The organism is Vibrio sp. MM46, from assembly GCF_027587135.1.
Lineage (GTDB): Bacteria > Pseudomonadota > Gammaproteobacteria > Enterobacterales > Vibrionaceae > Vibrio > Vibrio harveyi.
In genome coordinates, this window is the sequence record NZ_JAPPTO010000010.1 from 1 (window position 1) to 57,179 (window position 57,179).

At 45.4% G+C, this 57,179-nt stretch carries 56 protein-coding genes (1 of these 56 running past the window's edge); 22 read left to right on the top strand and 34 right to left on the bottom strand.

The features are described 5' to 3' along the window. Positions 1-375: 375 nt before the first annotated feature. The 4 genes from OH459_RS12650 to OH459_RS12665 all read right to left on the bottom strand — a co-directional run bounded on the left by OH459_RS12650 (position 376) and on the right by OH459_RS12665 (position 5,051). Positions 376-1,680 carry a dicarboxylate/amino acid:cation symporter gene (locus OH459_RS12650; protein WP_005447448.1) on the bottom strand — a complete coding sequence of 435 codons (1,305 nt, stop codon included), beginning with the start codon at positions 1,678-1,680 and terminating at the stop codon, positions 376-378. A gap of 320 nt (positions 1,681-2,000) precedes the next feature. Further along, the gene (locus OH459_RS12655) at positions 2,001-3,065 is read right to left on the bottom strand and encodes a DUF4056 domain-containing protein (RefSeq protein WP_269986990.1); all 1,065 of its coding nucleotides are present in this window, start codon (positions 3,063-3,065) and stop codon (positions 2,001-2,003) included. Between the two features lie 9 nt (positions 3,066-3,074). Beyond that, a complete protein-coding gene (locus tag OH459_RS12660) occupies positions 3,075-4,199 on the bottom strand; it encodes a BamA/TamA family outer membrane protein (protein ID WP_269986991.1) in 1,125 nt (374 codons plus the stop codon). A 12-nt stretch (positions 4,200-4,211) separates the two neighbouring features. Next, positions 4,212-5,051 carry a hypothetical protein gene (locus OH459_RS12665; protein WP_005447451.1) on the bottom strand — a complete coding sequence of 280 codons (840 nt, stop codon included), beginning with the start codon at positions 5,049-5,051 and terminating at the stop codon, positions 4,212-4,214. 284 nt (positions 5,052-5,335) lie between these two features. On the opposite strand from OH459_RS12665, the gene OH459_RS12670 reads away from it, so the two are divergent. Next, positions 5,336-5,932 carry a TetR/AcrR family transcriptional regulator gene (locus OH459_RS12670; RefSeq protein ID WP_029788340.1) on the top strand — a complete coding sequence of 199 codons (597 nt, stop codon included), beginning with the start codon at positions 5,336-5,338 and terminating at the stop codon, positions 5,930-5,932. A 42-nt stretch (positions 5,933-5,974) separates the two neighbouring features. On the opposite strand, the gene OH459_RS12675 is transcribed toward OH459_RS12670, so the two are convergent. Both OH459_RS12675 and OH459_RS12680 read right to left on the bottom strand, forming a co-directional pair. After that, the gene (locus OH459_RS12675) at positions 5,975-7,246 is read right to left on the bottom strand and encodes a DUF1835 domain-containing protein (protein WP_269986992.1); all 1,272 of its coding nucleotides are present in this window, start codon (positions 7,244-7,246) and stop codon (positions 5,975-5,977) included. A gap of 326 nt (positions 7,247-7,572) precedes the next feature. Then, on the bottom strand, positions 7,573-8,466 hold the full coding sequence (locus tag OH459_RS12680; RefSeq protein WP_009698016.1) for a LysR family transcriptional regulator: 894 nt from the start codon (positions 8,464-8,466) through the stop codon (positions 7,573-7,575). Positions 8,467-8,575: 109 nt separating this feature from the next. Here OH459_RS12680 and OH459_RS12685 point away from each other — a divergent pair, with 109 nt between their 5' ends. Then, positions 8,576-8,884: a monooxygenase gene (locus OH459_RS12685; protein WP_050932693.1), complete on the top strand. Its 309-nt coding sequence runs from the start codon at positions 8,576-8,578 to the stop codon at positions 8,882-8,884. Positions 8,885-8,888: 4 nt separating this feature from the next. Beyond that, positions 8,889-9,260 carry a hypothetical protein gene (locus tag OH459_RS12690; protein ID WP_005447457.1) on the top strand — a complete coding sequence of 124 codons (372 nt, stop codon included), beginning with the start codon at positions 8,889-8,891 and terminating at the stop codon, positions 9,258-9,260. 113 nt (positions 9,261-9,373) lie between these two features. Here OH459_RS12690 and OH459_RS12695 read toward each other — a convergent pair whose 3' ends face one another. The 4 genes from OH459_RS12695 to nfsA all read right to left on the bottom strand — a co-directional run bounded on the left by OH459_RS12695 (position 9,374) and on the right by nfsA (position 14,445). Then, positions 9,374-11,524 carry a polysaccharide biosynthesis tyrosine autokinase gene (locus tag OH459_RS12695; protein WP_009698013.1) on the bottom strand — a complete coding sequence of 717 codons (2,151 nt, stop codon included), beginning with the start codon at positions 11,522-11,524 and terminating at the stop codon, positions 9,374-9,376. A gap of 30 nt (positions 11,525-11,554) precedes the next feature. Beyond that, positions 11,555-11,995: an arsenate reductase/protein-tyrosine-phosphatase family protein gene (locus OH459_RS12700; RefSeq protein WP_005447459.1), complete on the bottom strand. Its 441-nt coding sequence runs from the start codon at positions 11,993-11,995 to the stop codon at positions 11,555-11,557. A 71-nt stretch (positions 11,996-12,066) separates the two neighbouring features. After that, complete coding sequence (locus tag OH459_RS12705; protein ID WP_009698012.1) at positions 12,067-13,188, bottom strand: polysaccharide export protein; 1,122 nt, start codon at positions 13,186-13,188, stop codon at positions 12,067-12,069. Between the two features lie 534 nt (positions 13,189-13,722). Next, entirely contained in the window at positions 13,723-14,445 is a 723-nt protein-coding gene (gene nfsA, locus OH459_RS12710; RefSeq protein WP_017189686.1) for an oxygen-insensitive NADPH nitroreductase, read from the bottom strand. Positions 14,446-14,658: 213 nt separating this feature from the next. Between nfsA and OH459_RS12715 the strand changes: the two genes are divergently transcribed. Next, positions 14,659-15,300, top strand: coding sequence for a MarC family protein (locus OH459_RS12715; RefSeq protein WP_005447464.1), 642 nt, complete (start codon positions 14,659-14,661; stop codon positions 15,298-15,300). Positions 15,301-15,491: 191 nt separating this feature from the next. Continuing rightward, positions 15,492-16,364 carry a patatin-like phospholipase family protein gene (locus tag OH459_RS12720; RefSeq protein WP_005447466.1) on the top strand — a complete coding sequence of 291 codons (873 nt, stop codon included), beginning with the start codon at positions 15,492-15,494 and terminating at the stop codon, positions 16,362-16,364. A 19-nt stretch (positions 16,365-16,383) separates the two neighbouring features. Here the strand turns inward: OH459_RS12720 and OH459_RS12725 are convergent, their stop codons facing one another. From OH459_RS12725 to OH459_RS12735, 3 genes are all read right to left on the bottom strand, one after another. Continuing rightward, positions 16,384-17,073, bottom strand: a complete 690-nt coding sequence (locus OH459_RS12725; protein ID WP_005447467.1) for a flavin reductase family protein — start codon at positions 17,071-17,073, stop codon at positions 16,384-16,386. Positions 17,074-17,117: 44 nt separating this feature from the next. Further along, entirely contained in the window at positions 17,118-17,618 is a 501-nt protein-coding gene (locus OH459_RS12730; RefSeq protein ID WP_269986993.1) for a fasciclin domain-containing protein, read from the bottom strand. A gap of 79 nt (positions 17,619-17,697) precedes the next feature. Then, positions 17,698-19,179 (bottom strand): FAD-binding domain-containing protein, encoded by a 1,482-nt coding sequence (locus OH459_RS12735; RefSeq protein WP_269986994.1) that lies wholly within the window; start codon positions 19,177-19,179, stop codon positions 17,698-17,700. A 109-nt stretch (positions 19,180-19,288) separates the two neighbouring features. Between OH459_RS12735 and OH459_RS12740 the strand changes: the two genes are divergently transcribed. After that, positions 19,289-19,594 carry a DUF6482 family protein gene (locus OH459_RS12740; protein ID WP_045486195.1) on the top strand — a complete coding sequence of 102 codons (306 nt, stop codon included), beginning with the start codon at positions 19,289-19,291 and terminating at the stop codon, positions 19,592-19,594. A 57-nt stretch (positions 19,595-19,651) separates the two neighbouring features. On the opposite strand, the gene trhO is transcribed toward OH459_RS12740, so the two are convergent. Next, entirely contained in the window at positions 19,652-20,632 is a 981-nt protein-coding gene (trhO, locus tag OH459_RS12745; protein ID WP_005447471.1) for an oxygen-dependent tRNA uridine(34) hydroxylase TrhO, read from the bottom strand. A 465-nt stretch (positions 20,633-21,097) separates the two neighbouring features. Here trhO and OH459_RS12750 point away from each other — a divergent pair, with 465 nt between their 5' ends. From OH459_RS12750 to OH459_RS12765, 4 genes are all read left to right on the top strand, one after another. Continuing rightward, the gene (locus OH459_RS12750) at positions 21,098-23,356 is read left to right on the top strand and encodes a ribonucleoside-diphosphate reductase subunit alpha (RefSeq protein WP_009697999.1); all 2,259 of its coding nucleotides are present in this window, start codon (positions 21,098-21,100) and stop codon (positions 23,354-23,356) included. A gap of 52 nt (positions 23,357-23,408) precedes the next feature. After that, positions 23,409-24,341, top strand: a complete 933-nt coding sequence (locus OH459_RS12755) for a ribonucleotide-diphosphate reductase subunit beta (RefSeq protein ID WP_005447479.1) — start codon at positions 23,409-23,411, stop codon at positions 24,339-24,341. Between the two features lie 25 nt (positions 24,342-24,366). Beyond that, positions 24,367-24,609 carry a glutaredoxin family protein gene (locus OH459_RS12760; protein WP_029788328.1) on the top strand — a complete coding sequence of 81 codons (243 nt, stop codon included), beginning with the start codon at positions 24,367-24,369 and terminating at the stop codon, positions 24,607-24,609. A 523-nt stretch (positions 24,610-25,132) separates the two neighbouring features. Beyond that, complete coding sequence (locus tag OH459_RS12765) at positions 25,133-25,621, top strand: GNAT family N-acetyltransferase (protein WP_009697997.1); 489 nt, start codon at positions 25,133-25,135, stop codon at positions 25,619-25,621. Between the two features lie 82 nt (positions 25,622-25,703). Here the strand turns inward: OH459_RS12765 and OH459_RS12770 are convergent, their stop codons facing one another. The 4 genes from OH459_RS12770 to OH459_RS12785 form a co-directional block, all read right to left on the bottom strand. Next, positions 25,704-26,093: a hypothetical protein gene (locus tag OH459_RS12770; protein WP_005447482.1), complete on the bottom strand. Its 390-nt coding sequence runs from the start codon at positions 26,091-26,093 to the stop codon at positions 25,704-25,706. Further along, on the bottom strand, positions 26,093-26,317 hold the full coding sequence (gene yidD / locus OH459_RS12775; protein ID WP_005447483.1) for a membrane protein insertion efficiency factor YidD: 225 nt from the start codon (positions 26,315-26,317) through the stop codon (positions 26,093-26,095). The genes OH459_RS12770 and yidD overlap by 1 nt, the downstream gene beginning before the upstream one ends. Positions 26,318-26,319: 2 nt before the next feature. Next, entirely contained in the window at positions 26,320-26,535 is a 216-nt protein-coding gene (locus OH459_RS12780; protein WP_005447484.1) for a DUF4177 domain-containing protein, read from the bottom strand. 188 nt (positions 26,536-26,723) lie between these two features. Further along, the gene (locus OH459_RS12785) at positions 26,724-28,019 is read right to left on the bottom strand and encodes an alpha/beta fold hydrolase (RefSeq protein WP_269986997.1); all 1,296 of its coding nucleotides are present in this window, start codon (positions 28,017-28,019) and stop codon (positions 26,724-26,726) included. Between the two features lie 253 nt (positions 28,020-28,272). Between OH459_RS12785 and OH459_RS12790 the strand changes: the two genes are divergently transcribed. Beyond that, on the top strand, positions 28,273-29,439 hold the full coding sequence (locus tag OH459_RS12790; RefSeq protein ID WP_045416179.1) for a D-alanyl-D-alanine carboxypeptidase family protein: 1,167 nt from the start codon (positions 28,273-28,275) through the stop codon (positions 29,437-29,439). Positions 29,440-29,578: 139 nt separating this feature from the next. On the opposite strand, the gene OH459_RS12795 is transcribed toward OH459_RS12790, so the two are convergent. Together OH459_RS12795 and OH459_RS12800 are read right to left on the bottom strand one after the other, a co-directional pair. Next, positions 29,579-32,236 (bottom strand): alpha-amylase family glycosyl hydrolase, encoded by a 2,658-nt coding sequence (locus OH459_RS12795; protein ID WP_269986999.1) that lies wholly within the window; start codon positions 32,234-32,236, stop codon positions 29,579-29,581. A gap of 129 nt (positions 32,237-32,365) precedes the next feature. After that, positions 32,366-33,802: a helix-turn-helix transcriptional regulator gene (locus OH459_RS12800; protein WP_269987001.1), complete on the bottom strand. Its 1,437-nt coding sequence runs from the start codon at positions 33,800-33,802 to the stop codon at positions 32,366-32,368. Between the two features lie 195 nt (positions 33,803-33,997). On the opposite strand from OH459_RS12800, the gene OH459_RS12805 reads away from it, so the two are divergent. Beyond that, entirely contained in the window at positions 33,998-34,651 is a 654-nt protein-coding gene (locus OH459_RS12805; protein ID WP_009706468.1) for an oxygen-insensitive NAD(P)H-dependent nitroreductase NfsB, read from the top strand. 5 nt (positions 34,652-34,656) lie between these two features. Then, on the top strand, positions 34,657-34,947 hold the full coding sequence (locus OH459_RS12810; protein WP_005436210.1) for a putative quinol monooxygenase: 291 nt from the start codon (positions 34,657-34,659) through the stop codon (positions 34,945-34,947). On the opposite strand, the gene OH459_RS12815 is transcribed toward OH459_RS12810, so the two are convergent. After that, a complete protein-coding gene (locus tag OH459_RS12815; protein ID WP_029788322.1) occupies positions 34,944-35,873 on the bottom strand; it encodes a LysR family transcriptional regulator in 930 nt (309 codons plus the stop codon). The genes OH459_RS12810 and OH459_RS12815 overlap by 4 nt on opposite strands. Positions 35,874-36,005: 132 nt before the next feature. Here OH459_RS12815 and OH459_RS12820 point away from each other — a divergent pair, with 132 nt between their 5' ends. Then, entirely contained in the window at positions 36,006-36,224 is a 219-nt protein-coding gene (locus tag OH459_RS12820; protein ID WP_005436214.1) for a VF530 family DNA-binding protein, read from the top strand. A gap of 1,644 nt (positions 36,225-37,868) precedes the next feature. Here OH459_RS12820 and OH459_RS12825 read toward each other — a convergent pair. Continuing rightward, positions 37,869-38,321, bottom strand: coding sequence for an acyl-CoA thioesterase (locus tag OH459_RS12825; RefSeq protein ID WP_017818419.1), 453 nt, complete (start codon positions 38,319-38,321; stop codon positions 37,869-37,871). 209 nt (positions 38,322-38,530) lie between these two features. Between OH459_RS12825 and OH459_RS12830 the strand changes: the two genes are divergently transcribed. The 3 genes from OH459_RS12830 to OH459_RS12840 all read left to right on the top strand — a co-directional run bounded on the left by OH459_RS12830 (position 38,531) and on the right by OH459_RS12840 (position 40,820). Next, entirely contained in the window at positions 38,531-39,295 is a 765-nt protein-coding gene (locus OH459_RS12830) for a ferredoxin--NADP reductase (protein WP_009697988.1), read from the top strand. A gap of 118 nt (positions 39,296-39,413) precedes the next feature. Continuing rightward, complete coding sequence (locus tag OH459_RS12835) at positions 39,414-39,857, top strand: RDD family protein (RefSeq protein ID WP_009697987.1); 444 nt, start codon at positions 39,414-39,416, stop codon at positions 39,855-39,857. Between the two features lie 126 nt (positions 39,858-39,983). Then, the gene (locus OH459_RS12840; protein ID WP_005453224.1) at positions 39,984-40,820 is read left to right on the top strand and encodes an outer membrane beta-barrel protein; all 837 of its coding nucleotides are present in this window, start codon (positions 39,984-39,986) and stop codon (positions 40,818-40,820) included. A gap of 63 nt (positions 40,821-40,883) precedes the next feature. Here the strand turns inward: OH459_RS12840 and OH459_RS12845 are convergent, their stop codons facing one another. The 8 genes from OH459_RS12845 to OH459_RS12880 all read right to left on the bottom strand — a co-directional run bounded on the left by OH459_RS12845 (position 40,884) and on the right by OH459_RS12880 (position 49,828). Then, positions 40,884-41,555, bottom strand: coding sequence for a DUF2057 domain-containing protein (locus tag OH459_RS12845; protein WP_005453222.1), 672 nt, complete (start codon positions 41,553-41,555; stop codon positions 40,884-40,886). Positions 41,556-41,748: 193 nt separating this feature from the next. Next, positions 41,749-42,894, bottom strand: a complete 1,146-nt coding sequence (locus tag OH459_RS12850; protein ID WP_005453220.1) for an AI-2E family transporter — start codon at positions 42,892-42,894, stop codon at positions 41,749-41,751. Beyond that, positions 42,887-43,573, bottom strand: a complete 687-nt coding sequence (locus OH459_RS12855; protein WP_005453218.1) for a potassium channel family protein — start codon at positions 43,571-43,573, stop codon at positions 42,887-42,889. The genes OH459_RS12850 and OH459_RS12855 overlap by 8 nt, the downstream gene beginning before the upstream one ends. Before the next feature lie 19 nt (positions 43,574-43,592). Beyond that, the gene (locus OH459_RS12860) at positions 43,593-44,480 is read right to left on the bottom strand and encodes an HlyD family secretion protein (RefSeq protein WP_005453216.1); all 888 of its coding nucleotides are present in this window, start codon (positions 44,478-44,480) and stop codon (positions 43,593-43,595) included. Between the two features lie 12 nt (positions 44,481-44,492). Then, positions 44,493-44,696, bottom strand: a complete 204-nt coding sequence (locus tag OH459_RS12865; RefSeq protein WP_005453214.1) for a DUF1656 domain-containing protein — start codon at positions 44,694-44,696, stop codon at positions 44,493-44,495. Beyond that, positions 44,696-46,381, bottom strand: a complete 1,686-nt coding sequence (locus OH459_RS12870) for a TolC family protein (protein ID WP_047514278.1) — start codon at positions 46,379-46,381, stop codon at positions 44,696-44,698. The genes OH459_RS12865 and OH459_RS12870 overlap by 1 nt, the downstream gene beginning before the upstream one ends. A 10-nt stretch (positions 46,382-46,391) precedes the next feature. Next, a complete protein-coding gene (locus OH459_RS12875; protein ID WP_038899275.1) occupies positions 46,392-48,566 on the bottom strand; it encodes an FUSC family protein in 2,175 nt (724 codons plus the stop codon). Between the two features lie 392 nt (positions 48,567-48,958). Next, positions 48,959-49,828 (bottom strand): DMT family transporter, encoded by an 870-nt coding sequence (locus OH459_RS12880; RefSeq protein WP_017189666.1) that lies wholly within the window; start codon positions 49,826-49,828, stop codon positions 48,959-48,961. A gap of 202 nt (positions 49,829-50,030) precedes the next feature. Here OH459_RS12880 and OH459_RS12885 point away from each other — a divergent pair, with 202 nt between their 5' ends. Together OH459_RS12885 and OH459_RS12890 are read left to right on the top strand one after the other, a co-directional pair. Continuing rightward, positions 50,031-50,909 (top strand): 6-carboxytetrahydropterin synthase, encoded by an 879-nt coding sequence (locus OH459_RS12885; protein WP_269987013.1) that lies wholly within the window; start codon positions 50,031-50,033, stop codon positions 50,907-50,909. A gap of 61 nt (positions 50,910-50,970) precedes the next feature. Beyond that, positions 50,971-51,846, top strand: coding sequence for an aspartoacylase (locus OH459_RS12890; RefSeq protein WP_005453205.1), 876 nt, complete (start codon positions 50,971-50,973; stop codon positions 51,844-51,846). 8 nt (positions 51,847-51,854) lie between these two features. On the opposite strand, the gene OH459_RS12895 is transcribed toward OH459_RS12890, so the two are convergent. Further along, positions 51,855-52,772: a LysR family transcriptional regulator gene (locus tag OH459_RS12895; RefSeq protein ID WP_009699284.1), complete on the bottom strand. Its 918-nt coding sequence runs from the start codon at positions 52,770-52,772 to the stop codon at positions 51,855-51,857. A 148-nt stretch (positions 52,773-52,920) separates the two neighbouring features. On the opposite strand from OH459_RS12895, the gene OH459_RS12900 reads away from it, so the two are divergent. Further along, positions 52,921-53,811, top strand: a complete 891-nt coding sequence (locus OH459_RS12900; RefSeq protein ID WP_005453194.1) for an alpha/beta hydrolase — start codon at positions 52,921-52,923, stop codon at positions 53,809-53,811. A gap of 44 nt (positions 53,812-53,855) precedes the next feature. On the opposite strand, the gene yidZ is transcribed toward OH459_RS12900, so the two are convergent. Continuing rightward, on the bottom strand, positions 53,856-54,827 hold the full coding sequence (yidZ, locus tag OH459_RS12905; protein ID WP_050937156.1) for an HTH-type transcriptional regulator YidZ: 972 nt from the start codon (positions 54,825-54,827) through the stop codon (positions 53,856-53,858). Further along, positions 54,802-55,992: an MFS transporter gene (locus OH459_RS12910; protein WP_009697977.1), complete on the bottom strand. Its 1,191-nt coding sequence runs from the start codon at positions 55,990-55,992 to the stop codon at positions 54,802-54,804. The genes yidZ and OH459_RS12910 overlap by 26 nt, the downstream gene beginning before the upstream one ends. Positions 55,993-56,124: 132 nt before the next feature. On the opposite strand from OH459_RS12910, the gene OH459_RS12915 reads away from it, so the two are divergent. Both OH459_RS12915 and OH459_RS12920 read left to right on the top strand, forming a co-directional pair. Continuing rightward, on the top strand, positions 56,125-56,595 hold the full coding sequence (locus tag OH459_RS12915; RefSeq protein WP_026138289.1) for a GNAT family N-acetyltransferase: 471 nt from the start codon (positions 56,125-56,127) through the stop codon (positions 56,593-56,595). A gap of 91 nt (positions 56,596-56,686) precedes the next feature. Further along, positions 56,687-57,145: a GNAT family N-acetyltransferase gene (locus tag OH459_RS12920; protein WP_009697975.1), complete on the top strand. Its 459-nt coding sequence runs from the start codon at positions 56,687-56,689 to the stop codon at positions 57,143-57,145. Positions 57,146-57,171: 26 nt separating this feature from the next. Here the strand turns inward: OH459_RS12920 and OH459_RS12925 are convergent, their stop codons facing one another. Next, positions 57,172-57,179: the final stretch of a DUF2799 domain-containing protein gene (locus OH459_RS12925; RefSeq protein ID WP_256893089.1), read on the bottom strand. It continues 505 nt past the right edge of the window; 8 of the gene's 513 nt are visible here — the last part of the coding sequence; its start codon lies off the right edge, out of view; its stop codon occupies positions 57,172-57,174.

The following is a 57,179-nucleotide window of genomic DNA, read 5'->3' on the forward strand; positions in this document are numbered from 1 at the left end:
GGAAATGAGAAAATGAATAAAAAAAGACTATTTTTAAACATGAAATTATGATGTGTGTATCTTAGTACCAACTTAATTATCAGACTACTATCTATCGCGATTTGGTTTTGATCTTTAATTTGATAATGGAATTTGTATCTCTATATGATGAAAATGTCCCATATATCATTTTCAAAGTGATAAACATAGACCAGTTATCTTAACCCTCTAGATGAACTAATATAGAATCTAACTACTTACCGATTAGTAATTGAAACAACCTCGGGGGACGAGAATTGTATCTAAACCTTTTTGATTTCGGGTTTATTGGAAATAAAAAACCACCTCAGAATAAGGTGGTTTTTGCTTAGACAGGATAATTGAGTTTGGAAGGGTTTAAGCTTCCGCGCGTTTCAGATGCACTTCTTCTTCGGCGACCCCAGCTTTTGGATCGTTGAAGCGAGCTTCATCCAGTGCGCCTTCTGATTTAGCAACAATGATAGTCACTGCGCTGTCCCCGGTGATGTTTACTGCGGTACGAATCATATCAAGTAGACGGTCAACACCCATGATAAGTGCAATGCCCTCTAGTGGCAGACCTACTTGGTTCAATACCATTGCTAGCATTACTAGACCAACACCAGGAACACCTGCGGTACCGATAGACGCCAATGTTGCCGTCATGATAACCATTAGGTAGTCACCCATAGTTAGGTCGATGTTGAATGCCTGCGCGATGAAGGCTGTCGCTACACCTTGCATGATCGCCGTGCCGTCCATGTTCACGGTTGCACCTAGCGGCACTGTGAACGATGATACGCGGTTCTCAACACCCATACGGTGCTTAGCCGTTTCCATTGTCACTGGAATGGTCGCGTTTGATGATGCTGTAGAGAAAGCAAACATGATTGCGTCTTCCATCTTACGTAGGAACGTAATTGGGTTTAGACCAGTGAAGCCTTTTAGCATCAGACTGTAAGTCACAAGGCCGTGCAGCAATAGCGTACCTGCTAGTACAACGAAGTATTCAGCAAGGTTGAAGATTGCGCTTAGACCAAGACCTGTAAACAGCTTCGCCATTAGGAAGAACACACCGTAAGGCGCAAGGTTCATCAGAATCGCAACCAATTTCATGATTACTTCATTCAGATCAGAGAAGAAAGCTGCGATACGCTCGCCTGGCTTACCTGCTGCACTGATCGCGATACCGAATAGGACGGCGAACACGATAACTTGCAGGGTTTTACCTTCTGCCATTGCGCTGATTGGGTTAGTCGGGAACATATCAATGATCACCTGACCCAAAGATGGCGCTTCTGCTGATTTGAATGAACTTGCTGCGGTTAGGTCTGCACCAGCACCCGGCTGGAATAGCGTACCCATGGTTAGAGCAAGTGTGATTGCGATAGCGGTTGTTGCTACGTAGAAAGCAAGGGTTTTACCACCCATGCGACCCAATGTAGATAGGTCTTTTAGAGAGCTGGTACCACAAACTAGCGAAACAAATACTAGCGGTACAACAAGCATTTTTAAGCTGGCAACGAAGATCTGCCCACCAACTTCGAATAATCCATTAACAATGTATGCGTCGACAAATCCGTTGTCGGCAAAAAGTGTGCGAATTGCAAATCCTGTCAAGATACCCGCTACCATACCCAAAATTACGCGGCTGGTGAGCGACATCGGTTTCTTGGTATTCATGAGAACACTCCTTATAGTTATGCACCTTGAGTTCACTTCAAGGCGGCGTGCAGATTAGCAGCGGAGTGTGAAAATACGAAAGAATAATCCTCTGAATGGTCGATAGATGTGAAGTTAGTCACTTTAAAAAATAGAATATTAACTAAATGGTAACTAAAAGGCTGGTTGAAAAGTTTGTTGATTAACAAATTTATCGAATTTACAACCGATAGAAATGAATTCTTACATTCTCAAGTGGTAGAAAACTGGATGCATAATGATGAGGTAAAAGATGCTAAGTGCATAACTAGGCATCTTTTATTCAGTTGTTTATTGCGGTGTTATTTCAACGGAGGGCGGGTTTGGTTATCGATGGTACGAGCAAAATCTGAAATCTGTTGATAATCTTTAGGTGTCCAAATTGATTTTGAGGTCAGAGACTTAGGCAGTGCTGAGAAGGCTTTTTCATTGTCGCTTGCTCTAAACTCTACGCTCATCCACTGGTCAATTGGTTGTTGATCGGCAAAGGTCGCGGATAACGAAAGCTCATGGTTTGCACCAGAGTAGTTGGGCGTTAAGTTCAGTGCCATATGGTAATCTCGGAATCGAACTACCCATTTATCAGGTAAGCGTCGCGAGCTATCCCACCAATCACCATCGAGTTGCTGGATTTTCTGTTTCGTTATCGCTTTCGATTGAGCTTTTAAATCCTTTAAAGCTTGTTTGAAAGCGCTGTCCATGGCTCTAGAAAAGCCTTTTTGATCGAGCTCGGTGTTGTCCAGTAATACTTGCTTGGCTAATTTTGCGCCGAGCATGTTGGAGTAGAGGTCTTCGGATGAAAAGGCAGATGCCAGCTCTTTAAATCCGCTAACGGACACCATACCGAACCACTGAGCTATTTCATGCCATTGAGCCAGTCGAAACGCGGTTAGCGCTGCTGCTTGAGCACTGCGATCTAGCTTCTCTTCTTCGCTAAGCTTCTCTTTTTGTTCATACCAACGAATACGACGAACACGAAGTTCTTCAGGCAAGTCCAGATGCGCTGCGCGACCGAGATAATGTTGATTTAGGGTGAATAAATAATAGGTGTAATCTGCGGTATCACGGACGTGGGCAGTATCAATAAACCCGCCTAGTTCGGTAAAGATAATGCCGTTAGCTTCTTCATTCAGACCTAGCAGGCTACCAGAGACAGACTCACTGCCATCGTTATAGTGGTGAGTACCCACTTCGTTGCTGGATAAGACATTCTCAAGAGAAAAGAATGGAACAGGCACGCTTCCTAGTTGCGCTTTGAGATCGACACCAAATGCACAGCACGGTCTTACGCCAACCGGTGCTTTCAGTTCTTGCGCGTGGACGAGTCCACTACAAAGGCTCAGTAGTAATAGTGCTGTTTTCTTCAAACCCTACTCCTAGAATGCTTCATTAATTTGGAAATAAAAACCAGTGCTGTCTTTGCCAACGCCCAAATCGACGCGCACGTTAATACGTGCCTTAAAGGCAAATCGATAACCAACCCCGACAGTAGGTAACCAGCTACTTTTAAAGAGGTCGTGATAAGTCGGTGCGATATTACCGGCACCTAGCCACCCAACCACACCATGACGACCTGCAATGGTATGGCGAATCTCTACTTGTGTAGAAAGCTGATGTTTATCGCGATATTGCCCTTGGTAGTAGCCACGCATACGCTGGTCATCACCTAGCTGGGCGTAATCAAACCAAGGAGCGTCACCGAAAATCGATTGTGAATATACCTCCATTGCGATAATCGTAGTGTCAGACCATTGTTGGTAAACACGATAGTTAGCAACGAGGTTGTCGTAGTCCTCATCACTACCGAGTGAATCTCGGTTCGCTATCCATTCAATATCGAGAAACTGTCCACGCATTGGGTTCGGTTCGAAATCACGCGTGTCGTATTCCATTCCAACTAAGACACCACTGCTGGTGGCATCGGCAACTTCTGAAGGGAGAATATCGCCATCGACACCGTCGACCTTACTGAATGACTGCCATTGCCAGCCAAGTTTGGCGTAAGTATTTGGTGCGACTTCAACGGCGATTTTTGGGCTCAACTGTAAACGTTGCCCTTCATACTGCACTTTGTTGTTCTCGTTTTCTGCGGCTTGGCTGCCAATACCCCAATAGTAACCGGGGGTATGGCTTATCCATGCCTCACCTAAAAGACGGGCTTTGTCATTTTTTAAATAGGTGCGATTGTTTAACCCCAAGCCGTAAGAGCCTGAGGTTGAACCATAAGAAGTAACGGTGACGGTCGAGTAAGGATCGCCTTTTTGCCAGTCATAAGGCGTGTACAACCCCACTGCGGCAACGCCAATACCAAACCCTTGTTCTGGGTTAACAAAAGGACCTGGTAATACGCCCCAGTCGATTAACTTAGATTCATCCACGGTCTCACTTGAACCAAGCTTGGTCAGGATGTCATCCATTAAGCTACTTTCGTCTTGCTGCATAGCAAAAGCAGATGACGAACTAAGCAGCGCGGTGAGCGCAAGAGAATAAGAGGCTTTCATCTTCTTGTTACCCTAGAAACGACGGTCTAAAGAGAAGAAGATGCTTTGACGATCTCCAAAACCGGCTTCACCCAAAAGGTACCAATCTTCATTAATTTGGTATTGCATGCCTGCGATGGTGTTCCATTCAGATTCTAAACGCTGTTTTACTTCAAAACGCGCGCCTGATGGGATTACGCCACCTAAAGATTGTGGTAGTCCAAGATCTTTGAGTGAACCAGAGAGTTCTTGCTCGACATCTTGATACATAGCACCAACCCAAAATCGAATTGGCACGCCATTTTGATGGAAGTCGTAACCAACACGAGGAGATACAACAAGCGCATCAATTGAACCGTCAATAACGGTTAAATTGGTTTGAGTGTAACTTGCATCGACCAGTGCGAACCATTGGTCGTAGCCGCCGGCAAGTACAAAGCCAAGACCTTTGGTGTAACCGTCAAGGTCTAGACGAAAGTTCTCAATACGTTGTGGTTTCACAAACGGCAACTTAACTTTGACGTTTACATCCGTTTCTGAATAGCCGTCGAGCGTGCCGATCAAGCCATAAACGTTTAAGAAAGGAAATAGCCAGACATCAGCACGCAATGTCATTACATCGGTGGCTTGTTTACCTGGTTCTGCTTGCATATCGACTAGTTTTTCAATCCCGCCCAAGCCTTTTAAAGCGATAGAGTCGACATTGATGCCTTGTTCCATACTCATATAGCTGAGGTTTAAACCAAAAGGTTTTGGCAAATTGTAGCCAAGCGCCTCTGCTTTCTCTTTCCAAATAGGAAGAGAAATGGAATCCGCATTCGCGACTCCGGTAAACAAGCAAGATGCAGCAACAAGCAAAGAAGGTAATTTCATAAGTCACTTCATAAATCGTGGCGATCTCAATGTAAGCGGAAGATAGGTTACTTTTAGCTTATGAGATTCAATTATCGTCACGGAAAAATCACTGCTTTCTCATAAGGAAAAAGCACCAAAACGAGAGTTAAGATCCGCGGCTTTTATGTGTTTTTAGAGAGGCTTCTTAACTTCGGCGAGCGCATCTTACTCTTAAAATTTAAAAAGTAAACTTTAAAGTGTACTTTAGATTCTTGCGCGCTATACTCTGCAGCCACTTACATGAGGTTGGTGAATCTAGAACGATGAAACTTTCGGAAAAAAAACGCATTGCGCTGATTGAAGCGGCTCAACAGGAGTTTATTGAGCACGGATTTAGTGGCGCAAATATGGATAGAGTGTGTGAGCGAGCTGGGGCATCGAAGCGTACCTTATATCGCCATTTTGAAAGTAAAGATGTGTTGTTTATCGAGTCGATACAAAGCGTGCTCGAAACTCAGCGTGCACGATTGCAACTCAATTACTCACCAGAGAGCGATATCGAAACACAACTTAGAACCTATCTGCATGCCAAGTTGGACTCTATGTATGAAGACTTTGGTTTGCCGCTCGCCAAGATGGTGATCAGTGAGTTTATGCGCACACCAGAATTGGCAGAGAACTACTTACACCAACTTCAACGCCAAGATGCATTGCTGGAAAACTGGTTTAAAGAAGCCATTGCGGATAACAAGGTCAAAGCGCTTGACCCAGTCATGATGAGTTGCATGCTAATGTGCTTATTGAAAGGAAACTGTTTGTGGCCACAATTGGTTGCCAATCAAGCGGTGCCGAGTATTGAGCAGCGCAAGAAAGTCGTTGAGGATATTCTTACGCTGTTTTTAGATGGCTACCGACGTTAGTTTGCTTATTGCTTATTGCTTATTGCTTATTGCCTCAAATGCTTAACTCATCACGACATGACGCAGTGTTGATAGAGAGGTGTGATCCCACGTCCAATAGTCTTGTTCTCGGTTATGGAGCCCTCCGACCCAATAGTCTTGAATGAAAAAGTCTTTCCCACTCAAACAAGCTTTGCCACGAGCATTAATACTGACTTGTTGTTCCCACCAATTTTTATCAAATGAATCCACAGCAAACAGTGGTTTTTCCGCTCGTGCGAGTGGTAGTAGCAATGCATAAAACATTACGTCACCGAGGGTGGGAAGGGGCTCTCTTTGCTGACTTCTTTGAAACCAATCTTTAACGGTGATGGCTGTGCTTTGCTCGCCCAATACTTGCAACGCCAAATATTGGGTGAAGCTCAATCCTGACTCCGAGTTAGGCAGTTCTTGAAGGTGTCGTTTCATCACTGCTTTGATATTCGGTAAGCAATCTAATTCATGTTGTTCTAGCAAGTTAAGGAGCGGCTGCGGTGTTTGAGCCCGCAACGCTTGCCAGCAGCGTTTGGCTTGACTGAAAAGCTTCGCTGTAACCGGCTTTCGGTGTTGCCAACATGAGCGAATAGCTTCGGCAGGGAGTTGCCCAAAGCCAATAAACCGTTCTGTTCCTGGAAACTGGTTGAATTCGATGATCTCTATCACTTTACTTACAGTGTTCTCTAACAAAGAGAGTCCTCGAAGTAGCATGAATTGATCATAGGCATCGTGTTCAACCCAAAACACAATACGTTCATATTGATGGTTAAGTAGAGTATGGATATTGTTTTGCTCAAACTGCGCTACATTTTGAACCGAATCTTTGCGACCCATCACGGGTAGCAATGTGCCTACGACGTATTGTGCTCGAATGGCGACAAAGCCTTTTTCATCATTGGGAATAGGGCCGATGCACAGTGGATCAATCATAGGTAAGAAATCACCTTCAAACCCGCAAGTCTTTAATAGTTGCTGAATATCGTGCCCACAGCGGACATGGAGTGTTTTTAAATCTGCATCAAGCGGGTTTGCTTGGTGGTCAATAGCGTGCTTGTGCCTTTCTAGTTCCTCTATATGTGCTTTTAACTTGCTCCAACTGGGCAAGCCAAGCTCTCTAGCTAGAGCGTGTTGAACGTCTGACAGCTGGATAGAGTCAGGAGTAAGCGTTTCTGGTTGAGAGTGAAACTGTTTAACCTGTTTGAGTGCAATGGTGTCATTTTGGCGGATCGCCTTTAAGCGTTTTTTTGCTACAGACTTTTGCTGGTTAAGGTTAATGGAGAAGCTATTGTAAGATTGCATTTTTCACCTTTCTTATCTCTTCCACACTCGCTTTATTAGAAGTTAAAAAGAAGGTAAAAACAGATTGTTCCTGCTAACAAGAGCAGGGTGGTTGAGGTGCCGTGAACCGAGTTCTTTCCGCGAGTGTTGGGTGCTTTAGGCTTGAGCTGCTTCAATGGTATGTAATCGAAACAGGTATCGCAACTTTGAATAATATAAAGAAGCAAAACTGCACTTAACTTCACATAAAACAGTTCTAGAACTTAAGCGAGGAGTAAGTTGGAGAAGAGAAAGCATCCATGATGAAGGCTTAAGAATTGCGCCTGTTGAGCTTGTTTTGTGTCGCTCTATCCAACTCGCACTTTGGCACTATCAAGGAGTGTTTTATAGAGGGCAAGGGCGGCGGGTCCACTTTTCGCCCCTTTCGGCAAGGTAAGATGTAGAGCGACTTGATATTGGTTCGAATGTTCAAGATCTATCTCTTTGATATGGTCGTTTTGACGGTACTCGACGAGATGTTTTGGGAGGCGGCAGAAGCCGACACCTTGCTCAACCGCCCTAAATGCGTGGTCAAAATTATCTACCGTGATTCTTTGACGCGCGCGTAACCAGCCTACGTCTCGCTTCTCTTTGTTTGATTCCCCTAAGTCTCGAACCACAATTTGGCTGGTGGTTGCAAAGTCCGCCAATGAAATATGTTCCTTTTTTGCTAGTGGATGTCGAGCTGCGATCACAGGGACCATAGTGGTAGTGCCGAACGCTTCAGCAGGGTAGTTGGTGATCGGAAGGTTGATGATGGCAATATCCGCAAGTTCATTGATCACCATGTCTGTGGTTTTACTCAGAGAGGTCTCTACAACTTGAACGGAAGTCGTGTTGTTATGTGTGAGAAATTCACTAAGTGGAGTATAGAGCCAACTTGGGTCGCACAAGTGATCGATCGCTACCGTTATCTGTGATTCTACACCGCTATTTAGCTGCTCACTGATCATTTCAAGTTCACGAGCCTGCTCAAGCATTGATTGTGCACGGCGCAACATCGTCTGACCGTGTTCGGTTAATCCGGCCTTACGACCTTTTACTTCTATCAGCTTGATACCCAATTGGTCTTCGAGCTTTTTCACCGAATAGATAAGCGTGGTATGGCTTTTATTGAGCATCACTGCGGCTGACTGAATGCTCCCCGCCTGTTCAATTGCTTGTAGTGTTTGCCATTGCTCTAAGGTTGTTTTGAGTCTCATTAGTCAGTTTTTTCCACAGTTAATGGCAAAATTATGAACTTTTTTGTCAGTTTTATAAAGGTAATAATCTTCCCATCAAAAGCGAGTCAATAAGAAGAGGAGACTCAAGATGGCGAAACTATTGCAAGTTGATTTTGAATTTCATGGTCCGTTTGGTGAAGAGATGTCGAATGCTCTGATCGATTTAGCTAAATCAATTAACCAAGAACCGGGTATGATTTGGAAAATTTGGACGGAAAGCGAGAAAGATAAACTTGGTGGTGGCATCTATCTTTTTGAAGATGAAGCCACGGCGCAAGCTTATCTCGAAATGCACACTGCTCGTCTGAAACAGATGGGGGTTGAACGAGTAAGAGGGCAGATATTTGATATCAACGCGTCACTAAGTACCATCAACCAAGGTCCAATCGGAGAGTAATATTATGACTAACCGCACCTTTCTAACCGTTCATGGCACGATTTATACGGTATTTGCTTTTGCGTTATTTTTTGTTCCAACCATGATGTGGCCGATGTATGGTGTACAAATCAATGACCAGTACGCACTGTTTTTGTCCCAGCATACGTCAATCTTTTTAGGTGGGATTGCTGCGGTAAGTTTGATGTTACGTGATGTTGAATCTGGCAATACGGCGAAACAACTGTTTAAAGCTTTGTTGGTCACGAATGTCTTGGGCGTAGCGATCACTACTTATGCTGGCATCACGGGGGTGTTTGTTGGCTTTGGTTGGAGTGATCCCGCCTTCTTCTTGCTATTGAGTGTGCTCACTTTTCTTCAATTGAAGAAGCAATAATAGAAGCTATCTTAATTAGATCATTATTAAAAAGCCCCGCGATAATTGCGGGGCTTTGTGTTTCTATTTATGGTTTTCCCCAAGTATGCTTAAGTCACTTGGGTGTAGCGACATTACTCACTCTTATAGGCGTAGTTGTAATAACCGTAGCCGTATGAACTCGCCGCTTTCTTCTCAATTGCGTTAAGAATGACGCCTTTGACTTCTACACCCGATTGTTCAAATCGACTGCGAGCGACTTCAAGCTCTTTCGATGTCGTTTGGTCAAAGCGAGCTACCATCAGAGTGGTTCCTGCAATCGCACCAACGATACTAGGGTCAGTCACTGCCAATACTGGCGGTGTATCGATGATCACTAGGTCATACTCTTGTGATGCTTTTTCTACAAACTCAACAAATCGTGGGTGCATCAAAAGCTCAGAAGGGTTTGGTGGTACTTGACCACGAGTAATTACATCTAAGTTCTCAACTTTAGTCGGCTTGATCACCATATCTTGACTAATCTTACCGCTTAAGAAATCAGAAAGACCGTTATCAGCCGTCAGACCAAAACATTGTTGCAAGTAACCTTTACGCATGTCCGCATCGACCAACAACACTTTTTGACCTGTCTTCGCTGCTACTGCCGCAAAGTTTGTCGATACAAATGTCTTACCAATTGAAGGCGCTGGACCAGAGATCATCAGTACGTTGTTTTTCGCTTCCATCATCGCAAAATGAAGGCTAGTGCGAAGTCCACGTAGTGCTTCAATCGAAAGATCCGCAGGGTTTTCTTCTGCCAATAGAAGCAGGTCTTTGTTGCTCTTGCGCTTAAGTTTGCTCGCAACTTCTAATTGTTGTACCGACTTAGGAACACTTGCGTAAACAGAAATACCCGTTTGTTCAATCTCGTCTGGAGAAGTGACGCCGCGGTGGAAAGCGGTTTTAACCAGAACAAAAGCAACGGCAACCATACCGCCTAATAGTGTTGCTAGAACAACGATAAGAGGCTTCTTAGGCTTCACTGGAATAGCGTAAGACTGTGCACTATCGATAATGCGTACGTTACCAACGGTACCAGCTTTAATAATGTTCAACTCTTGAACTTTGTTTAGAAGCTGAATGTAGATCTGTTGGTTAACTTCAACGTCACGTGTCATACGTAGGACTTCACGCTGCGTTTTTGGCAGCTTCTGAACTTGTCGGTTCAAACGAGCTTTTTCTTGCAGTAACGTCTGACGTTTATCCAATAGTGATTTATATGCTGGGTGATCCTGCGTGAACTTTTGGCTGATTTCACTTTCTTTGAATGTCAGTTCGTTCAGCTGCGCTTCAAGAGCGACCATCACTTTGAGTGTTGATTGTGCTTCAAGGTTTAAGTCGATCGATTCGTTTTCTTGTCTAAAACGATTCAGTACGTCTTCAGACCCTGTCAGTTTCTCTTTGATTTCCGGTAGGTGATCTTTTAGAAAGTTTAGGCTCTGTTCCGCTTCCGCTGAGTTTCTTCTTACATTCTGTAGGAAGTAGTTTTGCACAACGTCATTCAAAATTTGCTGGTTACGTTCAGGGTATTCGCCTTCAATACTCAGTGACACAATACCTGTTTTCGCGCCACGTTCTGAAATAGACAGTTGTGAAGCCAATCGGTTGATCGCGTCAAGCTTGCTAATTTTTCCGATTGAAAAACTGTCTTCGTTTTGCGCAACCAGTTCACGTACTTTGATGCGGTAGCCATTCATTTCAATCGTTTGACCAACAACGCCAGAAAGCACAATTTGATCTTCAATCATCAGATCAAAACTGCCTTTCTCTGCATCTGTTACCACAAGCTGATGCTTGTAACCTTGCGCGGTACGTGGCATCTCGAAAGTTGAAACTGAGATGTAATCTTGAGTGCCATTGATGCGAGCAAGACCTTTACCGATAAAAGGAAGATAGTCCGGAGTGGCAATCGTCGTTAGGTTAAATTTATCGACCGTATCACCAAGGATCATACGTGATTTGATGATCTCAATCTCAGTCGTTGCTGACGATTCTGCAGCAAAAAGCTCGCCCATATCGCCGACCATCGCCGAAATACCACCAGAGCTTTTCTGTTCGATCTGAATCAGAGCATCAGCTTTGTAGATAGGTGTCGATAGCAATGCCACGGCAATACCGATTGTTGCAAAGAGAAGCGTAATGCCAATGATGAACCATTTCGCATCTATCAATATGCCAAACAGTTTACCGAGATCGATTTCATCATCGGTTGGTGCAGATGAACTTATAGTTTGGTTAGCCATTGTTTTTTTATTTCGCCAAGTAATCTGAAGTTATAGTTTTTTTGCCCAAGCCTGAGCGGATTGCTCAATCAGAGAAAACGCATGATCAAATGCTTCTCTGCTTTGTCTGTATGGATCTGGAATGTCGACAGAATTCATCCAATGCCCAAACAGCATGGTCTTGCCTCTTGCTTCTGGAACGATCTCAGTTAATGCATCGATATGACCTTGTTCCATTACCAAGATAAGATCTTGTTTCGCACAAAGCTGCGCAGTAAGTTGTTGCGCTTGGTGATTCTCAAGAGAAAACCCTTTTTCCGAGGCAATGAGCGTTGCTGTCTCATCCGCTGGTTTCCCAGTCAGTCGACTTTTCTCAACGGCAATACCGGCTGAAGAAATGGTTTTATTCGGAAGAAGTTGTTGAAGCACTCGTTCCCCAGTCGGAGAGCGACAAATGTTACCTACGCATACGACAAGAATGTTTGAAAACATGGTTTGTTCCTTATCAATAACTATTGGAAAGGGCTTACCTCTTCACATAAGCCCTTTCAAGAACGTCTGAACTACGGCCAGTTTCTAACGCGTAGAACACCTTCTGTAAGCTCATTGAAGCCTGAAATCGTCGGTACTAACTGTGCAATAACGCGGTTCCAACGACTGACTGGTGCAGCAGTAACATACACAATGTCGTAAGGTTCCAAATCAAATTCAGTACCAATCACTAACGCCGCTGCGTCAGAGACATCAAGTTGGTAAATGTCGCCTAATGCTTGATTGTCTTGAGATTTTCTGATGACAAAAACGCCAGTTGCATCCGCAGAAAGTTGGTTGATACCACCAACATTGCTTAGAGCCTCGGTCAAGCTCATGCCTGCGCGATCCATTTTCAGTAGCTTAGGATCGTTAACTTCACCCATAACAAACACTTTTTGAGTGTCATTTCTTGGCACATGTACGATGTCGCCAGGTTGAAGTAATCGGTTTTCAGTAAGGTCACCCTCTTGCATTAGCGCATAGAGAGAAATGTTTTCGACTTTGCCTTGGCGTGTCAGTGTGACGTTACGCCAATCCGCATCTTCTGCTAGACCGCCAGCGCGGTTAACTGCATCAAGAAGCGTAAGTGGGATATTGGTGATAGGTTGTTGCCCTGGCTTGTTAACTTCGCCAGTGATGTAAGATTTCTTGGAACGAAATGCCGCAACACTCACATCCACTTGTGGACTCTCAATGTACTTCGCCAACTTGTTAGCAATAATGGTACGAATTTGGCGAACATTTTTACCCGCAACCTCAACAATACCGATGTATGGATAGAAGATGGTGCCATCAGCATGCACCCAGTTACCCGCTTCTTCAGAGCTACGGTAAGAGCCTGCTGGAATGGTAAGTTCAGGGTGATCCCAAATAGTGATATTCAGAATATCGCCAGGACCGACTTCATACTCGTAAGCCGCGAGTTGATGGTCAAGTGTTGGGTTCGCTTTGGTCTCTACATCTGAGCTTTTTAGCTGCGAGACTTTATCAAGAGTCAGTGGAAAGACGTTAAAATCTGCCGCCGTATTGGCGCTGTTGTCTTCAACGATGTGCTTTCCACTCGTGGATAAGTGACTGCCCGGTACTGTACATCCAGCGAGAAGTACAGAGGAAAGGAGTAAACTGCCTAGCTTTGTATAGTTGAAATTCATGCTTTTTCATTCATCTGACGTAAAGAGCGAGTTGCTAAGAACAACATTGTTTTTTGCCTAAACAACAACACGTCACAATTTTATTGGGCAGTATTATTTATTTTAATTTATAAAATACTCAATAAGAAACGGGTTGCATCTGGCGAGCGCACTCTAAAGAATTTTTTGAGGAGGGGCAATAGACGATAAATTGATAAAAAGCTAGCTATATATTGCTGAATTTTATATTTCTGTGCGTTGAGTAGCGTGGATTTGACAAAAGTGTTTATTAATTAGCTCTAATTTTCCGTATCAGCTCACGAAATTTGTAATTTAACAGTTTTTCAATTAGTTATTGATGCGACCATTTTTCTAAAAAAATTTATATGCTTTGTTTTAAAATGTGATGAGTGTCGTATTTTTTATTCTACGTCAATAGCGCTTTGTTATGGTTTTGCCAGAAAGTGGGCAGCGTATGGTCAAAATATGATGTGGGTTCAACAAAGTGATGGTTTGATGAACGATTTCATACAACAAACCATCATTTCAATGATATTAGCGTTTTGCTAGCCCCTTACTGTTCAAGTACGGCAGAATATGAGGTCGCGACTCACCAGCAAGCTTCCCAGTGACTTCTTGCGACCATGTACTCAGTTTTTGATTGCTTGTACGGCTCGCATAATACGCTTGCATAGTTTGATCGTAGCTCTGAATATCATCTAAATTTAGCTCTTGGTATTGATTTTCATGAACAACCACATGTGCAGGTAGGCGTGGCTTTACTTCGGGATTTTGATCGGGATGCCCTAAGCACATACCAAACAACACCGCGCTATTTTCCGGTAAGCCCAATAGCTTATCAACTTGAGCGGCGCTATTCCTTAGTCCTCCAATATATACGCCACCTAATCCCATAGACTCGGCTGCAAGCAAGCAGTTTTGTGCCATGATTCCAGAATCTACTGCTCCAATCAGAGTTAGTTCTGTAAAGTCTGCCTGTACATCAGGATTGATGGTTGCATGGCGCTGATAATCAATACAAAACACTAAGAACTCAGCCGCACTTTCAACATAAGCTTGGTTACCAGCAAATTGAGCCAATTGCTTACGCTTTTCAGAGTCAGTCACTCGAACGATTGAGACGACTTGAAGCATACTAGAAGAAGACGCAGCTAAACCTGCTTGAATGATGGTTTGTCTTTGTTCATCAGTAATAGGAACTGCGGTGAATTTTCGGATAGAGCGATGAGCAAGAATGGTTTCAATCGTATTGTTCATGATGTTCTGGCTTCCTGAAGAGTGGTTCTATTTGGCTGAATCTTCACCATAACGGCATTTATTGGGAGCGTAAACAGAGATGCACTACAAAGTGTGCCACAGGACAAAACTTGACGAAGTGCAACCGAGCAAATTGAACATAAAGTGACGTTATTTATAAACTTGGGTATATACTGATTTTTAATAATCAATAGCTTACCAAATGTGGAGAACATGAAAGAGCTAATACTTCATACGGTCACAGTGTTTATGGGCTTTTTTGCCATCATGAACCCTATCGCTAACATTCCTATCTTTTTAAGCCTAACAGCGGATGATGATAAACAAACGGTCCGCTCAATTGCATTTCGTTCAGTCTTTATCGCTTTTGTTATTGTTGCTGTGTTTGCTGTTGCGGGTAAGGTGATTTTCGACTTGTTCGGCATTACGTTATACGCGCTGCGTATTACCGGCGGCATCTTAGTCTTTTTAATTGGCTTTCACATGCTGCAAGGTGAATCAACGCACAAGAAGACCAAAGAGAAAGCCTACTCACCAGAGCAAGAACAGGCGGCTTTAAGTATTGCAGTTTCCCCACTGGCAATGCCGATTTTAGCTGGTCCGGGCACTCTCGCGACAGCAATGAACTTTGCAACAGCGGGTGGAATAACGGAAACCATTATTACTATCGCATCCTTTGCCGTGCTCTGTGCTATTACTTACGTTCTGTTTCTCTTTGGCGACAAGTTAGTGAAAGCTGTTGGTCCAAGTGCGTTAAATGTGATCACCAAAATGATGGGGCTGATCCTCGCCGTGATTGGCACACAAATGTTCATTGATGGCGCAGCAGAGGCGTATAAAACCGTTTTTGCTTAATTTCTTTAGCATCTGAATACTTTACTTTGAATCCACATTGACTAGGCAGTTGATGTGGATTTTTTGATCCTAAGTTTCCACTTAAAAAGCAAGAAACACATAGACTTCGCCTATCTCAATAATAAGAATAACCAATTGTTGCTGTAGCACGAATTTCAGTAACCTTTTCAGAGCAATTATTGGGGGGAAACATGGCAACAAAAGCAATCGTAGTCGAAGGTGGTGCAATGCGTGGTGTCTTTGCTAGCGGCGTATTAGATGCATTCTTAGAACAAGACTACAAACCATTTGATTTTGCGATTGGCGTATCGGCAGGGGCTTCAAATTTGATCGGTTATTTGACCGATTACCCGCACCGTAGCATCAACGTCATTACTAAATTAGCAACCAGCAAACGCTTTTTCGATCCTACTCGTTTTTTAAAAGGCGGTGATTTGATCGATGTGAAATGGTTGTTTGAAGAATCAAATCGTTTGTACCCAGTCGATGAAGCGAAACTGTTTGAAGGCATTCCTTTCTTAGCGGCGACAACGAACGTAAATACGGGTAAAGCGGATTATTACCGTGTAAATCGTCATAACTTCCATAATGCGATGGAAGCGACGACGGCACTGCCTATTGCGTACAAGCATACTCCTTGCTTCTCTGGTGGTTGTTATACCGATGGTGGTGTGGCGGATTCCATTCCGGTTCGAGAAGCACATCGTCGCGGCGCTCGTGATATTACGGTTATCCTTTCTCATCCTTTGGCTTATGAGAAAAAGCCGGTAAAAACGCCTTGGTTAATGAAGAAGTTGTTCGCTGAGCATCCACAGATGGCAGAGGCAATGTTGCGCCGTTCAGAGAACTACAACGAATCGTTAGATTTCATTCGTAATCCTCCAAAAGACACGCACATTCGCGTTATTGCACCGCCGGATGAATTCAGTGTACAACGTCTATCAATGCGCCAGTCGGTATTGCTAGAAGGTTACGAAATGGGATTGGAAGCAGGGCGCGCCCACCTTACCAATCGGGCCGGTGAACACGGCTTAGACAGAGAAAACTGCCACTTCTGTATTTAGCTTTTGATGTCTAAAGCGGTTAGTCCATATCAACTTCAAGTGCTCCCCAAGATGAAGGTTCTCCCTCCCTCGTCAGAGGGAATAGGCGAGCGTCTGGTTTGGCATAACTTAACCTATGCAGACGTTGCGTGACGTGGTAGCTGTCGAGCCCGGAAATGGTCACTAAGTCGAGTAGCTCTAGATCTAGGTAGCCATCGGGCATGATGGCTCTTTCAGGTGCGTGTACCATCAACACTTCACCAATCAGCATCTCTGTCTGATTGCTTTCAATCTTGATGTGTTCTCTCAACACCAACCCCATTTTGAGATTGCTCTCTAGTACAAATGGCGCAGGAAACGCATCATCATAGTAAGGAGTAAGTCCTACCGCTTCAAACTCTGATATCTGTTTTGGATAGCGGGCGGAGGTTTGATGTGCTTTTTGGACGAAATCGACGCCGACGGCATTAATGGTGAAGTGCTTGGTATCGAGGATGTTTTCTAATGTATGACGACGGCTTTTGCGTGGACGAACAATAAAACCAAACAGTGGCGGATGTGAGCCTAAGTGGATCACAGAGCTTACGATAGCCAGGTTCTCTTGTCCTTGCCTGTCTCTTGTTCCGATGAGGTTCGCGCTTTTGTATCCCGCAAGGGAGTTGACCAATCGAGTTCTTTGGCGCTGCTCCATCGTTTGTATATCATGCTTTGAGAGTTTGATGTTTTCCATGTCCTAAAAAGGGGCGAGAAACCTCGCCCTTCCATGTTGTGTCACTATTTCGGCATGATGACGGTGTCGATCACGTGTATCACACCATTCTTAGCTTTGACGTCGGTGGCAATTACGGTAGCGTTATTGATCATCACTTTACCGCCCATGGTTTTGATCATCACGTCTTGCCCTTGGACTGTCGTCGCTTTATTCATTTTGACTACGTCTGCAGCCATCACTTTTCCCGGAACCACATGGTAAGTGAGAATCGCAACCAGCTTATCTTTGTTCTCGGGCATGAGTAGCATTTCGACTGTTCCATCTGGAAGCTTAGCAAAAGCTTCATCTGTGGGTGCAAATACAGTGAATGGACCTTTACCTTTTAGCGTATCCACTAAGCCTGCGGCTTTGACTGCTGCGACCAACGTATTGAACGAGCCATTTGCTGCGGCCAAATCAACGATGTCTTCTTTCATCATTCCATGTTCATGTGCTTTCGCTGGCAGTAAAAAAGTTAGGGTGGCGAACAAAACCGTGGTCGTAACCAAGATGCGTTTCAACATAATGCATTCCTTTTGTTGTTTGGGTACCGCTCTCTCCCTGATAAAGTCCCTGTTTGTACGCACGCCCTTTTCTTGGCGATCAACTGGCTTTCTTTTTATTAGAAGAACGGACGTGCTGAGCTAAAATGCGTGTACCTTCCATTTTTACGTCGGTACGTTTTCGCCAAGCCCACAATCGTTCTCTGGCTGCTTTCGCACTCGCTTCTACATCGACTATTGGGGCGAGGTATTTTGAGTCCGGTTCTAACTGGTACATCACGACTTCCATTGCGGTCATTTTCCAAGGCTCAAACAACAGTGGGGTGGGTACCTTAGCGAGCTCCGGAATCCATTTATGAATGAATTCACCATCGGCATCGTGTTCTTGTGCTTGTTTCGTCGGATTGTAGATACGAATGGTATTGGTGCCAGTCACTCCAGCCTGCATTTGAAATTGTGGATAATGGATACCCGGCTCAAAGTCGAGAAAGAGCTGCGCTAGGTGAGTTACGCCATCGCGCCAATCCATGTTCATGTGATGCGTTAAAAAGCTTACTAGCATCGCGCGCATTCGAAAGTTGATGTATCCCGTGTGATGAAGGCAGCGCATACAGGCATCGACGAGAGGTATGCCAGTGGTTCCCTCCTTCCAAGCATCTAGTCGGATTGGGTCAATGTTGCTCGCTTGGCGAAGCAAAGGGTCATAGGCTTGGTTCACACAGCGAAATTCCATCTCACATTCAGATTCAAATTTCTGCATAAAATGACAATGCCAATGAAGCCTTGAAGACAACGCAATTAGGCTGCGACGAAACCCCGTCACTTGCCAATGTTGCAAGAGGTATTGATACACTTCTCGAAGCGAAATATTACCCCATGCAAGATAGGGAGAGAGGCGAGTACAGGCTGTTCGAGATGCCGTCGGGTTGGAAATACTGCGGTAATAATCTCGTCCTCGGCGTTGAAAAAAGTCTTCCAATGTTTGCCAAGCGAGTGAGCTCCCGCCAGTTTGCATGCCTTTTACTTTTTCTAACCAAGAAGTGGGAGGAGTAAAGGTGAAACCTAGCGCGTCGATATCGAGGGTGATAAGAGAATCGCTTTCAAGCTCAACCTCTTCTATCGGAGCTCGCATAACGGTATCCCAGTGTTTGTCCCAGCCGAATCGGTCTTTTGCGCCTCGCACAACTGCACCATGTTCAAACTCATGCCATGGAATGCCTTGTGCTTGAAGCCATGCTGATACTTGTTTATCTCGCTCAAACGTACAATTCAATCCAATTTCTTGATGGGAGAAAACGGCATTGATGTTGAATTGGTTTTGAATCGCACTCAAACAATCCCGAGCATTGCCAAACATTACTGAGACCTTTTGATCATGTTGAGTAAGCTGGGCGTCCATGTCTTGGAGTGATTGCCAAACAAAGCGCCAATGACGTTCGGAGTAATGTGGGTCATCCAACAGCATGGGCTCAAAAATATAGAGCAGCACTGTTGGATTCTCAGAAGATAGAGCGTGTTGCAAAGGTGCATGATCGGTCAGACGTAAATCGCGTTTTAGCCACACTAAGTTGATTGTTTGCATCGGAGCCCTCACTGGTTTTCCGATTTCTACGCATTAGAGAGGCAAATTTCTCACTCGGTGATCGATTTTATTACGGTTGACGTAAAGGCACGGAGCAAGGAGGTGCTTTATGTCTATGCCACTCAGTAAACTGGAAAAATTCTTCTATATCGACAAGCTTGTCATCCACTCTCTCGATCTCGCTTTGTATCAAGTCTCGGTTCTAGTCGACGGAGAGGAACACTTTGTTACTGACGATAAAGGGAAGTTTTTAAGGGCGCATTCGATATTGGAGTTGCAAAAGCAATGTCGTAACTTGAAAGCGAACAAACAGATACTTCGCCAGCAAAGTGCCTACGATGAAATGGTTGGGCAGCCAAGTAGGAGTGGTACTAACGAGCTGGAAGTGTTGCTGAAAGACAACGACCTCTATTGAAATTAGATTGAAAGGGGAGAAAGTGCGAGCTAGGTTTGTTAGCTCGCACCTTACTAATTACGCTTGTTTACGTTGTGCGTCTTTCTTTGCCAGCTTTTCTGCACGTCGTTGCTGACGTTGTTTGGCACTCTCACCACCGACGTGCTGCTCGCCACGAACCGCAGCTAACGATACTTGCTTTTCACGCTCGCGGAAGCGCGCTACCTGTTCGTCACTGTGCTTACCAAAACATTTCGGGCAGCTGACACCTTGCTCAAACTGCTCTGATTGTTTGTCTTCTTCTGTGATAGGCAGTCGGCAAGCATTACACAAGTCGTAGTCCGCTTTTTCTAGCTGGTGGTTCACCGCAACGCGACCGTCGAATACGTAACAATCGCCTTCCCACAAGCTTTCTTCTTCTGGTACTTCTTCAAGGTATTTCAGAATACCGCCTTCTAGGTGGTACACCTCATCAAAGCCCTGTTCTTTCATGTAAGCGGTCGACTTCTCACAGCGAATACCACCCGTACAGAACATCGCGACTTTTTTGTGTTTCTCTGGGTCCATGTTTTGTTTTACATAGTCAGGAAATTCGCGGAACGTGTCTGTATTTGGGTTAACTGCACCTTTAAATGTTCCGATCTCGATTTCATAGTCATTACGAGTATCAACCACAAATACTTCTGGATCAGCAATCAGATCGTTCCAATCTTGCGGCTTTACGTAGGTGCCAACGACATGGCGAGGATCGATGCCTTCAACGCCCAATGTCACGATCTCTTTCTTTAGCTTTACTTTGGTGCGGTTAAACGGCTGAGTATCTGAGTACGACTCTTTGTAAACAATACCAGTAAGGCGAGGCTCGGCATTTAGCCATGCAAGCAGTGTATCAATACCTTCGCGTTTCGCTGCAATCGTACCGTTAATACCTTCACTCGCCAGTAGCAACGTTCCATGTACACCGTGGGCTTCCATTAGTGCAAGCAATGGCTCGCGTAACTCTTGGTAGTTTTCCAGTTCCACAAATTTATACAGGGCGCAGACAACATACTGACTCATGATTATTCCTTACTTTAAAAGGTTGATGGTTCGACGACTCGATACCTAACAATTTTAGCGGCTCGGAGTATACCTGAGTAATTTAGTCGGAAATACGGACAAACTATGCGGATATTTTTAGTCATGTTTCCCCGGCGTTTTTTTCAACAAATTTCAGCGCGTAGCATTGGAAGTTAAAGGGTGTGAAAGTTTGAACCAGATCACATTTGTTATTCTTTTCTAGAAATGAACTAAGTTAATGAAAATTAAAGCTTTGTGGAAAACTTCATCACTTTATCACGTTTGCGGTGCTTGCCTCTGATTGCTGTTCCTATCGAGCTTGGTGTCAGTGTCAATATGTTTCCTTACCCTCTCCATGGTCAGTTCTAACTTTTAAAAAACTTTCTTGTAATGATAACCATTATCATCTAGATCTATTGCGTACATATGGTGCTCAATATTTAAACTACACACAAGATATAGATTATGGACGTTATAAAACGAGATGGACGGAAAGAAAAAGCCAGTCTAGATAAGGTGACTCGAAGAGCCGAAGCGCTGGCTGATGGACTAAAAGTCGAACCTATTGCGGTTGCACAACGCGTGGTAAGCGGTTTGTACGACGGCATTAAGGTGACGGAAATCGATGTGTTCCTCGCTGAAACGGCAGCAAGCCTCGCGACGGAACACCCTGATTATGCCAAGCTTGCGGCTCGCGTGATGGTGAGTTCTCTGCAAAAAGAAACCAGCGGATACGCAACTGCAACACGTGAGCTCTCTGAAATCGGTATTCTTTCCGATATTTACGTCGACTTTGTTGCCAAGAATCAGTTTGCGCTCGAAGACATGATTGACTACAAACGCGACTATCAGTTTGATTACTTCGGCTACAAAACTCTCGAGCGTTCCTACTTATTGAAAGTAAAAGGTGTGGTGGTTGAACGACCGCAAGATATGTTCATGCGTGTAGCGGTCGCTGTCGCGGGTGACGATCTTGAAGAAATTAGAGAGCTATACGATTTGCTCAGTCTTGGCTACTACACCCACGCTACGCCAACGCTGTTTAATGCTGGCTGTAAGATGCAGCAACTGTCTTCGTGTTTCCTATTAGCGATGCAAGAAGATTCCATTAACGGTATTTACGACACCCTCAAAGATTGTGCGCTGATTTCTAAATCGGCGGGTGGCATTGGGCTACACATCCACAATATTCGAGCGACGGGTGCGCCAATCATTGGCACTAACGGTGTGTCGAATGGCATCGTGCCAATGCTGAAAGTCTTCAATGAAACGGCTCGCTATGTGGATCAAGGTGGTGGTAAGCGCAAGGGCTCGTTTGCGGTTTATCTGGAACCTTGGCATGCGGATATCGAATCCTTCCTCGATTTACGTAAAAACCACGGTAAAGAAGAGTTCCGAGCTCGTGATTTATTCCTTGCTCTATGGGTGCCAGACTTGTTCATGGAACGTGTTGAAAACGACGCGGAATGGACTCTATTTAGCCCTCACAATACCAAGGGCTTGTCTGATTTATACGGTGCTGAATTTACTCAGAAGTACCAAGAATACGAGCGTATGGGCTTGGGCGTGAAGACCATCAAAGCCCGCCAATTGATGACGCAAATCATTGAGTCGCAAGCCGAGACGGGTACGCCGTACATGCTCTACAAAGATGCGTGTAATGAAAAGTCGAATCAGAAAAACCTCGGCACCATCAAATCTAGTAACTTGTGCGCAGAGATCATGGAAGTCTCAACACCAGATGAAACGGCGGCTTGTAATTTGGCGTCTATGGCACTGCCTAAGTTCGTTACAGACACGGGGTTTGATTTCGACAAACTTCACCAAGTTACCAAAGTCGCGATTAAGAACCTCGACCGCGTTATCGATGTGAACTATCACCCAACCGATAAGATTGAAAAATCGAACCACGCGCATCGTCCTGTTGGTTTGGGTATCCAAGGTTTGGCGGATGTGTTCTTCAAAATGCACCTTCCATTCGATAGCGAAGAAGCATTGCAGCTTAACCGTGACATCGCGGAAACCATGTATCACGCCTCCCTTGAAGCGTCTTGTGAAATCGCGGCGCAAAAAGGCGCGTACTCCAGTTATGACGGATCACCAATCAGTCATGGTCAGTTCCAATTTGATCTGTGGGATGAACAACCAAGCAGCCGCTGGGACTGGTCACAGCTCAAGCGCCAAATCGTAGAGCATGGTGTGCGCAACTCGTTACTGATTGCTCAAATGCCAACGGCGTCGACAGCGCAAATTTTAGGTAACAACGAAGCGTTTGAAGCGCAAACCAGCAATATCTATAAACGCCAAACCTTATCGGGTGAGTTCATCATCATCAACAAACATTTGGTAAGCGATCTGGAACAGCGTGGTCTTTGGACGAGCAAAATCCGTGACGCCATTATTCTTAATAACGGTTCAGTACAAGGCATTGATGCGATTCCAGACGATCTTCAATCTGTGTATCGCACCGTGTGGGAAATCTCTCAGAAAGTGATCATTGATATGTCGGCAGCTCGTGCCCCGTTTGTTTGCCAATCGCAAAGCCTCAACTTATGGCTTGCATCACCAACGTTCGCCCAAATCAATGCGATGCACTTCTACGCGTGGAAACGTGGTTTGAAAACCGGCATGTACTACCTGCGCTCTAAGCCATCGACGAATGCGGTGAAAGTCACCGTTGGTCAGCAAAGTGAAGATGAAGATTGCCTAAACTGCGGCGCATAAACCTATCTCGTCAATTAAAAATATTCACATCAACCGAAAGTAAGGAAACGGTATGATTGTTAAAAACAAATTTAGCTTGTTCCCCATTCAATACGAAGAGATTTGGCAAGCGTACAAAACTCACGAAGCGGCTTTCTGGACGACAGAAGAACTCGATTTTGCTCAAGATCTTGCTGATCTTGCCAAGCTGACCGAAGGCGAAAAGCACTTCATTCGACATGTGTTGGCGTTCTTTGCTCAGAGCGAAGGGATGATCAACGAGAACTTATTGACTCGATTTTATGGCGAAATTGAAATCGCAGAAGCGCGCTGCTTCCTTGCTTTGCAGGCGTTTAATGAGGTCATTCACGCAGAGACTTACGCACTGCAACTCGAAACTTACATTCCCGATGTTGAAGAGCGTGAGCGCTTGTTCAATGCGATTGAAAACGTCCCGACCGTGAAGCGTAAGGCGGAGTGGGTAATGAAGTGGATCTCTTCCGATAAACCATTGGCAATGCGTTTGATCGCCTTTGGCTTGGTGGAAGGCTTGTTCTTCGCTGGCAGCTTCTGTGCCATTTACTACTTCCGTAAACGTGGTTTGCTGGCTGGTTTGGCAGCAAGCAATGACTTGATTGCCCGTGATGAAGGGTTGCACTTTAGCTTTTCTGCGCTGCTATTCAAAACCTTGGGGCAGGGTAAAGTGACACAACAAGAGTTTGAAGAGATTTGCCGTGAAGCGGTTTCAATTGAGAAAGAGTTTGTAACGGAAGCCCTACCAGTGGACTTGATTGGTATGAATGCTGAGCTGATGTGCCAATACATTGAGCATACTGCCGATGTTATCGCTGGTTTGTTTGGTTTCAACCCGATCTTTGGTGCTGAAAACCCATTTGATTACATGCGCTTATTGGATATGGAAGGAAAGACCAATTTCTTCGAAAAACGCGTTACTGAGTACAAACGACCTCAAGATCGCCAATTGAGTTTTGATGCAGATTTCTAACGGCAAGGAATAGCAGAGAAGAGTGATGAAAATAGAAATGTACAGCAAGGAGCAGTGCTCCCAGTGTGAAACCGCAGCAATGTGGTTACAAAATCAGGGCTTTAACGTGGCAACGCTCAAGTTGGATGTGGAATTTGACCGAGAAACCTTGTTCGAGTTATTCCCAACCGCAAGAAGCTACCCGCAGTTTATGCTTGATGGCGAACCGATTGGTGATTTCAGTCGCTTAAAATCCGCACTCGCTTTTGAGCAAAGCGCTACTTTCTAAGTTATGTATACCCAAGTAACCTCGAGATGCTAGGTTCAGCGAGACTGACTTGGTTTGTAGACGCGGCGGCGATTTAAAGGTTTAGTGGTTCTAAATCAAGAATCGGCAACAAAGTATACAAGCCAAGACCCTTACTATTTGTAAAGAATGCCCTTTGGGAGCGTGTCATTGACCCGCTTTTTTAATTAAACCAATGGCTGCGTCAAACAACTTGGAAATAGCTGGCTATTACACTGCGTTGTTTTCCTTGCTCTCGAATCAATGACAACGCTCTGAATCCTGCATCTTGAAGTCACTTGGGTATAACCTCTTTTATTGAGAAAAGGGGATTTTTATTTCCACTTAAATTTTGTGGATGTTCAAATTATCAGTAAAAACGCATAAAACTGTTGAAAACGCACTCGACATAAATGGTCGAAATTTGTACTGTTGATTCGCTTCACATTCCTAAAACTTCTTATCCGATAATCAGTTGAAGCAAAGATCTGTGCTTGATACAGGTCGGTTGGCAAAGGAATTCAACATGCAACAGTTTCATATCAGAAGACTAAGAGAAGAAGACGTCCCTCTGTTGAAAACGCTCTTGGTCGAACTCGACACTTCTCACCATGATGCTGAGCCAGATTTCTACCGTTCTCCGGAAGAAATGGCGCAGTTAAGGGAAGATCGCAACATCTTCGATAAATATTTTGATGGCAGCATCACGGCTTTTATAGCTTGTTCGAACCGACAGGTGGTTGGTTTTATCTCTGGTACCGTGCGAGAGGTAAACTCGATTCTCTCTCCGGAAAGACGCGTTGGATATATCAATGAGTTGGTGGTGTCTGAAAGCCACCGTAACTTAGGTATTGGCTTGTCTTTGATGGATAAAATCGAGAGTGATTTGTGCAGCCAAGATATTGAAGAGCTCGGTTTAACCGTGGCGTCATTTAATCACGAAGGTGAAGATTTCTACCATAAGATGGGCTACCGAGTGATCACCAAAATGATGACCAAGCGAGTCAAAGACTAACGCCACATTATGTTGTGAGACACGCTCCCCAACCTTAAACTGAAAATGCCAAACGTTGGGGAGTGCTATATCGTTTAATCATCTAGTTTCTTCGCACTTCATTGAAGATTTCACAAGATAACTGATAATTGTGCTGTCTTGCTATTTTCTGTGAAAAAAACAATTGTGGTAGTTCATATATAATGAGTAACGCGAGGATAAGGAACGCACTAGGATGTCCAAGAACAAAGCCAACGATACTTACGATTAACAATATTAGCTCTAAAGCAAATAAAGCATATTTACCTAGGTAGCAATGGTGAAAACCGCCAAGAAAGAACCAGTTTAACGTTGCGTAGGTATCGGGGTCCTTGAGACTTTTAGACTGGCGTTCATAGAATTCTTTCTTTTGATGTTCAGGTAATGAGTTTACCTGACTTCTCAGTAATTCTTCCTGTTTCTCTAGCTGTTCAATTGGCTCAAATAAGCGCATTACGGTACCTCGTCATATATTTTTTCAATGAGGTCGGGTTGGTTACACCGCTTAATTCTTGCCAAACCAAGTTTCCAACCTTTTATTGCCCCATACTTAGCAATACATTGTTTGGTGTACTCTGAGCAAGTGGGCTCAAAATTACATTCAATATTCAATAACTGCTTTGAACCACCGCTAGCCTGGTAGCGATGGATCAATTTCAAAGAGATATATTTAAGCAAACTTATCGGCCGAGAGTGATAATTACAGCCTCACGCTTCCAAAATAGCATAAAGCGTTTTTGTTCCACTACTTGGAATACAACTTGCCAACCATCTTGTGCATACTTGTTCAGCTCTGCTTCCATCTTTTGCACAGGCAAGCCACTTGCACCTAGTAGAATTGTGCCGCAACCACCTTCAACAATGTGAACCACTTTATATTCTGTAAACTTTGTCATTTTTATAACCAACTAATTTAATAAAAACAGGATGTTACAATAAGAAATAAAGTGCATCAAGGTGCATTTGTCAGGTTTGTCTAATGGTATTTATTAATATTTGATGCTGAGCTAAAAACGCCTCTCTATCTCGTGATAAAGAGGCGTTTTTCTATCTAGGTTTTTAGCGAGTTCTGAGCGTTAGCTGCTCATTTCAACGTTGCTGCGGTTTGTTTACCCATTGCAATTAACTTGTCGAGAATACGCTCACCATCCGCGCGAAGACCGTTGTGCTCATATTCATTGGTGATCCAAGCTTTTGAGTTCGGTATTGCAGCGAGTGTTTCACGGCTAATGTCCATTTCTACAAACATATCGTCGGCATAGACAGCGCAACTCACAGGTACCTTATTGTTTGCCAGTTGCTGGGCATCGTATAGCGGCGTCCAATCGGTTTTTTCTGCCAGCAATTCTGCCGCTTCTTTCAGTGGTTTTAGGTTCACGTATTGGTCGAACATCCAAGGGAAAACCATTTCGCCAGTGAAGTAGAACGGCTTACCTTGTTCGTAATTGAACGCATCATGCTCTTGACGTACTCGGTGAGCGCTCCATTGAGAAGCAAACCCTTGGCAGTAAATTGATTCGTGCAGAATCGCGTAAATTGGATTGGTCTGGAAGTTTTGCTGCGCCAACATGTCGTTGAGGAATTCATAACGAAGCTGAGGTTTACCGTTCACTTCAATCAAGGCACTTTCTAGCCAGTAATAAGTTGGCAAGAAGGTATCACTGACACCAAAGTTAATCCCAATTTGTTGGAATTGTTCGACAGTAAAGCGCTGACCATTTGGCAGAAACTCTTCGTGCTCCAACAAGTGATTAGCAATGTTCTGGCATAACTGCTGCGCTTGTGGGAATTGCTGGAAGAAGGCTTGGTTTTTCTCCATGGTGCGCTTAAAGGTTGCGTGATACACATCATCCGCATGGCGAGAAACCGAAGGCACACCACCCGTAATGTAGCTTTGCAGCAAGCTGCTCGGGAACAGCGATAGGTAAGTTAGTGAGCAGAAACCACCAAAGCTCTGACCTAAAGTCGCCCACTTCTCAACGCCAAACTGTTCACGGATAAATTCCGCATCGCGAACAATGTTGTCTGCGCGGAAGTGGCTTAAGTAGTCTGCTTGTTGCTCCGGCGTGAGGTGCGCAAGCGTCCGGTGATTAATCACGCTGCTGTTGCCAGTGCCGCGTTGGTCGAGCAGCAGTACACGATACTCACTCAGAGCGCGCTTGATCCAACCGTTGTTTCCGTTTGGACGAGGAGAAGGGAAGCCCGGACCGCCTTGAAAATACACTAACCACGGTTTGTCGGAGTCTTCATCGCCGACTAAACAAACGGAGCGAGCGAAGACGTTGATCGTGCCTTTGCTTAGATCTTGGTAATCCAGCGGCACGGTAAACGAGTGGGGCGTGTAATGCAGTCCTGCGTCGATAAATGATTGAGCGTTCATTGTTATGGTCTGTCCTTGTTTATAGTCGCTTTACGATATCGAATTCCTTATTAGAAACAATAGATTTGTTGTAAGAACTCGATTTTTGAAGCGGGAAAGGCAAGGAATGGCACTCAAAACAGAAACTCTTCGATCTTTCCGTGTTGGTATGCACTGAGTGAACTATGATCTGATAGGTGCAGTTTAGACATCACTGTCTTACCGTTTTTATGAAACGAGACATTTGGCGGTCATTGACCATGGAGGATGCTTGATGAACACGTCACTAACCCGAATCACGCTCGCTTGTTTATTACTACAGACCATAAGTGCCCCTGCATTGGCGGTCGTGACTCCGAATCCGCCTCAGTTGCAGGCAAAAGGTTATGTGTTAATGGACTTTCAGTCCGGTGCCATCATTGCGGAGCAAAACGCGCGTGCCGGATTAGCTCCAGCCAGTTTAACTAAGCTGATGACCGCTTACGTCGTGGGGCAAGAAATCAAATCCGGGCGGCTTCAATGGGATGACAAAGTGACAGTGAGTGAGAACGCGTGGTCAGCCAAATTCCCAGACTCCTCAAAAATGTTTATCCAACCCAAAGATGAAATCACCGTCGCCAATCTAATGCGTGGAGTGATCATTCAATCTGGTAATGATGCTTGTGTGGCACTCGCCGAACATGTTGCGGGTAGTGAAGGGGCGTTTGTTGCGTTGATGAACGGTTGGGCAGATAAGCTCAGCCTGAACGATACCTACTTCGTTAACTCGCATGGTCTAGATAGCGAAGGCATTCAAACTTCTCCTAACGACATGGCGACGCTTATGCAATCCATCATCAATGATGTGCCTGAAGTCTATGCGCTTTATAGTGAGAAGGTATTTAAGTGGAACAAGATCACCCAATACAACCGCAATAAACTGTTGTGGGACAAATCGATGGATGTCGATGGCGGCAAAACGGGCTATACCAGCAATGCAGGGTACAGTTTGGTCAGTTCTGCTAAGCAAGGAAAGATGCGATTGATCTCGGTAGTGATGGGAACGCCAAGCAAACAGTCACGCATTAGCCAGTCTAAGAACCTGCTTAGTTATGGCTTCCGCTTCTATGACACGAAACAAGTGGCAAAACAGGGGGAAGTTCAGGCGAGTGCAAAAGTGTGGAAAGGCGATGTCAGTGAGATTGATTTGGGTTTTGCCCAAGATGCGTACCTGACGCTCCCTCGCTCTCTAACCGCTGGTTTAGACAAGAGCGTGGTCGTGAATGAGCCGCTGATTGCACCCATAGCAAAAGGGGATGTGGTTGGTAAAGTCGTGTGGAAGAGTGACGATAAAACTGTGGCGAGCTATCCATTGGTAAGTAACCAAGCGGTGGAAGAGGGCTCGTGGATTGGGAAGTTATGGGACAGTTTAGTGCTGTGGGTAAAGTCTCTGTTTAGCTAGCGCAAGTGCGAGTTTCGCAATAGTGATTTCAGAATTTCAGACAAAGAAAAGCAGCTCGAAGGTGAGCTGCTTTTTGCTTTTTATAGCTGAGACGACTTTCGCATCGATTCTGCTTTCGCGTATATTGCGGTTTCAGTGATTATTCAGACAAGGTGATGATTGGTAAGTCATCCCAAATCTTGCTCTCATCCGAAGCGCCGCCAGAGAAGTTCCAAGGACCTTTGTCTTGTTCTAGTGGACGGTAAGTAGCAGACAATCCATCCAAGTCCCAAGTTGTCACATAGAATCGAATGCCATTCAGTGAATCAGGTCGACCTAGTGCGTCACTCGCGAAGTCCATCGAAATGGTGTTGTTGGCTTTGTCTACGGTGACCATTGGTGCCGGCGTTACTGCTTCGCCCCATGTTGTCGCGTTTGCGCCTTGGGTGTTGTAAATCGAGCTTTGCCAGCCGAAGACCACAGCATTGCGACTCCATGTTCCGCTTGGCATAGAAGCGTTGATCTTAGGCAGTTCCGTTAGGTTGGTTGCCGCTTCTTCCGGTAAATCAATGAAGATGGTGAAGCCAACGTGGTCAAAGCCATTTGGCGGCAACCAAGTATCGGTGATCTTGTCCATGGTGAAGGTCAAGCGCACGTTACTGCCGACGGTAAATACCTCGGCTTTGTTGATTGCGAGTTGGCTGTTGTCTTTGTCGAACGTTGGATCCGTTGGTAGCGAGTAGTTACCGTTAGGACCGCCCATGCCATCTTGCGCATCACCTGCGTCATCAATCGTGTCGTCTGGCGTGTTCGACCAGCTTAAGTCCGACACAAAGTTCACATCTTCAATGCCTGCTTTCTTCTCCGTGGAGTAAATCGCGAAGCGGTGTTGCTGTTCGCCAATCGCAAAGTGACGGGTAGATAAAGTCACGCTGAACTGACCGTCAGCGCCCACGGTAATGGCCTGTGCTGTTTCTAGGTTACCGTCTACGACAAGGTTCAATTTCTCGTTTGCTTTAGCAGTACCAGCAATCACGATATCATCAGTGATGGTTTGTCCTTCCCAATCCTGTGCCAGTTGGATGTTGAGGTCTGGGGTATCTACCGATTGGGTGTCGTTAGTTTTCGAGTAAATCACGGCAGATTTGGCTGGTAGCTCAAGGGTTACGTGACCGTTTTCATCGGCGATTAACTGCTCTGGAGCGTCTGCCCAGTTAGATATGATTTGTTGTTGGAAGACGGTGCCGCCCGCTTGCTCTACATCGAGTTGGTTCATCAACATCGGGGAATTCGATGTGTTCATTACCACCAAAACTTCGTCGCTCTCCAATGTTCGGGTAAAGGCGAACACACCGGCGCCGGCTTTATCGCTGCCAATGACTTTCATTTCGCCGCGTGTCATGACTTTGTTTTCGGTACGTAACTTAGCAAGCTCTTGGATGAACAAGTACATCTCGCTGTTTTGGTCGAATGAGTCTACGTAGTCGCCGTCTTCACGGTAACCGCCAGCAAACATCGCATCGCGCGCCGCTGACATCGCCTGTTCAGTACCTTGGTAAATCACAGGGATGCCCGGTACCGCCATCATGGTAATCAGCGCTTGCTTCATATCGTTGACACTGCCTTGTGATAGAAAACGCGGCATATCGTGGTTATCAATGAAGTTCGGCATAATGTATGGATTCGGGAACATCTCCATCATTTTCTCAAGACGGAAGCGTAAGTAATCGGTCGGTTGTCCTGCTGCAAACACGCGCGTCATGGTTGCTTGTAATGGGAAGTTCAACACCGAGGTTAACTGCTCCGGTGAGCCGCTTTCGCCGATGTAAGTCAGCATCTTCTCTTCGCCTTCGGTGTTGTAAGGCGTAGATGTTTCGAAAACTTCACCAAAGGTCAGGAAGTTATCGCGACCAGTATCAACCGCTTGAGTCATCACGCCATCGTCGGCGTGCAGGAAGTCGTTCCAGAAATCGTGCTCAACAAACTTCACGGTATCGATACGGAAACCGTCAACGCCAACTTCGCGAATCCATTTACGGTAGCTCTCTTTTAGATAAGCGCGTACTTCAGGATCGGATGTATTTAGATCATCCAGGTCCGACAGTTGCCAGGTTTTTTCTTGGACGGGATCGTTGTGGTCGGTGATGCTTGGCGTCCAGTGGTAAATGCCTGTGCCATCTTCTTTACACTCATTCATGTTGAGTGGGTAAGGCAGTTCTTGCCCTGCTGGCAGCGCATTTTCAATCAAACGGAAACCTTGGCAAGGTAGGCTAGGATCGTAATTGTATGGGTCATCGTAAGTGAAGAAGTTACCTACGTGGTTGGTCACGATGTCTTGAATCAAGAACATGTTACGAGCGTGCACTTCTCGCGCTAACGCTTGGTAGCTTTCCATGTCACCAAAGTGCTCATCCACTTTTTGGAAGTCACGCGCCCAGTAGCCGTGGTAGCCGCCGTAGTTTTGTTCTGCGTCCCACCACTGGTTTGCCACTGGCGGTGTAATCCAGATAGAGGTAGCGCCAAGGTCTTCGATGTAACCCAGTTTTTCACTGACACCAACAAGGTCACCACCACTGAATTTCTTGTCTGAGGTAGGATCGTACTCATTCTGACCTTGATCGTTAAGCGTGTTGTCGCCGTCGTTAAAACGGTCGATCATCAAGAAGTAAATGATCTGGTCTTGCCAGTCAGGAGATGCCACGTGGCTTCCTGTATCTGCTGGCGTAGTTTCATCGCTACCACAGCCAGAAAGAGCTAGGGCGATCGCTAAAGGTAGTATTTTTATTTTATTCATATGGTTAGGTAAGATTTCAAACACGGTTTTTGTCTCCGTTATGCAGCAATGCGGAAACGATAAAACAAAGGTTTGAAATTGAGAGTGTCATTTCACGCCAAAAGAGACGTGAAATGATGTCACGAAGTGCTGAATTTGAACTGTGCTACATATTTAACTGAGTGGTTGCACAATTGGGTATTGAATCGGGTAATGGTCTTTGGCTAACTCATTACCAGAATGATCATAGAGTCGGAATCGACACTGTTTAGCCTTTTGGGTGAGGGGAAGTTGTAGCGCCCAGCATGTGTAATCTTCTGCATTCTGAGTTTGGCTCATTGCGTGGGGAGCTGGCGCGTCACCCACGTAGCAATCGATCTTCGCCACGTCTTTTAATCGACACGCAAGTTCCACAAACAAGGTGTGCTGAGTGCCGAGTTGAATAAGTTGCCTTGTCGGGACAATGTATTCCGTTGCGCCAATCAAAAGCCCTTTAGAAACCATGTAATCACGCTGGTGGTTGTTATCAATGTAGCGATCACCATCGACTTCATAACACAGTCTAAACGTCAGTGGATGAGCGACAGGAAGCTCTGTCGTCGCCCATAGTTCGGTGCCATTATTCAAAAAACGCTCGAAGAAGGCTGGGTAGCGACGCCATGCACCATCACGATCTCGACACTCAACGGAGACCACTTTTTCAAACGCAATGTTATCTACTTCCATCCAGATTTTACCGACGGGTTGGTCAATGTCGTTATCGGCTAAAGTATTCGCTTTGGCGTAGTACAAGCGGATGGGTTGGTTATTGAGATGAGTGCGGTTATCCAAACACTGCTGGCGATATTGCATTGGTGAAAACGGATACCAACGGCGAAAGGTTCTATGGAAGTTGGAAGGCTCTTCATAACCCAACTGATAGGCGATTTGCTGCGTTGTGAGTTGAGTGTCTGCAAGTAGGGCTAATGCGTGCTTTTTCTTGGCGAAGTCGACGCATTGCGAATAGCTCATTTGTTTTTCTTGCAGGCGACGTTGCAAGGTGCGCTTGGATACGCCCAGTTGCAGTGCGGCTTGGTCTAATTTCAGTGCGTAATTGCTATTTTTGACGAACAGAGCATTAAGCACGCTCAACAATTCTGGCTGTTCAATTGGCTGGTGAGACAGCAGCAAATAAACATGTTTTACCAAGTCGAACACGACCGAGTTCTGCTTCGGGTTGATGTCTTCTTCTAGCTCGAATTGAGCAGAGTAAAGGTCATGGTTGTGAAGCTGAATGTGCACAGATTCACTCAAACCTAGCTGTTCCAATTGCATCAGCAGCAAGTCATAAACCGATTCCGCCCAGCTTGGCATTTCGGTAGCTCTGCACTCTAGCCGCATCTGAACCTGGTTATCACTGTGTTCGAAAACAATGTACAAGCGACGATCGAACAGCGAAACACTTTTACTCCACCACAGCAGACCTTCACGCAGCGTTGGTGCCTCTTGCAACATCATAGATTGCAAGGCAACCAGCTTTTCAATGTGCCAATATTCGCCAGCAATTCTTAGGTGATTATGCCCAAGTTTTTTGCAGAGAAAGGGCGTGATGATGTTGTCTTGAGGCAGCATGAAAGTGGTTCGGTAACAGAGCAAAGGCGACATTATTGCTTAAACTGAGTGTTGCTTCAGTGAGAGTGCTCAAAGCTTGTTACATCGGCGATTTTCAAATTTATTTTGAAGATGTTTTTAACTGAAATCGGTTTTTCCCTGTAACTCATAAGGTTAAAGTGATAACCAGCATAAACTACTCGACTGGAGAACCCGATGGACATCGTTCAAGCTGCTAAATCTCGCTACTCAACCAAAGTCTTTGACCCAACTCGTAAGCTGCCTCAAGAAAAGATCGACGCAGTCAAAGAGCTGATTCGCTTTAGTCCTTCGAGTGTGAACTCTCAGCCGTGGCACTTCATTCTGGCAAGCACAGAAGAGGGCAAGCAACGTATCGCAAAAGCAGCACAAGAGAACTACGCGTTCAATGCTGCGAAGATCTTGAATGCGTCACACGTGTTGGTGTTCTGTGCCAAAACGGGCATCGATAACGACTACATCGAGGCACTATTGGCGCAGGAAGAAAAAGACGGTCGATTCCCAACCGAAGAGGCAAAAGCAGCGGTACGTGGCGGTCGTAGTTACTTTGTAAACATGCACCGTTTTGATCTCAAAGACGCCAATCATTGGATGGAGAAGCAGGTTTACCTCAACGTCGGTACATTGTTGCTGGGTGCTTCAACGCTAGAAATTGATGCGGTGCCAATCGAAGGTTTTGATCCGAAAGTGCTGGATGAAGAATTTGGTCTTCGCGAAAAAGGCTACACTGGCGTTGTGATTGTGCCGCTTGGCTACCATGCGGAAGATGACTTCAATGCCAAGACGCCAAAGTCGCGTTGGGAAGAAAGCTCTGTGTTTACTGAGATTTAATAAAGATGATTCATTTAGTTGCAGAAATTAAAGCGTATCCAGATAGTATCGACAACGTAACCAACTTACTTTCTGGTCTACTAGAACCTTCACGTGAAGAAGAGGGTTGTTGCCAATACGAACTGTATTTGGATCAAAAGATCGAAGGCTTGTTTATGTTCCAAGAAATTTGGGCATCGCAAGAAGCGTTAGATAAGCACTTACAAAGCCCACATATCGCGCAGTTTATCTCGACGCTAGAAGATAACGACTGGGTTGAATATTCTCAGATTCGCCCAATGACGTTTGTCGGTTAAGCTTCTGAGCAGAATGTTGCCAGCACTTTCTTACGTTGCTGGCAGCATTTTTCATGAATGAATTCACGGAAAGTACGAATGGTTGGCGTCAGCAAACGACGATCGGCGCACACCATGTATAGCGGTACCGGACCACAATCCCACTCAGGTAATACTCTTACTAATCTTCCCTCAATCAAATCTTGGCTGATGTCCATCAGTGATTTGTTGGCGATCCCTTTGCCTTTGATTGCTAAGCGATGGGATAAGTCACTATCGTTACTAAGTAGCTTGCCACTTACGACAACTTGTTCTGTTTCGTCTCCGCGAGTCAGCGTCCATTTGTTGTAAACCGAATCCGCCACCATGTAACACAAACAGTTGTGTTGGTTTAGATCTTCCGGTTTGGTCAGCACAGGATTGTTTGCAACGTATTCTGGAGAGGCACACAGGATTCGCTCATTTGCACCACACAACGCCAATACGACGAGGTTAGAGTCAGCAGGTTCACCGTAACGAATCGCGATGTCGACGGGTTTGGTGTACATATCGGTTAAGCTGTCAGACAGCTCTAACTTGATAGAGACGTTCGGGTAAACATCAATAAACTCATCAACCCAATCAAGCAGCATGTTGCGACCAAAATCAGATGGCGCGGTGATGTGCAGCTGACCTGATAGCTCGCCACGCGCGCTTGAGATCTGATCTAACCCCTCTTGTAGCGTTGCGAGTGCTTGAGTGGTTTTGTCTAAGAACAGCTCACCTTCCGACGTTAAGCGAAGGCTGCGAGTGGAGCGCACAAACAGCGGAAAGCCTATTTGTCCCTCAAGACGTTTGATCGATGCACTGATGGCTGCTGGTGTCATGTCCATGCTGTTGGCGGCTTTCGAAAAACTGCCTTGGCGTGCGGTTTCGACAAAGATATTCAGATCGTTGAGGGCTTTCATAATGAAAAGGGATTTTAAGAAGTTTGGGCTACTATAGGGGAGAGTCGCAGGGCAATTCAAGGTTAAAACATTAGGTTGCACGGCGAGTTTGAGTTAGATTAGCGCGCAACTTCACTTTACCGGATCAATAGCATGAGCCAACAGCAGCCGAATAACCCACTTCACGGGTTGAGTTTAGAGAAAATCCTTACCCGTTTAGTTGAGCACTTTGGGTGGAACGGAATGCATGAGCGCGTTCGTGTGAACTGTTTTAAGAAAGATCCTTCAATCAAATCGTCGCTGAAGTTCCTGCGTAAAACGCAGTGGGCAAGAGATAAAGTAGAAGCGCTGTACATCGAGACGTTCTGCTAATTGGATTTGGTACACGTTTAAATGAGAGATTCCGGATGGCTCGCTTAGGCTCGTCCGGAATGACGTCTGAGTTTGTATTGTAGGGTGAACACCCAAGCGAGAACCGCCATTCTGAACAGCGAGGAACGAGCGTGATTCAGAATCTACTCTCAGAATATATTGAGTTTATTCATTGCTTTATGGTTTGCAGCAAACGGTAAGTAGATTCTTAGTCTCGCCTTGGCTCGCTAGAATGACACAACTTTTCTCATCGCATCGGCTGGAAGAGTTCCTCTGCGTCATTCCCGATAGCGACGAAGGAGCGCAGTCGGGGATCTCTGTTGTGATGTTTAAAGCGAGATTCCAGATGGCTCGCTTAATCCCGTCCGGAATGACGCCGGAGCTCGTATTGTAGGGCAGAGCACCCAAGTGAGAACCGTCATTCTGAACAGCGAGGAACGCGCGTGATTCAGAATCTACTCTCAGAATATATTGAGTTTATTCATTGCTTTATGGTCTACAGCAAGCGGTAAGTAGATTCTTAGTCTCGCCTTGGCTCGCTAGAATGACGCAACTTTTTACCGTGTAGGCTGGAAGGACACAACTTTTCTTATCGCATAGGTTGGAAGAGCTCCTCTGCGTCATTCCCGACAGCGACGAAGGAGCGCAGTCGGGGAGCTCTGTTGTGATGTTTAAAGCGAGATTCCAGATGGCTCGCTTAGTCCCGTCCGGAGTGACGTCTGAGCTCGTATTGTAGGGTAGAACACCCAAGTGAGAACCGTCATTCTGAACAGCGAGAAACGAGCGTGATTCAGAATCTACTCTCAGAATATATTGAGTTTATTCATTGCGTTATGGTCTGCAGCAAGCGGTAAGTAGATTCTTAGTCTCGCCTTGGCTCGCTAGAATGACACAACTTTTTACCGTGTAGGCTGGAAGAGTTCCTCTGCGTCATTCCCGATAGCGACGAAGGAGCGCAGTCGGGGATCTCTGTTGTGATGTTTAAAGCGAGATTCCAGATGGCTCGCTTAATCCCGTCCGGAATGACGCCGGAGCTCGTATTGTAGGGCAGAGCACCCAAGTGAGAACCGTCATTCTGAACAGCGAGGGACGAGCGTGATTCAGAATCTACTCTCAGAATATATTGAGTTTATTCATTGCTTTATGGTCTACAGCAAGCGGTAAGTAGATTCTTAGTCTCGCCTTGGCTCGCTAGAATGACACAACTTTTCTCATCGCATAGTCTGGAAGAGTTCCTCCGCGTCATTCCCGATAGCGACGAAGGATCGCAGTCGGGGAGCTCTGTTGTGATGTTGACAGATGGCTAGCTTAGTCCCGTCCGGAGTGACGTCTGAGCTCGTATTGTAGGGTAGAACACCCAAGTGAGAACCGTCATTCTGAACAGCGAGGAACGAGCGTGATTCAGAATCTACTCTCAGATTATATTGAGTTTATTCATTGCTTTATGGTCTTCAGCAAGCGGTAAGTAGATTCTTAGTCTCGCCTTGGCTCGCTAGAATGACACAACTTTTTACCGTGTAGGCTGGAAGGACACAGCTTTTCTCATCGCATAGGCTGGAAGAGTTCCTCTGCGTCATTCCCGATAGCGACGAAGGAGCACAGTCGGGAATGTCGATTCTAATCTCTCGCTTCTTGCCTCTTTTCTCACTCCAAATGATGCGTACTGCCCACGGTGCCTTCCAAGTCTAAAATCGACTGGCGGACGTGGTCTGGAATTGCAGCTTTCACGTTGTTCTTAAAATCAAACATCACACCAGTAGCGGTCGCGATGGTCGCAATCTTGCCCCACTTCTTACTCAGCACTTGGTATTCCATCGTGATGCGATCTTCTTGCATGTCGATTACGCGTGAGCCAATCAAAAGCGTATCTGGAAACGTAACGGGTAGCTTATAGCGACATTGGGTTTCACTTAGAACCGGACCGATGTTAGACGTCTGCAAATCTACCAACAGATTAATCTTGTTGAAGTAGTCCAAACGCGCAGTTTCGAAGTAACGAAAATACACCGCATTATTGACGTGTTGCAGGGCATCCATCTCTCCCCAGGCGACTTTGATTTCCGTAATCACTGGGAATTCTTTTAATAACGTATCCATTACTCATGTTCCTTTTTCATCGACGTTGCCGCAATTTGCTAAGCGACTTATCACTTTGAGTATTTATTCTAGATGGAACTGATTAAGATGTAATAAAATTGTATGTAAAATGTGAAATGAATTAGATGCTTATTTTTGTAAACTAAAAACTTTACATAGTCAGTTGTGAGGCGTAGGTTTAAGTAAGCGTAACCAAAAGGAGATGTCCAATGACAGAACTGAAAGGTTTCAATCTTGCCAAAGTAGAAAAACGAATCGACTGGACAGGTGAGCTGTTCAGTTTACGAGTTTCCGGTGCGCCTCTCTCCTTCAAAGCCGGACAATTTACCAAACTCGCCTTGCTCGACGAACAGGGCAATCCCATTAGCCGTGCATACTCGGTGGTGAATGCGCCCAGTGAACAGTTCGAGTGGCTCGAATTCTTAGTCGTCGCGAACCCTGAAGGGCAACTGACGCCAAGGCTGCAACAGCTTCAAACTGGCGATAGCATTTATGTTGGTGAAACGGCTCATGGCGATCTTATCCACGATACCATTCCCAAACACGCAAACGATCTATGGCTGCTTTCAACGGGGACAGGCATTGGTCCATTTCTCTCTTTGTTAGACGACATCAATCTACTTCCACACAGCGACCACATTGTGCTGGTGCATGGTGTGCGTTACGAAAGAGATTTAGTTTACAAATACCTGATTGAGCAGCTCCAACAGCGATATGAAGGTCGTCTGCGTTATGTGCCGATTGTCAGCCGTGAGAGTATTCCGGGTAAGCTTCAAGGCCGCATTCCAGAGTTGATTGCGTCGGGAGAGCTTGTTAATCGTGCTGACTTGCCGTTTTCTAAACAAAGCAGTTTTGTGATGATGTGTGGTAACCCAGAGATGATTAAAGATACCTCTCCAGTACTGCAAGGTTTAGGCTTAGAGAAGTATCGTGCCCGAACGGGTGGTAATATCATTTACGAGAGATATTGGTAAGGTTTGATTGATATTTGGCCATCTCAGTTCTGAGAGAGGGTCACAAATATGGCTTCTCACAATTGAGCGCCTTACAACCCATCCCTAGAATGCATCAGCTTGCATTTCAGGGGGAAGTATGTGGTGCTCAATTGCCGATAGAAGGCGAAGATTTATTGGTGGTTTCATCGATCTGATGATCGTGACTGGTTTAGTGCTTACAATCGCTTTGACCATCAATTCTGTTGTAAATGGCTTCGAACTTTCTTTGAGTGAAAACCTTCAATTAGTTAAGGACACAAAAGCAAGCTACGTGCTAACCATTCCTATGTTGATGATGGCGAATTGGAATTTTCTCCGTGAGGGACAAACTGTTGGGATGCGTTTGGTTAGGATCAAAGTGGTGATGAAGAACGGTCACGACACGACGAAAGTGACCACGTCTTTACGATTGTGTATGAGCTATTTGATTGAAATGCTTATCCCGTTTACACCATTGGTCAACCTTGCTCTATTTTTATTTCACCCTGAGCGTCGTTTGTTGCACGATTTGCTTTCAGGTACCAAAGTGGTGAATTGCTAACTCAACTGCTGATTTGACGTTGAATGATCAGTTTCATGCAGAGTTGCGATCGAATCGTCTTTCCATATCTTTCTTCCTACGACTACACTTACTTCAAACATAAATTCAATCGCTTAGGACTCAAGGATGATGAACAAAGCTGGTTGGACAGTGTGCCTCGCTACTCTCATTTCTTCCGGCGTTGTTGCTGGAGAGTGGGAGATTGAAGCGGGGGGATTTTTCTCTCGCACTGACACCAAACTTAACGCCTACGACCCTTACCTCGACCAAATACGTACCATTGATTTCGAATCTGATCTCGATTTAAAAGAGTTTACCGTGCTGCCTTATGTTGAGGTCGAGTATTACTTCAATAAAAAACATAGCGTGTATCTTGATTGGCGTAGTTTGCACCGTGAGGCAACCCGCACAGCGGTAACCAAACCTTTTGAAATTACCGTTGATGGCACCACTTATGCGGTTCAAGCTGGCTCTAAACTGACCACAGAACTGAACATTGATATTGCACGCCTAGGTTACGGTTATCAGTTTTACACCAGTGATAAATGGGCGGTGGATGTATTGGCGGGGCTGCACGTGATGTGGCTGTCATTAGGTTTAGATGGCAAGCTTGGCGCAAAAGTGAGTGGGGTGGATGAAATTCCAGTAATGTTTGTTGATGATGCGGTTTTAAATGATGTTACTGCCCCTTTGCCTGATTTGGGGATTCGAGCAGAGTATTCACTGACGCAAGACTGGATTTTAAAAAGCCACGCACAGGTGTTCTATTTAGCTGTGGATGATATAGAAGGCTATTTGTTTGAAGTGGACATTGGCGCTAAGTACTTCTTTACCGACCAATTCAGCATGACGGGTTCATTTAACTATTACGAAGTAGGGGTTGATTACGAAAGCGACAATTCTGCGCTCGATGTTACCTACCGATTCTATGGTCCAATGCTGACCATGGCGTACAAATTCTGAATTAAAAAAGCCACACAGGAGTGTGGCTTTTTGTATTGAATATTTCGTCTACCAGACAACGAGCTATTGCTTGTTGATGTAGTCTTTAAAGCGCGCTTGTGTCTCAGCGTCTGCTTTTTGGTACCAGAAGTGCAGCATTTCTTCAGCCGTTGAATCTGCTTTCATTGTCGCAGGCTTAGTTTGCTTCATGTCTGATGGAATTGCTGCTGGAAGCGTTACAGGCTGAACGACCGCTGCAGTTGCAACGCCGATTGCCGCTACACCGCCTGCTTTATTGTAGTCTTCCACTTCGCGAACGTAGTCACGACCAATTTGCATACCTGGTTTGATTAGCTTGTCTTGCTCTACCGCAATTGCATTGCCTGAAGCATCAACCAGTTTCCAATCTAGGTCTTTGATTCTTTCTTCTGCTTGGCGAAGATCACGGTATTCAGGAAGCTGGAACGCTAGCTCAGCATCGGTTGCGTCGAAACGAGCTACGATAACGTCACTCTCAACACTTAGGCGATCATTGCCTTGGCTGAAGTAAGGTGCGTAGCGGAAAACAACTTGGTTTACACCGTCAGGCAGAGTGAATGATCTTTCAGAAGCAAAAAAGCCACCAGATAGTTTTACTTTTTCACCGTTAGCCGCATAGATTGAAACGTCGTCAGGAACGGTTACCGTCACATCCGCGAATGCCATGCCACTCATTGCCAAAGCAAGCGCGCAAGTTAAAGGCTTGATCAATTTCATTGTTTTTATCCTAAGCACTGTCATTAGTGGTCATCGAGATTGCATTGTTCATTGTCTGATTGCAACTCTCGAATGTTAGAAGATTGAAAATTTAACAAGAACGTCATTTTAATCTGATTCCAAGCGATGAAACTGTGAGCTAAATAGCTCAAACCGCTGCAAAGACAGCGGTTTGTTTCAAATGCTTGCAAGGTTAGATACCAGCGCCGTGACCAGATTCCGCTTGCGACGCTTCTTTCTCTTCGATGACCGCTTCTTCTTGCTGTTGTGCTTTCTCTATGCTCAACCACCATACGAATAGCTCATACCAAATCGCTAGGATAACGGCACCTAAGAACAGACCAACGATGCCGTAGAAGAGCATGCCGCCAATGGCACCAAGAAGAATCACAGGCATCGGTACATCAACACCGCGTCCCATTAGCATCGGTTTGAACAGGTTCTCTGACAATGCCGCAACCACAACCCACACAGTGAACATAGTCGCAGTGCTGGTGTCTTGGGTCATGTACATGTAGCCAATTACAGGCAGTACGGCAAGCAGTGCTGGAAGCTGTGCTATACACAGGATCATCAGAATAAGTGTGAGTAGACCTGCCGCAGGTACGCCGAAGATGAAGAAACCTGCACCAATCAATAGCGCTTGAATCGCAGCGACACCAACCACGCCAAGCAACACACTCTTAATGGTTGCGGCGATAAGTGTTGTCCAGCTCTTGGCGTTGTCGCCAGCGGTGCGAACGGCAATGGTGCTAAGACCTGATGCCAAGGACTCTGAGTAAGTCATAAAGCCAGCAGCAATCGCAAGCGATAGGATAGAAAGAAGCAGACTACCCAAAGCACCGCCTACCATGCCAAGTAGAGACGTTAAGCCTGACTTGATTTGTGGCATAAAGGTTTGAATTGCTTTCTCTAAGTTTGTCGCGAACAGCGTCCATACTTCGTAAAGCTTGTCACCGACAAGTGGCCAATCAGCAACAGAAGGTTTTGGACCAGGGATTTTGATGTCGCCATTTTGCAATACTTCTAGTGCGTGCGTTGCGCCATCAACAATGGAGCCTGATACCATCACTAGAGGCGTGACCAGTAGGGCGATACCCAACAACGCAATTGTCGTTGCCGCGAGACCTCGTTTACCACCGTACACTCTTTCTAGTTTTTTACAGATTGGCATCAATGCAACCGCGATGATCGCACCCCAAATCACAGGAAGAATGAAAGGTTTGATAATGTCATACGTAAACATCAGCAAGACTAAGATCAAGCCGATACGTATCGCAGATTCCACCATATTACTGATGAAAATCTTACTCTCTGTTTTTTCCGATTGTTTATCCATTTTTGTTTACCTGATGTTCAATGTTGGAACTGACGAGACTTGAAACAACAATCGCCATATAAAACACGCCTACAATGGCCTCTAAATACACAACGACTTGTGCCAATGGTGTTAGAGGGCTGATGTCGCCGTAACCTAACGTGGTTAAGGTGACGAAACTGAAATACGCTGCATTAGAGAAGTTCTGACCCCAAGAGATGGCTTCCATCCCGGTGAATGAGTTTGGAGAGAACTCAAGAAGGATGAGATAGGCAATTGCCCACATCAGTCCCAGCAGCAAAAATAGGGCAACCGAACCAATGACTTTGTTGGTGTTCACATGCCCAGTGAACAGAATCTGTCTTGCGATGGATTTGAATGTCCCAAAGAAGAAGGCGAAGGTGAGGGCGAGCATCACCACGTCCATTTCTTTGATACCGAGAGCGGCTTTAATACCAATCACCAATACCCAAGTACCGAGCAAGGTATAAAGAAAACGTGACCAGTTTTTGTCAAAGCGTAAGCTCGCCATACAGACGATAAAAGTGATGATGGTGAACCCTTGTAACAGGTGTTCCATCGCTCCTTCTCCTACAACCTGTACAAACGCACCGCCAATTAAGAGCCCGATTAACGCTAGGGTCAGATAGAAGAAGTTGTTTTCTTCATTGATGTTTTTGAGTTTTTTTCCGATAGCCATGGTTATGTCTGTTTAACTCCTATTCTTGCTCTTGTGATGAGTCCTTCATCACCATGATGGAAGCAGAAAGACCAAAGCGTAGGTCGACGCCTTCTGGTAATTCATGCAATGACACGCGAACGGGAATGCGTTGGGCTAAGCGAATCCACTGGAATACAGGGTTCACATTAGGGAGAAGGTTGTAGCCAACGGTGCCGTCTTTAGGGGCGATACCCCAACCGATGGAGTCCACCGTAGCGTCGATAGGTGTGTCTGGGTGAGACATCAAGGTGACACGAGCTTCATTGCCCGGGGCAATTTGAGCCAATTGGTTTTCGCGGAAGAAGCCAAAGACCCAGAAGCTGTTTTTGTCGATAAGTGCCACTAACGGTTGGTTTGCAACCGCCTGTGTACCGTCACGGATATCTAGGTTTGATACAAAGCCATCAACCGATGCGTACACTTTGGTGTAACCAAGGTTCAGGCGCGCAGACTTAAGCTGTTCTTCTGCTGATTTGATTTGCAGTAACGATTCTTCGTAGGTGATTTCACGACGAATGAGATCTTTGTGAGAAACTGCGCCTCGGTCTTTGGCTCGGATGTCTTTTAAACGATCGTATTCGATCTTTTTACCGCGTGAACTGACGATGGCTTTCTCTAACGCCACTTCTGCTTGTGATAGGGCAACGTCGTAAGTGGTTGGATCGATCTCAAACAGCAGATCGCCTTTCTTCACTTCTTGGTTGTCCATCACGGCAACATGAACGATAGGACCAGATACACGAGGTGCAACCTTGATAACGTTCGCACGTACCTGACCATCGCGGGTCCATGGGTTATTAAAATACTCTTCGAACTTCTGATAGCCGAACCACGCCGCGCCACCAAGAATGACAAGATTGAGTGCAATAACGAGTAGTTTTTTCATCTTGTTGGGCACCTAAAACTGTATATAAAAACTGTCGATGGCCACCACGTAAAACACCATGATGGCAATGAATGTCAGAGACGGAAATGCAATGAAGCGTGACAAGCGTGTCTTGTTCAAGATGATCACCGTTATCCATGTGGCAGTGACGGCAAGAATCAGCACCAGTAACAAGGGAGAAAAGTAAACGTCCCCCCAAGAGAGTTCGTGTGGCATTACTGCACCTCCCCATCTTGCTCGGAACTATTTTTCTGGGTACTTAGTTGCTCGGCACTGTCTGCTTGCGCTTTGTCTGAAGATGGCTCGATGCGAATTGGTGGCAGAACACGTTCTTCTTCATCCAGCAAACCATCCCAATCGCTGCGGTCTTGCATCTGTTTGGCGACGGTTTCAGATAAAAATGGTTTACCTGTTTGAGCCTCCCATCCACCGCCGAGCGCTTTGTAAAGTGCCACAACTTGGTTTGCGACGTTACCTTTGATGGTGGCGTAGCTGTCTTCTGCGCGAGTCATTTTCTCTACTGAATTCAGAAGACGCTCAAAGGAAATCTGACCGTTTTCGTACTGCGTCATCGATATATTGAACGCGCGAATCGACGAATTGACCGATTGCAGACGCAGCGATTTTTGCTCCAAATACAAGTCATAAGCTTCCAGTGCGTTAGTCACTTCATTAACCGCTTGCAGCACCTTCTTGTTGTAGTTGGTCAGCGTTTCTTGAAACTTCGCATCTTCAAATCGAATGTTGTTTTTCACTCGTCCGTATTGGAAGATATTCCAACTGAACGTTGGACCTACCACCATGGTTAACGAGTCACTGAAACTGAAGCTGCTGCCATCTGGAACCGTGCTATCGATACCTATAGAGCCGAACAGAGAGAAGCTTGGGTACAAGGCTGTTTCGGCAACGCCAATCTGAGCACTCTGAGCACGAGCTTGCATTTCTGATACTTGAAGATCAGGTCGGCGCATCACCAAATTTGCATCCACTTTGTTATCCAGTAGAGGTGGGCGAGGTACGATGGAACGTTCGTCGCTGCCTGATAGTGCGGGTTTTCTGCCTGAGGATTTAAACTGGTTTTCGTAATCCGCCATCCGCTGAGCAAAGCCATCAGATTGCAACAGCTTTTCAACGTCTTCTGGCAGCACACCCAACAGCAATGCTAATGCAGTGCGCGACTGCTTCATTGCAATTTCAAGCGAAGGTTGCGCCGCTTTAGTATTGAAGAGCTGGTTTTTCGCTTGCTGAACGTCGAGCTCGGTTACGTTACCCGAATCAAATTGCACCTGAGTAATATTCACTACGCGCTCTTGGATCTCGATGTTTCGACGAGAGAGTAAAATACGCTCTTGGAACGTGCGGTAGTTGATGTAATTGCGTGCCACTTCCGCAGTGATGGTCACCATGATGTCGTGGTAAGACGCAATCGACGCATAGTAGCCAGCTTCAGCAGATTCAATGCCACGCGCGTATTTGCCCCAGATGTCCATTTCCCACCCTGCATCAAATGACAGCGCGGCGTTATTTACACCTTGGTCGTTCACATAAGCTCTGGCTAAGTTACCGGAGACAGTTTGCACTTGTGGGTATTGCAATCCTGTGGAGATGCCCAATAGCGAACGTGCTTGGACTATGCGCAAACCCGCCGCCTCAAGATCGAGGTTTTGTTGGCTCGCCATCTCAACCAGTTGGTTCAGTGTTGGATCGTTGAACTGCTGCCACCACTGCTGCAGTTTTTGCTCGGATTGCTGTGTGTCTTGCGCCGCTTTTTCTAATGACCAATCACTTGGCAAGGCGGTTTGCTCTGGATGGACGTAATCCGGACCCAAAGTCGTACACGCACTCAATCCGAGTACAGAGAGTATGGCGAGGCTAGGTTTAGTTAGTTTTAGAAGCATCATATCCTCACCTTTAAAACCGCTTCTGACGTAAGTTCACCCAATCGATATCCTCGTAGGTTTGCTTGCATTGGTTTATTGCTTCGAACACGTTCCGTTTTAAATTCAGCAAGATATAAAAACCGGCTATCTCTGAATAAGCGTAGTCAGATAAATCCAACTCACTAAAGAATTCTTCCAGTTTATTTTCAAAGGATTGGTAATCTTGGCTGTATTGTTCGAACACAGAATTGAGCTCGTCGGTCGTCTGATGGCTTGCTAGTGCGCCAGCCATCAGAGGTAATATGGAATCGGTATGCTTGCCGCGTAACTGTTTGATAAGTCGGTTACTTAACAGCTTTTGTTCGGCAGCAATCAAAATGTTGACGTGGTTACTTAGGGCATTGCATGACTTGCTGAATGCGCCGATGGTCTCTGGCGGCGTTTTATCAAATAACTTGTGGTTGATCTTTGAGCCCCAAACCATCAGTTTTTTGGAAGAGACGTTTAGTGTCACCAAATGCAAAGAACGTTTCAGCTTTTTAAAAGAGGACTCAGATTGTTGGTGATAGCTAGCAAATAGGTCACCAACATGCCTGAAATACCGCTCTTTCAGCGTTAAGAACAAATGCTCTGGACGTGAACTGAAAGGGAAGTAATGAGCGAAAATGATCATGAACACCACCATGTAGAACAAGGTCATGATCGTCATTAGGATGCCAAAGTGATAGGTCATATTGTTGTCGAGACCGAGCACGAACAAGCCAATCATATAGAAGATGGTCACCGGTCCTTTGAATAGATAGAAACCGATAAAGGTATAGATAAAGATGAACAAGCCCAGTTCGGCACCTAGCTCTAAACCCGGCAAAATAAAGACGTACGAAGGCACTGCAAATAGGAAGCCAAACGTAAACAAAATCAGCAACATGAATGGGTGAACAGGTACAAACGACAGCAGTGACATAAAGATGGTTGAGAAGGTAACAAACGAGTAGCCACCTGGCGGGTTGAAATAAATCCAAATTAACCCTGCCACCCAGTAGGTGGTGAAGGTTTTCACTGCGGTTTTGAAGTTCTCAGCATCCCACCAAAGGAACTTACTCTTCTGCTTCGGCAATTCTTGCTTAAACGACACATTGTTGGTCACAGAATCAATACAGCTAATGCTCTCAGCTAAGCGAGACAAGCTTTGGTGCATGAGTTTAAGTAAGTGACCAAGTGTGAGTGCTGAGCCTTTCACAAGGTGAGACGCGTCTGCCAGCGCAGCTTGGTTGTATTCGATGTTTAATTCTTGAGCTCGGTAAGCCGCTCCCTCGTTGGCCCACATCTCTTGACTGATCTTGAACAGTTGTTGGATTTCTTGAGTCGCTTGATCAAAGTTGTTGATACAGCTTCGGTCTTGCTGGTGGCTAAAGTGACTATGTGCAGCCACGCTAAGCTCTTGAGTGATTTGCTTATTGAAGTGGACCGCGAGTTGCCACTCTTTCATATAGGCCGAGACATCACTGCACTCGACACTGACGGTTGCAAAGCGTTGTTCTAGCGCGTTTTGTGCGGCGAATACTTTTTCTAACAACTCATCGATGGTTGGTGACGGTGCTTCATCGTTTTCAGTCGCTTCCACATTGGTGACCACATCCTGTTGTAGCGCTGTTTTTTGTTCGAAGTTTTGCAAAATGGCATTAAACAACGCTTGTTGAGCTTGATTTAGTTGCTCAATGAGCTGACGCAGATTTTGCTCTGTCTTGGTCGGCCATAGGAATGTGCCCACCAAGGTGTAAAGCACTACACCAAAGATCGTCATGTACGCGCGATCAACGCCATACATGAATGCGCCTTCTGCATCTCCACCATTCGACATCATTAAGACCATTACGCCAGTTAAGGCAAGTAAGGTTGGGTCTTTTTGGTACGCGTTGCGGAAATAGAAAATAAAGGAAACAACGACAGAAACGCTGAGCATATACAGCAAGCGATCTTGGGCAAACATACCGACGAGCAACAAACCGATTACCGCACCTACCAAAGTACCCAGCACACGCAATGTGCCTTTGGCGAGAGACTCACGTCGACTACCGGTAGAAGCGATTAACATGACTGTCGTAGCCGCGGTAGATGCTTGCGGCCAACCCATTGCAAACGGGATCAGATAAGCCAGAGTTAGACTAAGCGCTACTTTTGTGGCGAATTTGATTTTCTCGTTCATAGTGTCAACGTTAGCTCAGGCTTATGCTTGTAAGTGGATGAATTTATTCAATCAATAATCAGAATTTCGTTCTGAAAAAATTGCGGACGCGGAATATAGCGATTGAAATGAAGAGGTTTGTAAATCCTTTGTCAAAACCCAATCGGACTGAAAAGCCTAAATCGTTCTTCGAGCCCCGTTGCTCATAGTGTGGGAGGAAAAACGACCAAGAAAACGTTTAACTAGAAAGTCTCATTACTGATACAGTTTTGCAGGAATTATCAAACCAAATTTCTATTCAAGGCTCATCGCCAGCATGTTAGGTCTTGCTCACTTCCAAATTATTGTGAAAACAAGTGCCTAACAAAAAGCATAGATGATGAGGAATAAGTTGAGAGGGAAGTTTTTGTTTTTTACTGGCTTGTAGATGTGGTTTTGGATTTTTGGGAGCGAGATAAAAAGACCAATGCAATGCCGCCAAGAATGATAGCACTGGTTATTAACGAATGTAGGGTCAGGGCTTCACCTAACAATATGCTACCTAAAATCAGAGCGATGGCAGGAACAGAAAGCTGGCTAACCGCTGCTTGTAACAGAGATAACTTTTGCATTACCTGATACCAAAGTACATAACCAAAACCTGAGGCGATAGCACCCGATGCAATGGCTAATAATGTACCTTTTAAGGTTACTTGAATTGAATCTAATAACAGTGGGGAAAGTAAGAGTCCTAAGATGGAAGCGGTAATGAACCCCCAAGTAATCCCACTGCTCGGAGTTGGGGCGTGTTTACCTAGAGCGGTGAAGCCTGCCCAGCAAACACCGGAAAGTACCATCAATACAGCAGACCAGACATCTGGTCGAGTTGCCGATGGCAGCATGAGCCAAGCAAACCCCGCTAACGACACCGCAATGCCTAACACTTCGAGCGATTTAAAGCGCTGCCCTTGCCACCAATAAAGGGCGAGTAAGGTCAGCTGTACAGCACCAAAAAGTAACAAGGCTCCGGTTCCAGCTGCTAGTTTTATATAGGCGAAAGAAAACAGGGCGGCATATCCAAATAAGGCTACTCCTGCAAACAGACTGAATTTGGTTGTCGGTAGCTGGCTGCGAAAGTTTCCTCTCAGAAGTAGGATGGCAACTAAGGTGACTGCACCAGAGAGTAAACGGATAAGGGTGAAGCTGCCCGCGTCTATGAGACCTGCTGCTAATGCTAAGCGACACAGCAGTGAATTGGCAGCAAACGCCAACATAGCAATCGCGGTCAGTAAAAATGTCGACATTCCTTATCCTCAATCCTAAGCAAGATACGCAGTGTAGCGCCAAACATAAGAAGCTAATTAGTTGATAAAGTGATTAGTTATAGCTGAAAACGCACACTCATGGTGCATTGAGATATCGAAGTCTTGCCAAATTGAGTGAAAATAGTAATTGTTATAACATAACAATTTGGTTCGGTAATAAATACAGAATGAGGAATTCGGGTTGAATCTATTTGTTAATGATCTCACGGTTATTGATGCATCGTACTTGTGTGAAAAACGAGGCATGGTCGGCGAGAGCTGGATTCTGGATGTCGTAATGCATGGCGATCTCAATGAGATGAGCATGGTGCTGGATTTCTCGAAAGTGAAGAAGCAAATCAAACAATTGGTCGATCAATATGTTGATCACCGTTTGCTTGTTCCCGTAGATAATGACGCGGTGGAAACCACAAGTATTCAATCAGGCTATTCCCAAGTCGACCTTATGCGTGGTGAAAAGGGCATTCATCTACATTGTCCGGATGAAGCCTTTTGCTTTGTTGATGCTAAAGAAATCTCAATAGAGAGCGTGACGAAACACATTCACCATGTTCTACAAGGTCATCTACCGAGTAATGTGGCATCGATTGATGTGACCTTACGTCATGAAAAACTCGATGGCGCTTACTATCACTACACCCACGGTTTAAAAAAACACGATGGTAATTGTCAGCGTATCGCACACGGACATCGTTCACCGATCCAAATTCTGGTTGATGGGCAGCGTGATATCGAACGCGAGCACGCTTTTGCACAGCGTTGGCAAGATATCTATCTCGCCTCCATCGAAGACTTAGTTGAAGTTGAGCATTTAGAGTTGAGTGAACACGCTAATGGCAGCAGTAGCGATACCCACTTTGGCTTTTGTTACACCACGTCTCAAGGGGACTTCCAGTTAGCGATTGCACACAGTGAAACCGAAGTGCTGAACACGGATACAACGGTGGAACTTCTTGCCGTATTTATCGCTAATGAAATTGCTCCTTCATTAAATGAGGGGCAGTCACTGCAAATTATCGCCTATGAAGGTGTGGGAAAAGGAGCGATGGCGTTTCGCTAAGAGGGCGCTGCTCAATCTCAATTAAAACTCACTTTTACTCAATATTTGGAATATCACTTTTATGGACAAACTTAATCGTGTTCTGCTCGTGGCAGGTACGCATGGTAACGAGCTTTCTGGCATTTATCTTCAAAAGCTCATCAAAGATCGCCTCTATGTGGCCGACCGTTCGACGTTCAATACTCAGTGTGTGCTTGGCAACCCTGAAGCGGTAAAGCAAAACGTTCGTTATGTGGAGACCGATCTCAACCGTGAATTTGCCTTGGCGAATCGATCATCGCCTGCGACTCAGCAAGAAACTGAAATCGCGCAGCAATTCACGCAAGTACACGCTCGCCAAGAGAATCAATTGATCATCGATCTACACAACACCACCAGTAACATGGGGGCGACCTTGATTTTGGTTTCTAATGACGTGTTCTATCGCAAGATGGGGGCGTATGTGAAGCAACGCATGCCTGAAGCCAACATCTTGTTTGAAGACAGAAAAGCGTGGGATGACCAACCTTATTTGTGCACCACCGGGCAGCATGGCGTGATGATCGAAGTTGGAGCTCAATCACATGGCTCGCTAAAGTACGAGACTCTAGAGCTGATGAAAAAGATGCTGACCATGGTATTGGATTACCTTGAACAGCATAACCTTGATCGTGTTGGTGAGTTGAACGACTACGACGCGTATTTTTACACCGAAGAAGTCATGATCCCTGTCGACCACGATGGTATGCGTGTCGCGACAGTACATCCTATGATCTGTGGACGAGATTTCGAGGTAGTCAAACCGGGCGAACCACTACTCGCGACCTTCTTTGGTTACGATATTTTCTGGGAAGGCAAACAGGATATCTATCCGCATTTCATCAACGAGAGTGCGTACAGCAAAGCCAATATCGCTATGGCACTTGCTGAGAAAAAATGCGTTCGCACGAGTGATTGAAACCGAGCTTAGCTTGAATGTTCGCCCTCAATTCTGAACTGTTTATAGTGTTCTTCGAATCGGTCGCTTATCCAGTCCATAAGCATTTTGACTCTTGGTAGTTGATATTTGACTGGCGGACAGACGAGCGAAAGTAAGGTTTTTTCTGACCATTCCGGGAGTACTTCGATAAGTCTCCCTGATGCCAAATCAGCATGGCAGTACACATCGGTTAGTCGCGTTACCCCTAGTCCAGAAACCGCCGCGTGCCGCATGGTCCTGCCAGTAGCCGCTTTAATACCTTGCCCTACATTGATAATGCGCTGCTCTTTGTGATTTTTCATAATCCAATGATCAACACTGCCATGAATCAAAGGCAAGGCTTTAAGATCTTCTGGGACGAGGATGTTCGGGTGTCGTTCCAGAAAATCTGGACTTGCGACATAGTGCGTGCGAAGTGTGGTGAGTCGGCGCGCGATGAGAGTGGAGTCTGGCATTTCGCCGACACGGAGGACTAAGTCGTAGCTATCTTCAATAAGATCAACGCGATGTTTTGAGAAATCGAGCTCTACTTCTACGTTCGGGTAGGCGGATTGAAAACTCATCACCAATGGTGCAATGAGCTCTTCGCCAATCGGTCCTCCGACAGAATTCATGTGGATCCGACCCTTAATTTCGCTGGTGGTTTGCTGTGCCCACTCTGCGGCGGCATCCAGTTGTAGCATTGCTTCTTTGCACTTGCGAAAGTAGCCATCGCCAATTTCAGTAAGGCGAAGCTGACGTGTGGTTCTATAAAGCAATTGAACACCTAGCGAGGACTCTAATTCACTCACGAGCTGACTCACGTTTGCCTTTGATGCGCCCATCGCTTCGGCTGCGGAGGTAAAGCTTCCACATTCCGCCACATAAATAAACGCTCGAATACCTCGCCAAGATAGATTGTTCATGTAAACCTAACAGTGTTTTCATAATGCCTATATATATCTGAATAATAGCGCTCCTTATACTGGTTTAAAAGAGAGGAGCAGAGTACAAATGTTTGTGAATGCTCATCTCTATCGTCTAAAAAACCGTTAACCATAGAGAGTGAATCGAGTGACAGTAACAAGATATGAGGCTTCATTTTTCAGCAATGGCAACCGACTTGCAGCGGAAATTCATCGTCCATCCGTAGTGGAGAATCCTTTACCCGCGGTTTTGATTGCAGCGCCACAGGCGGGTGTGAAAGAGCAGACGGTAAGAATCTACGCCGAGAAAATTGCTGCCAAGGGATTTGTGGTATTAACGTTTGACCATGCCAGTTTTGGCGCGAGTGAAGGTGCACCAAGATTTCATGAGAACCCATACAGTAAAGCGGAGGATTGCCGCAATGGGGTCACTTATTTACGTTCTTTAACGTATGTGAACAACGAGCAAATCCATGGGTTAGGTGTTTGTTCTGGCGGCGGGTATTTAGCTCACGCCGTTGCGACAGATAGACGCGTAAAATCACTTGCGACTGTGAGTGCTTACTTTGATCACCGAGGTTTTTATCACAACGTAATTGGTCGAGAGGGTTTGTTAGATTTACTGCTTAAAGGTAATGAAGCGAGAGAACGTTATCTTGCTACTGGGCAGATTGATTTTCTGCCTCATGCACCAACTGAAGACAGTGAGGAAATGCCACGTCTGTTTAGAGAGTTCTACCAGTACTACATGACAGAGCGCGGAGCAAAAGGCTTATACGAAAGCAAGTTTTTGCCTTGGTCTTATGAGACGTTGGCTAACTTTTCTGCGTTGGATATTGCTGCAAACCTGACACCGACACCACTGCTGATGATTGTCGGTACAGAAGCGGATTCCGCATACGAAAGTGAGCAAATGTTTGATGCGGCTTCGCAGCCTAAACAATTGATTAGAATTGAAGGTGCGAATCACATTGGGCTCTATGACGAAGACGAATACGTTGATCAAGCTGTTGAGCAGATCATTGAGTTTTTTAGCTAATCACACCATTAGAAGAAAAAGGGGCGAGAATATCGCCCCTTTTGCTATTTATCGATGTCACTGGAACAACCATAAAGTGACTTAATGGTATTTCGTAACCACACCAGTTTTGGGTTGTACGCATTACGTTTGTGCCAAATCATGGTGAACGGGATCAGCAGTTTATCTTGTTGAGTTTGTTCCAATGGAATGGGTAGACACACCAAATCTGGGTGTAGCTTCTTGGTGTAACTTTCACAGTATTGCGGTGCGGTGGTCAGCATATTGTGGTGTGGCTGTGCGGCCATAAATAGAGACTGCTCAAAGCTCGACATGGTTAAGCCAATTGAGCGCTGTAAGCCCAGTTCACTCAATACTTCATCCAATGCCCATGTTTCACTCTTTTCCCAAACAATATTGATGTGTTGATAGCTCAAAAAGGTCTCAAGATTCCATTCCTGCTTCAAAGCAGGGTGATCTTTGTGCAGGTACACCATAGGTAGGTCTGAGAACAGCACTTCAAAATCGAGGAAGTAAGGGAGCAGGTCGAGTGACTCTTTCGAGCGGGGATGGCTCTCTCTTCCGGTAAAGCCGATGTCTGCTTCTCCACGCACAATCGCATCGAGTGAATCATAATCCCAATTACTGGTTTTGACTTTAGCATCCGGGTAACGCTGGTGGATTGCGATAAGAAGATCATCAAGAATCGTCAGCACTAACGGGGATTCAATTGTCAAATCAAAGCGTACGCCTTTTGGTGCTATATCGCTGCGTTTTTCCGCAATTTGGCTGCCAATTTGTAGCCATTCCGCCAGATCTTGCTCCATGCTTTGTGCTAACGGAGTCGGCGCTAATCCTTTCGGTGTTTTGACAAACAGAGGATCATCAAACCAGTCACGAAGCTTATTGAGCGATTTACTTACCGTTGACGGCGTAACGTTTAATTTCTTCGACGCTTTGGAAACACTCTGCTCTTGCAGCAGCAATTGCAGAGTGAACAATAAGTTGAGATCAAGACGGACTAGTGATTTCTTCATAGTGGCTTTCATGAGCAGGCTTAGGAATAAATAGTATTAGAGCCAAGCTGATTACGCCACCTATTGCTAAGATAAACACCAACATATTCAGCGCATTAACGCCAATCAATCCCATGAACCAGATGTAGATCGCAGAGCAACACACTTGAGCGATGCCCAGCAATGAGCTTGCTACACCTGCACGTTGAGAGAATGGGCTGAGCGCTTGACTCATGGCCACGCCAAAGCCAATCGAGAAGCCAGCGCAAATCAGCCCAAATCCGAATAAGTAAAATGGGATTCCCCATTGGTCTAGATGCGCAAAACCAATCACCATCGCAGCACTGACAAGCACGGTTTGCGACGTCAGCATCAGTGTACGTTGTTTAAAATAAGACAAAGCCAATGGCGCAGAAAAAGAGGTGAGCATACTGACGAGTGCCGTGCCTGCCATGACAGAAGAATAGCCACCACGATCAAAACCAAGTTCGCCCATCACCAGCATTGGAGAGACATTCACGTAGGTAAGAATGGTTGTCACGCCAATGGCAGTAATGATGAGTCGGCTAATAAAAAAGCGCTCACAGAAGGTTTCTTGGTTAGAAGCTGAAGCGGCGCTTTGTTGTGGTATTACGTTAGGTTTTGATTCTTTGAGCACCAAGGTTGAAAGCAAACAAACCACCACACCCATGCCTGCCATTGTGGTGAACAGGCTTGGCCAAGGGAATTTGAGCATAATGAGATGGCCAACAACGGGGGCGATGACAGGAATGATGCAGGTAATGCCGTTGAGCATAGATAGTACCTTCGCGCGACGTTTGTCATCCAACGTGTCGCGAAGAATGGCAAAAGCAACCACATAGCAAGAGCCAGCTCCAATACCTTGGGTAAATCGAGCAATTAAAAACGCCTCGGACTGCTCAGCCATGCTACCAAGTAGTGATGCTGCAATGAAGATCGCAGCGCCAACCATAGCAACAGGTTTTCGACCAATGGAGTCGGCGATCTTTCCTGCAAACAACATAGTCGTTGCCATACCGGCAAGGTAGATAGAGAACGCAATGTGTAACTGTGATTCACTGGCGTTTAAATCCGCGGCAATTTGAGGCAAACCTACAAGGTAAAGATCAATCGCGGTAGGATAGAGTAATACAAGGGAAAAACTACAAAGCAAAAAACGGAACATGGCAACCTCACTAACAATTGGTGAGGATCATAATGTGTGAAACGTTTGCCAGCGAGTGGGAATTGCGACCGTAGGTATTTCCATTTACGACATACCCTGTATAAATCGAACGTAAATTCAACAAGGATGACCATGATTACTATTGAAAAGTATACGCCATGTCGACACGCGCAAACCATTGAGCTGCAAGTCTTGGAAGATCAAGCTCAGTTTACGGTTGAGAATATTGGTCAGCGATTGGAAAGTCTTAAACCGACAGAGCTGCCTCATTTGATCCTTGAAGATGATCGTGTGGTCGGGTTCTTTTTATTTGATGCTGCGTACAGTGAAGATTATGACTTTTGCCCTCAAAGAAGTTTAGGTGTTCGCTCATTACTGGTGGATCGTCGCCATCAAGGCAAAGGTATTGCGAAGCAAGCCATTGGTTTGTTTAGGGACTTTGTTAAGTTGCACTATCCAACATTTGAATTTCTCTACCTAACGGTTAATTGTCGAAACGTCCCCGCCTATCAGTGTTACCTAAAGGCGGGTTTTGAAGATACTAATGAGCTTTATCATGGTGGACCAGTTGGACCTCAGCACATCATGCGACAGGAATTGTAAAGAAGAACAAAGCAATAGATTGTACCTACTAAAATTTTGCAATAAATTTGATGCAACTGAATGAATAACCACGAACTCTCAAGGACGATATGTGAAAATTGAAGTCGACAATTTAGAAAGAACAGCCGTAATCGCATTACTAGAAGAACATCTACAAGACATGTATGCCACATCGCCGCCAGAGAGTGTGCATGCGTTAGATTTAGCTAAGCTCAAAGCGCCAGAAGTAACATTTTGGACCGGATGGAAGGATGAGCAACTGCTTGGGTGTGCAGCGATTAAAGAGTTGGATGATCAACATGCTGAGCTTAAATCCATGCGCACCACGCCAGCGGCAAGAAACCAAGGTGTGGCGTCTCAATTATTGATTCATGTAATTGAGCAAGCGAAGCAAAAAGGGTTGCAGCGCTTAAGTTTAGAAACTGGCTCGATGGAATTTTTTAAACCTGCGCGCCTGTTGTATGAAAAGCATGGCTTTGTGTATTGCGATCCGTTTGGTGACTACGAACTCGATCCAAATAGCCAGTTTATGACCCTAGAATTGAGCTAGGGTCATTGATTGATAGTGAGTTGAAATTAGAAGT

Excerpts from the sequence above, each read along its gene's own strand:
- OH459_RS12650 (WP_005447448.1), bottom strand. The coding sequence starts at position 1,680 with ATGAATACCAAGAAACCGATGTCGCTCACCAGCCGCGTAATTTTGGGT.
- OH459_RS12660 (WP_269986991.1), bottom strand. The coding sequence starts at position 4,199 with ATGAAAGCCTCTTATTCTCTTGCGCTCACCGCGCTGCTTAGTTCGTCA.
- OH459_RS12665 (WP_005447451.1), bottom strand. The coding sequence starts at position 5,051 with ATGAAATTACCTTCTTTGCTTGTTGCTGCATCTTGCTTGTTTACCGGA.
- OH459_RS12670 (WP_029788340.1), top strand. The coding sequence starts at position 5,336 with ATGAAACTTTCGGAAAAAAAACGCATTGCGCTGATTGAAGCGGCTCAA.
- OH459_RS12675 (WP_269986992.1), bottom strand. The coding sequence starts at position 7,246 with ATGCAATCTTACAATAGCTTCTCCATTAACCTTAACCAGCAAAAGTCT.
- OH459_RS12680 (WP_009698016.1), bottom strand. The coding sequence starts at position 8,466 with ATGAGACTCAAAACAACCTTAGAGCAATGGCAAACACTACAAGCAATT.
- OH459_RS12685 (WP_050932693.1), top strand. The coding sequence starts at position 8,576 with ATGGCGAAACTATTGCAAGTTGATTTTGAATTTCATGGTCCGTTTGGT.
- OH459_RS12690 (WP_005447457.1), top strand. The coding sequence starts at position 8,889 with ATGACTAACCGCACCTTTCTAACCGTTCATGGCACGATTTATACGGTA.
- OH459_RS12695 (WP_009698013.1), bottom strand. The coding sequence starts at position 11,524 with ATGGCTAACCAAACTATAAGTTCATCTGCACCAACCGATGATGAAATC.
- OH459_RS12700 (WP_005447459.1), bottom strand. The coding sequence starts at position 11,995 with ATGTTTTCAAACATTCTTGTCGTATGCGTAGGTAACATTTGTCGCTCT.
- OH459_RS12705 (WP_009698012.1), bottom strand. The coding sequence starts at position 13,188 with ATGAATTTCAACTATACAAAGCTAGGCAGTTTACTCCTTTCCTCTGTA.
- nfsA (WP_017189686.1), bottom strand. The coding sequence starts at position 14,445 with ATGAACAATACGATTGAAACCATTCTTGCTCATCGCTCTATCCGAAAA.
- OH459_RS12715 (WP_005447464.1), top strand. The coding sequence starts at position 14,659 with ATGAAAGAGCTAATACTTCATACGGTCACAGTGTTTATGGGCTTTTTT.
- OH459_RS12720 (WP_005447466.1), top strand. The coding sequence starts at position 15,492 with ATGGCAACAAAAGCAATCGTAGTCGAAGGTGGTGCAATGCGTGGTGTC.
- OH459_RS12725 (WP_005447467.1), bottom strand. The coding sequence starts at position 17,073 with ATGGAAAACATCAAACTCTCAAAGCATGATATACAAACGATGGAGCAG.
- OH459_RS12730 (WP_269986993.1), bottom strand. The coding sequence starts at position 17,618 with ATGTTGAAACGCATCTTGGTTACGACCACGGTTTTGTTCGCCACCCTA.
- OH459_RS12735 (WP_269986994.1), bottom strand. The coding sequence starts at position 19,179 with ATGCAAACAATCAACTTAGTGTGGCTAAAACGCGATTTACGTCTGACC.
- OH459_RS12740 (WP_045486195.1), top strand. The coding sequence starts at position 19,289 with ATGTCTATGCCACTCAGTAAACTGGAAAAATTCTTCTATATCGACAAG.
- trhO (WP_005447471.1), bottom strand. The coding sequence starts at position 20,632 with ATGAGTCAGTATGTTGTCTGCGCCCTGTATAAATTTGTGGAACTGGAA.
- OH459_RS12750 (WP_009697999.1), top strand. The coding sequence starts at position 21,098 with ATGGACGTTATAAAACGAGATGGACGGAAAGAAAAAGCCAGTCTAGAT.
- OH459_RS12755 (WP_005447479.1), top strand. The coding sequence starts at position 23,409 with ATGATTGTTAAAAACAAATTTAGCTTGTTCCCCATTCAATACGAAGAG.
- OH459_RS12760 (WP_029788328.1), top strand. The coding sequence starts at position 24,367 with ATGAAAATAGAAATGTACAGCAAGGAGCAGTGCTCCCAGTGTGAAACC.
- OH459_RS12765 (WP_009697997.1), top strand. The coding sequence starts at position 25,133 with ATGCAACAGTTTCATATCAGAAGACTAAGAGAAGAAGACGTCCCTCTG.
- OH459_RS12770 (WP_005447482.1), bottom strand. The coding sequence starts at position 26,093 with ATGCGCTTATTTGAGCCAATTGAACAGCTAGAGAAACAGGAAGAATTA.
- OH459_RS12780 (WP_005447484.1), bottom strand. The coding sequence starts at position 26,535 with ATGACAAAGTTTACAGAATATAAAGTGGTTCACATTGTTGAAGGTGGT.
- OH459_RS12785 (WP_269986997.1), bottom strand. The coding sequence starts at position 28,019 with ATGAACGCTCAATCATTTATCGACGCAGGACTGCATTACACGCCCCAC.
- OH459_RS12790 (WP_045416179.1), top strand. The coding sequence starts at position 28,273 with ATGAACACGTCACTAACCCGAATCACGCTCGCTTGTTTATTACTACAG.
- OH459_RS12800 (WP_269987001.1), bottom strand. The coding sequence starts at position 33,802 with ATGCTGCCTCAAGACAACATCATCACGCCCTTTCTCTGCAAAAAACTT.
- OH459_RS12805 (WP_009706468.1), top strand. The coding sequence starts at position 33,998 with ATGGACATCGTTCAAGCTGCTAAATCTCGCTACTCAACCAAAGTCTTT.
- OH459_RS12810 (WP_005436210.1), top strand. The coding sequence starts at position 34,657 with ATGATTCATTTAGTTGCAGAAATTAAAGCGTATCCAGATAGTATCGAC.
- OH459_RS12815 (WP_029788322.1), bottom strand. The coding sequence starts at position 35,873 with ATGAAAGCCCTCAACGATCTGAATATCTTTGTCGAAACCGCACGCCAA.
- OH459_RS12820 (WP_005436214.1), top strand. The coding sequence starts at position 36,006 with ATGAGCCAACAGCAGCCGAATAACCCACTTCACGGGTTGAGTTTAGAG.
- OH459_RS12825 (WP_017818419.1), bottom strand. The coding sequence starts at position 38,321 with ATGGATACGTTATTAAAAGAATTCCCAGTGATTACGGAAATCAAAGTC.
- OH459_RS12830 (WP_009697988.1), top strand. The coding sequence starts at position 38,531 with ATGACAGAACTGAAAGGTTTCAATCTTGCCAAAGTAGAAAAACGAATC.
- OH459_RS12835 (WP_009697987.1), top strand. The coding sequence starts at position 39,414 with ATGTGGTGCTCAATTGCCGATAGAAGGCGAAGATTTATTGGTGGTTTC.
- OH459_RS12840 (WP_005453224.1), top strand. The coding sequence starts at position 39,984 with ATGATGAACAAAGCTGGTTGGACAGTGTGCCTCGCTACTCTCATTTCT.
- OH459_RS12845 (WP_005453222.1), bottom strand. The coding sequence starts at position 41,555 with ATGAAATTGATCAAGCCTTTAACTTGCGCGCTTGCTTTGGCAATGAGT.
- OH459_RS12850 (WP_005453220.1), bottom strand. The coding sequence starts at position 42,894 with ATGGATAAACAATCGGAAAAAACAGAGAGTAAGATTTTCATCAGTAAT.
- OH459_RS12855 (WP_005453218.1), bottom strand. The coding sequence starts at position 43,573 with ATGGCTATCGGAAAAAAACTCAAAAACATCAATGAAGAAAACAACTTC.
- OH459_RS12860 (WP_005453216.1), bottom strand. The coding sequence starts at position 44,480 with ATGAAAAAACTACTCGTTATTGCACTCAATCTTGTCATTCTTGGTGGC.
- OH459_RS12865 (WP_005453214.1), bottom strand. The coding sequence starts at position 44,696 with ATGCCACACGAACTCTCTTGGGGGGACGTTTACTTTTCTCCCTTGTTA.
- OH459_RS12870 (WP_047514278.1), bottom strand. The coding sequence starts at position 46,381 with ATGATGCTTCTAAAACTAACTAAACCTAGCCTCGCCATACTCTCTGTA.
- OH459_RS12875 (WP_038899275.1), bottom strand. The coding sequence starts at position 48,566 with ATGAACGAGAAAATCAAATTCGCCACAAAAGTAGCGCTTAGTCTAACT.
- OH459_RS12880 (WP_017189666.1), bottom strand. The coding sequence starts at position 49,828 with ATGTCGACATTTTTACTGACCGCGATTGCTATGTTGGCGTTTGCTGCC.
- OH459_RS12890 (WP_005453205.1), top strand. The coding sequence starts at position 50,971 with ATGGACAAACTTAATCGTGTTCTGCTCGTGGCAGGTACGCATGGTAAC.
- OH459_RS12895 (WP_009699284.1), bottom strand. The coding sequence starts at position 52,772 with ATGAACAATCTATCTTGGCGAGGTATTCGAGCGTTTATTTATGTGGCG.
- yidZ (WP_050937156.1), bottom strand. The coding sequence starts at position 54,827 with ATGAAGAAATCACTAGTCCGTCTTGATCTCAACTTATTGTTCACTCTG.
- OH459_RS12910 (WP_009697977.1), bottom strand. The coding sequence starts at position 55,992 with ATGTTCCGTTTTTTGCTTTGTAGTTTTTCCCTTGTATTACTCTATCCT.
- OH459_RS12915 (WP_026138289.1), top strand. The coding sequence starts at position 56,125 with ATGATTACTATTGAAAAGTATACGCCATGTCGACACGCGCAAACCATT.